Source organism: Clostridium sp. AM29-11AC, from assembly GCF_003480545.1.
GTDB lineage: Bacteria > Bacillota > Clostridia > Lachnospirales > Lachnospiraceae > Otoolea > Otoolea saccharolyticum_A.
Genome location: NZ_QUJI01000002.1, coordinates 173,014 through 230,684 on the forward strand (window position 1 = coordinate 173,014; position 57,671 = coordinate 230,684).

The following is a 57,671-nucleotide window of genomic DNA, read 5'->3' on the forward strand; positions in this document are numbered from 1 at the left end:
TGCGGTTTAGATATTGGTTTTTCATAGACAATCTCCTTTGTTTCTGTGTTCTGTGGTTTTATGCTTCAGGATGTGCCTGGCGGTGAAACGGCTTTTCATCTCTGCCGCCCTGAAGTCAGACAGGCCCTGAACAGCAAAAAAGGCAGAACGTGCGCTGCCTGCCTGGCTGCCTTTTTCAGGCATCAGGCAGGCGGCGCGTCTTTGCCGGTAACTGGTAAATAACGTCTGCGCTGATAAAGTTTCATATATGGCAGGAGGCTGTGACTGCAAACTCAGCTGCCTGTCCTGCGGGTGCCGCGCCATATGGATTCCCCAAAGGGCAGAAGCGCGCAGCCTCTTTCTGTTCAACTATTATAGCATAGCCTGCGGGAATGTGTCATTAATGTTTATTACGAATTTCAGAAATTTTTGTCAGAAATGGCAGAGCGTTGGGGAGGAAATCAAAGAAGTATTCATTTAAAACTGGAATAGGGACAAAGGATGCGTCCATATGCTGATGAAAGAGGATATGTTTAGAGTCGGGGGACAGATTGTATGAAGAGAATCCTGTCTGTCATATGTGCAGCGCTCCTGCTTGCAGCTGTTTTATGCCAAAGTGCCTTTGCACAGAAGCCGGAGATAGGAGCGGAGGTGTCGGCGCCTGCGTCCGCTGCCCTGGAAGGGCCGCAGATTCAGGCGCCCTGCGGGATCCTGATGGAGGCCTCCACAGGAACAGTGCTGTATGAAAAAAATGCGGACGAGGCGAGAAATCCTGCCAGTGTCACAAAGATTATGACACTGCTTTTAACCTTTGACGCCCTCAAGTCAGGAAAGATTGCCCTCACGGACGAGGTGGTGACAAGCGCCCACGCCAAGTCCATGGGAGGCTCCCAGGTCTTTCTCGAGGAGGGGGAGGTACAGACGGTGGAAACGCTGATCAAGTGCATTGTCATCGCGTCGGGAAATGACGCCTCGGTGGCAATGGCAGAGTACATAGCCGGGGATGAGGCATCTTTTGTACAGATGATGAATGAAAGGGCGAAGGGGCTGGGGATGGAGCACGCCAATTTTGAGGACTGCTGCGGGCTGACCGATTCGGCCTCCCATGCCATGTCCGCCAGGGATATTGCCCTGATGACAAGGGAGCTGATCACGAAGTACCCTGAAATTTTTAATTATTCGACTATCTGGATGGAAAACATTACCCATGTGACGAAGCAGGGAACTAAGGAGTTCGGCCTCTCCAATACGAATAAGCTGCTGAAGATGGCCACAAACTTTGAGGTGACGGGTCTGAAAACAGGCTCCACCTCCACGGCAAAATACTGTCTGTCGGCCACGGCGCGAAAGGACGGGGTGGAGCTGATTGCCGTTATCCTGGCTGCGCCGGACTATAAGGCCAGATTCAACGACGCAGTGACTCTCTTAAATTACGGCTATGCAAACTGCCGTCTTTATATAGACGAGGATGTGGGGGAGATACCGGAGGTACAGATACTGGGAGGCGTGCAGGACACGGTTCCTGTAAGGATCGACAAGCCGTTTTCCTATCTGGGAACCTCAGGGGAGGATTTTTCAGGAATTGAGAAAGAGTGGATATTTGAGACGGAGCTTAAAGCTCCGGTGCAGGAGGGAGAGATTGTAGGAAAGCTGGTCTACCGCCTGAACGGGAAGGAGATTGGCCAGGTAGATGTGGTGGCAGCGCAAGAGGTTCCCAAGGAGACCTTTTTCGATGTCATAAGAGAGGTTTGGGAGGCGGCGCTTCTGTAGAGTGTCTGGGGGAGAACCGGGGCCGCCCTCTGCTGTCAGCCCGGCAGGGGAAGGCTCCGGTTTCGGTTGACAGAAATGGAAGCGTTTTGTATAATAAAGTAAAACAATTATTTTAATTTTATGTAAAATTTCACAAAAACTGAAGATTCGCGGCGGTCTGCGCCGCGGGAAAACAGGAGGGGTTTCAATGGCAGATTACAGCAAGATGTCACCGAAAGAGGTGAGGGAGCTTATCAGGAGAGGAGAAATTACACGTCCCACAGCCGGTATGTGCGGGGGATATGCCCAGGCAAATCTTGTAATTCTCCCGAAGAAGTACGCAGATGATTTTAAGGAATTTGCGAGAAAGAATCCAAAGCCCTGCCCGATTCTGGAGATTGTGGAGGGAAGCCCTGAAGTCCACGATATGGGTGAGGGGGCTAATCTGGTGACAGATATTCCACGGTATTTTATCTATAAAAACGGCGTCAAGGTGGATGAGGTGACGGATGCTTCCTCCTACTGGGAGGATGATTTTGTGGGATTTCTGATCGGCTGCAGCTTCTCCTTTGAGGAGGCACTGCTGCGGGAGGGCATAGACGTGCGCCACATTTCCATGGGCTGCAATGTGCCCATGTACAAGTCCAACATTCCCTGTGAGCCGGCAGGCGTCTTTGAGGGGCCGACAGTTGTGAGCATGAGACCCATGACGCCGGAGGACGCAAAGAAGGCATGGGAGATTACCGAGCGGTATCCCAATGTACACGGCTGTCCGGTCCACATGGGCGATCCGGCCGATATCGGAATTAAAGACATCACAAAACCGGACTACGGCGATCCGGTGGAGATCCGGGAGGGGGAGATCCCCGTATTCTGGGCCTGTGGTGTTACGCCGCAGGCGGCAGTGGAGCACGCCAAGCCGCCGATCGTGATTACCCACGCGCCGGGACATATGTTTATCACGGATATTTTGAACAGCGAGCTGAATGACTTCCTGGAGAAGAAAAAGAAATAGAAATAGGGAGAAATAGGGAAAGAGAGAGGGAGAAGACTGATTGTTCCGATGGAAGGGACAGTCAGTCTTCTCCCTTTTTGTGCAGAGGGGCAGTTAAAAAAGAGGCGGAGGAGAGACTCTCTCTCCAGTCATCTGAAAAGCTCTCTGGCATTCTGCTCCAGTTCTCTGAAAAAGAGGCTTACGTGGAACCCGTCATTGACCGCATGGGAGAATTCTCCTCCCACCGGAAGGGTAATGCGTCCGCCGTCAGAGGTCAGCTGGCCAAACATGGCAAAGGGGATAAAATCCTCCTTCGTGTCACCGCTGAAGCTGAACCCCTCAAAAGATAGATCCGGAACAATCGAGATGCCGCAGATATTTTCGGGAATCGTGCTGTCGCACAGAAGCCTGCCGCAGTTTTCTGCCAGGGCATAGTCCTTCTCAAAGGCATGGTAGAACTGGGAAAAATCAGGGCAGAATTCTGTGAGTTTCATGGAGAAATGTCCGGGGGCGCCTTTGCGGGGAACTGTATAGTACGGGTCGATTCTGTCCCAGATGCCGATGTTCCCCTGACTGTCTCTTCCGTACCGGAATTCCGGATGGCTGTTGACTGTTTTGGCTGCACAGTAGACTAAAGCCGGGTACAGACGCAGCCCCCGGTGCTTTACAGCCTCATAGAGAGCCGTAATATCGATGCGCACCGTCATATAGATCGATGTTTTTCTGAAAAATTCAAGGTATTCCCTGCGCTCCCAGGAATCATAGCAGATCGGTTTTAATCCCATGCCGTTCTCCTCTCTGTCGAAAATGTCAAAGATATAAGAATGCCGGACATCTCCATGGGGCTGTGATGCCGGGCTTAGGAATAGTTTAGCACAGGAGCGAAGGTATGGCCAGGGAAAGCTGCTGCTATTACAGCGCTTCCTCAGAAAACTGCGTGGTTACCAGGTCATAGTAGGGAACACGGGCCTTGAGCTCTCCGGATTCCTCGAGAATATTCTGCAGCAGATCGAAGCTTTCTTCCTCGAATATGGTGTCGCCCTTCCAGGTATCCTGGGATTTGTAGCGCTCTACAATCGCAGCGATGACAGCCTCATCGGTTTCCGGAAACTGGGGCTTTATGACCTTTGCGATCTCCTTGGAGGAATGGGAATTGACATACTCCAGACCTTTCTGGATGGCATTGGTGAAGGACTGAATGATTTCAGGGTTTTCTGAAATATAGCTTCTCTTTGCGCTGTAAGCCGTGTAGGGAACATAGCCGGAGTCCACTCCCAGGGAAGCTACCACATAGCCCTCGCCCTCCAGCTCCAGGGAGGTGGCGTGAGGTTCAAACTCCACGGTGTAGTCCGCATCATTTCCCGTAAATGCGGCGGCTGTCAGGCCGAAGTCGATGCTCTGGTCGATGGTCAGATCCGTTTTTGGATCAATCCCGTTTTTCCTCAGGATGAACTCGAAGATCATTTCCGGCATGCCGCCTGCCCTGCCTCCAAGCACGGTCTTTCCTTTCAGCTTATCCCATGTAAAGCTGTCGTCCGGCGTGCGGGCCACCAGAAAGTTTCCCGCCCTCTGTGTAAGCTGGGCAAAGTTTACGGCGTAGTCCTCAGAACCCTGCTGGTAGACGTAAATGCTGGACTCGGAGCCCATAAAGCCGATGTCGGCGTCCCCGGAAATCAGCGAAGTCATGACCTTGTCGGCCCCGCCTCCGTTCACAAGGGTCAGGTCAATTCCCTCCTCCTCAAAATATCCCAGCTCAATGGCTGCGTACTGGGGGGCATAGAAGATAGAATGGGCAACTTCATTTAAGGTGACAGGCGTAAGGCCGTCCGTCTTTTCGGAACAGCCAAAAAGCGTGGCAGAGGCCAGAAGAAGGGCTGCCGCCGCTGCAAAAGCAGATCGTTTCATGTAGATCCTCCCGGTTGTGATTTGATAGTAATATAGTATAGAGGGACAGGAAAAAAGGTGAAGAGAGATGTAAAGGAAAGCCACGGAGGCGTCAAACTCTGCGGTGGCTTAAGGATGGGCTTAAATTTATAGATTCTTTATCTTTTGACTATGGACTTTACAACTTTAGTATGCTAAAATTAACCATAACGGACTATAGATTTGAGAAGGAGTTGTATACATGAATAAGAAGATAAAGACAGAGGCTGTTGATCATCTCTTTCAGGCTATTCTGACACTGAAAAATACGGAGGAGTGCTACAGCTTTTTCGAGGATGTGTGTACAGTAAATGAGATTCTCTCGTTCTCCCAGAGATATGAGGTGGCCAAGATGCTCAGGGAAAAGAGAACATACCTGGAGATTGCGGAAAAGACGGGGGCATCCACAGCTACGATAAGCCGGGTAAACCGTTCCTTAAATTATGGAAACGATGGGTACGACATGGTATTTGAGCGTCTGACAGGCGATGCAGCGCCGAAGAAAACAGAGTAGGGGCCAAAGGGCGCAGAACGGGAGGCGGCTCATACGGGTAAACCGGGAAGCGTCAGGGAATAAGACAGAAGGTATAGTAAAAAGACATCAGAAAAAGAAGGACGGGATTCAGGCAGCGTCCTATAGGAATTAAAAAGAATTTTAGTCGGAACCGGCGTGTCAGATCGCACCGGTTCCGATTCATTTAAGGACTCCCCTCCAATCCTCAAAGGGATCCGGTAAAGCACCTGCTCCCTGATATAGTAAATTTAGAAGCAGCCGGTGTTGCTTTTATTTTCATCGCTTAATCCTCCAAAGATAAGGTGACGGTCACATCGCCGTTTCCCAAAGCCTCTTTCCAGCCAGTAAGATCATTGATATGGCCCAACCGGGTATAGCTCCAGGAATTAGAGCCGTAGAACATAACGATTTGATTGCCCTGATACAGCACAATATCCCCGGCCTGGGTGGTGGTTTGCTGGCTGCTGGCAGGAAGGCTCGTTCCCAGAGGCCCGACTTTTTCAAAACCGGAATAGTCGCTCATCTGAATGGTGACGGGGCCTTGTTCCATCATATCCACCAGCGCATCCGCCGCTGCATTTTCTTCCAAAGTGGCAGTAAAAGTGCTGCCGCCGACCTGTACATTCATCTGCATTTCGCTGTTTTCCTCCTCAACCTGCCCATTTTCCACGTCCCCTGATTCCGGCACTGTGCTGAAATCTGATTCCTCTGGTTCTTCCGGCACGATATTCGATTCTGGTGCTTCCGGCTCTGATGCTTCCGGCTCTGAAGATGATTCCGCTTCAGAAGAAGAGGTATCTTCCATTTGGGCAGCAGAACTGCTTTCTGAAGTGCTCTCTGCCTGCTCACTGCTGCCGCAGCCTGTAAGCAGCACCGACAAAGACATAAGAACAGCCAGTGTCAGGGGTATTGCTTTTTTCATAGTTTTATCACCACTTTCTTAATAGAATGATTTATAGAAACAGCCTGACAAAAACGATGATTCCAAAGGCACAAAGGATTCCGCCAAAAATGCGGTTCACAGTATGAAGCTGAAATTTGGCTGCCCTTCTTTTGATAAAAAGAGTTAGGACAGCAAGGGTTCCCCACCAAAAGCAGGTTCCCAGAAACACCCCGGCTGCCAGGCAGATACCGTCGCTCTATCCGTCCGCTTTCGAGAACCCAAGGGAGACTGCGAGGCCTCCCTTTTACGCTCTCATGCACAAGCGCAGACGCTTTTAGCCTCTTGTTTCTGCACCTGCACGGTTCCCTTGGCTTCTTCAATATCCCGGATAATTTCACCTACAGCCGGAACAGCAATATATCCGGACAAAGGATTTTTGATGCTGATAACCGGCGTTGTAACCGTAGCTTCTACCTCGCTGCGCTCAAAGGCCAGATCGCAGTCGATCATCTCACAGCCCACAAGCTTCAATCCCCTGCAGTAGCACAGGGGCTGTGTACCGATGATTTTACAGTTTTCAAAAGTAACATTCTCGCAGTACCAAGCCAAGTATTCGCCTTTCACAACACTGTTGCGGACGGTGATATTTCTCGCATGCCAGAAAGCATCCTTGGTATCGAAGATGCAGTTTTCAAAAACAGAATTTTCAATGTACTGGAAAGAATATTTCCCTTTCATGCGTACATTCGTAAAGTGCAGGTTGGCAGAACGCATCATGAAATATTCGCTCTCGGCATCACAATCTTCCATCTCGATACCCCGGACAGACCAGCCGAACTCTGGAGAAACGATGTCGCAGCCTGCGATCTTTACATCGCCTGCATGGGCTTTTGTTGCGGTTTCGCTGTTGTCAGGAATCTCATACCGGCTGGGGATATCGTAATATTCCATCACATCGGATTCATCATAGCTGTAAACCGGCAGCCGCCAATCTGAAGTGCCAACATAGCCAGCGATGGCCTCCGCAGTAGAATTTTTCTCCAGGTGCATGACGAATGGTTCGCCATCATCGCCAAATCGAACTGTTAACTCCGTGGTATTTGAAACCGGAATATTGTCCTCCTCTTCACTGGAACGGCTGGCCGTCTGAGAGGAAGAAACACGATTGTTTTCCTCAGAAGAACTGGATTCGGCTGAGCCGGATGAACTGCTGCATCCTGCCATTGCAATACTGAGTGTCAGAAACACGCCTATCAAGGCTGCAAACGGATTTTTCATAGTATTTCAGCTCCTTCTTTTGCTGTATTTTTTCTTTCCATCTATAGTTTAGTAGCCGCAAGATTAAATATCAAATACTTATACTTTATCGTTTTCCATAATTAAATCAAATGGAATTGCTTTATTCTTCCGCCAATAAAGCGAGAGACGTTTTCCCAATTTTTCCTGCTGCTGAATAAGCAAACAGAAGAAACAGAACTATCACCACAATCCCCGGAAGCACTGCGGTAAAGATATCCGGCTGGGAGGAAAAATTGCTGATGCCCTCCATCCGCATAAGCATCGCCACCAGCGGGTCGGTGAGGAAAGCGCTGAGAATTGTCCCCAAAGTGCTGCCCAACAGGGCGATCATCCCAAAACGCAGGGCAAAGGAACACCTCAGCTGCCCGGATGAAAAGCCCATGGCACGGTAAATGCTCAGATCCCTTTGCTCGGCCTGCAGCAGATTTCCCGCTGTCAGCAGTGTGACCACCAGCACAAAGAGAATCACCATAGCATACAGGAAAATCATCAGCGCCTGCATGGCGGAAAGAATACCGGCAAGCCCTGGCCAGGAATTTTCATGGAGGTACACATCTCCTCCGTAAGTATCCTGAAGAGCCTGCATAATCTCCGGCTTGAGAGACAGGTCGGCCAAAAAATAGTGGGTACACCATATGGAAGGAGATTCTTCGCCAATCCGATCATAACCCTCCCGGTTCATACCGATGTTCATTCCCATATCGTTGGCGCACTGATAAATACCGCTGACCACATATTCTCCGCTGCCGAGCGCCCCTGCCACGATAATGCTATCTCCAACAGAGACGCCTAAATCTGCCGCCACAAATTCCGTCAGCACTACTTCATCTGCCTCCCGGCAGGTTTGCCCGGAGAGCAGATGAAACTGTTCCGGCTCTGAAATCACGTTGGCAGTCATGTCCACACCATTTACGGAAACGCTGGGCATGGCCAAATCATAGGAATCGATAATGGATGTGTAACTCTCAATGGTCTGTTCTACCTGGCGGGTGGCTGTTTCCCTCATAGGCTGGGCGGCAATGTGCAGATCGGAGGGGTTAAAGGCGTCCATTAACCCCTCACCGTTTGGTCCCAGCCAGGCGTTTACCCGGCCAATGAGTGAAGCAAAGAACACCAGCAATACTGCCGCCAGACAGGCTCCCATGTACCGGCGCCTGCCGCTGAGAAGCTGCCGCAGGGCAAGCCAGAACGGAAGCCCTTTCTTTTGGATGGGGAAAGCCGCCCTTTTGCTTTCCTGGGATTTCTTCCAGGTCCCGCGGATGGCGTTTACGGGAGAAATCCGGCGGATCGTCCCAGTGCGGAACCAAACGAAGCCCATCAGCAGGAGAAGAATTGCCGCTAAGGCAGTCAGGCAAATGGAGGCGGGCAGTGCAGATGGAATCAGCAATCCGGTGGCAGTCACTGTCATTGTGCAAATCAGGCCGGCTGCTGGGATAGAAAGAAGCAGCCCCACTCCCATACCGCACAGTGTGGTGATAAAGTACTGCAAAAGCTGAATTTTTCTCAGTTTTCCGCTGGTAAACCTCATGGTTTTGAGGATTCCCATATTCTTATAATCCTGCTCGATGGTGCTGCCGATGCTGTGGGAGAGCACCGCCATGGACGCCAGAAGCAGAATTGCCACAAAGGCCAGCAAGAGGCTGGTGAACACATTCTGCAAAGTCAGCATAAAGCCAGAGATAGATTCACGGCTGTGGGTAAACTCCACATAGCTTGTCAGGCTGGTATTCTCATTCAATAAAGCATTGAACTGTGCGGCGGTCAAGGCGCTGCCATAAACTTGAGAAATGTGCAGCATAAACCCTTCACGAGCCAGGCTGTCCGCGCCGGATTCCTCAATCATCCCGATGATTTCCTCATGATCCTGCCCGTTTATCAGAAACCCTTTCATTCCGATCATGGAGCTGCCCATAAAGGGGTCTTCGTAAAATCCCGCCACAGTAAAGCTCATATCTCCTCCGCTGCGGGCAATGGGAAAGGTGATGGAGTCCCCAACCTGCACCCCAAACATGGATGCCGCAGAGGCAGAAGCATAGACTTCTCCTGACACAATTTCTGCAGGGGCCTCCCTGTAGCCGGACAAATCATCAGCAAAGAATTTGTAGGGATAGTGCGCTGGGTCATAGGTAATCAGCTGGCCTTCGCTGTCTGACTCCTGGTCACCGATTTCATATTCGGAGAAGATAAGGGATTGTACCCCAACTGATTGCACTTCGTCCAAGGCAGAAATTTCCTCCGCTAAAGGAGCTGTCTGCGAAAGCCCTGATACCCAGGCAGTGATATCCCCATAGCCCAACCGGTTCATCTCACTGTCCACATAGCGGCTGGAATTATTCCATACTGTCAGTACGGTTCCTAGAGACAGTGAAACCAGCAGAATCAGAATAAACACGCCAAGTATGGATCCCCGATGGGAGTTGATATTGGATTTTAGCAATGTCTTGATTTCCATACCATGCCCCCTTACCAGGACAGAGAGGTAAGCCATGCGCTGACTTTTTCTTCCCGCTCTTTCTGCATGTTCATATCAAAGGGCGGCAGCGGCATTTCGTCCAGGATCTTTCCGTCTTCCAGGTAAAGGATACGGGTTCCCCGGATGGCCGCTTTCACATCATGGGTTACCATGAGGATGCTCTGCCCCTTCTGATTTAAGGAAGTGAGCAGATCCATCACCTCTTCGCTGTTTTTCCGGTTGAGCGCCCCGGTGGGTTCGTCAGCAAAAAGCAGTCCAGGCTGATTGATCATAGCTCTGGCAATGGCCGCCCGCTGTGCCTCGCCGCCCGAAGCCTGAGAAGGCAGGCGATCCCCCGCTTTTTCTGCATGCATCTGAGCAAGCAGGGATTTTGCCCGTTTTTTGACTGTTTTCTCTGACTTTCCTTTCTCCAAATAACCGGCTATGGCCACATTCTCGAACAAAGTCAGGTTACTTACCAGATGGGGCTGCTGGAAAACAAAGCCGAATTCTTTAGCCCGCAGGGCCGCCATCTTCTTTTCGGAGAGGGTTCCCAACTCCTGCTCCTTATACAGCACTTTTCCACTGCTGAGAGCGTCCATGCCGCTGAGTGCATAGAGCAGGGTAGACTTTCCAGCGCCGGAGGGCCCCATGATAATGGTAAAATCCCCCTGGCAGATCCTCACGCTGATCTGGTTCAGCACCGGCTCCTGCGCGCCGGGATAGATTTTTGTGATTTCTTCGGCTGTCAGCAAGGCTTCTCTCATACCGCTTCCTCCATTTCTGTTTTCTCATATGGGACAATCAGCGGCTTTTTTCCTGTAAACGGACTGGGAAGAATCTCATCCACAAAACGCACGGCAAACTTTACATAGCTTAAATTTTTCTCTCGCATAATTCCCTCCATCTGGAGGAGCATTTCTGCCTCAATGGCGGGCTTTTTCTCTTCTGAAGCAGCTTCAGCCAACATTTCAAAGGAATCAGAAGCATTTTGCCGGAACTGATAATCCAGTAATCCTTCGATACAGAAGCCCTCTATCGCCAGCGGATGCAGAAAATCACGATGCCCGGTCCCGTCCTCAAACCACAAAAGATCCTCACTGCGTCCCAGTAAAATTTCTGCGCGGGTAAAAGGGCTTCCCGCCATGGGCTCTTTGAGCACCAGATAGTCTGAAATGCGGTAGCGGATCAGCGGCTGGGCAAAGTTATAGAGGCTTGTCAGGTACATGGCTCCTTTTTCCACTTCAATGATATTTAGGTCATCAAACAGCAGCATGCCGTCTTCCATCCCAGTTTCTACACCGAGAGCCAGGGACTCACTGGCCCCATAGATATTGATGACAGGACAGTGAAAGGTTTTTTCAAGAAAATTCCTGAGTCCACAGCTTAAGGGTTCCCCGCAGGAGATCACCCGCTTGATTTGTACCTGCACCTTGCCTTTTGCAGCTAATTCTGCCAAAATCTTAATGGCGGACGGATAGCCGATGATGATGTTGGGGCGGAACCTCCGAACATTATCAATCCAATCATCCAGGGGAGTTTTGATGTCCAGATACATCTGCTTGGCTCCCACGCCGTCAATGCCATCTCCCACAGCCATAGCTCCGCCGTAACGGCCATCTGTGGCAGCTATGTAAATAATACGCGGCCTCCCGGCCAGCAAGTTCAGAATCTGCGGCACAGTCATGTTCCATAAGGCACCCCGTATAATCCCCAGGAGCATGGTGTGCCAAGCCGGTTCATCATAGATGAAGTACCCGGGTTTCCCTGTACTGCCGGAAGAATGTACGACATGATATTTTCCAAGATAAGGCTTGCGGTCCGCCTGGGTTTCCGCGTCAAATTTTCTAAGATCCTCTTGGTGCGAATCCTGTACTGTGATAAGCTCGTCAAAGTGCTCCATCAAAACTGATTTATCAATAGTGGGGAAGGAGGAAAGGGGCAAATTGTCCAGCTGTTCTTCTGTGATGCCAGCTTTTTCAAAAGTACGCCGGTAAAAAGCAGAGTGTTCCCAAGCGAAATGGAGCAGCATCCGAAGCTTTCGATTTTGCAGCTCCTTCATTTGTGATTCCGGCAAACGGGTGTTTTTCATAAATACAAATAAATCTTTTAGTGTTTTCAGACAGTTCATTTTGGCCGCTCCTTTCTATCGAGATTCTAATCGGAAAGTGTAGTTCCGGTTATAATTTTCCCGGTGATAATACCGGGCCTCTCCTTCAGACAGGTTCATAACGATACTCCACTCGGTGGATTCAAACTCACCAAAATTATCCTTGCTCACACGGTCCAGGGCATCTCTGACATCTTCCATTTCCATCTGAGGGGTTTCCTCCAGCTTATTTCTCAGAATATCATACCGTTCGTGGGATTGTTCCGTTCCAATCCCCTGTTTCTCTCCTTCTGCCAGATAGAAGTTTGTCAGTACCGGCGTTTCCGTGATAACCATTTCATTGTCCACATATTCCACTGCCACACTGCGGCCGGCAGAATCTGCTATGGCGAAATGGATCATCATGCCCATAGAACCATGGAGATCGTATTGCCTGAGCAGCTCCAGCACCTCATCCACGCTCCCAGCCTTATCTAGCAGCAGGCGGATTGCTGTTGTAGTGGTAATGTCCGGCTTATCCGTATTCTGCTCAATGACAGCGCTGTCTTGAATCATATTCACGGATACAGCCAAGCCGGCTTCGTTCATCCCGTCCAGCGGAGCATACAGGGCAGCGAGTGTTTTGAACTCGTCCAAATTCAGAGCCATCCCTACCATGCCGCCGCCCACGTTCTGGGAGATGAAATCCATATTAACAGTAGAAAGAGAAGCATGGCCGTTTTCTGGATGGGATTCCACAACCATGGCTTCGCAGTTCTTCCAATCAAAATTGCGTCCAAACAGGGCATCTCCATCAGGACTTTGTACCGCAATGGTGCTGCATCCAAAAATACCACCCAGCAGGTCCCCCAAATTCAAATCGGAGAGAAGATTATTTGCAAGATACTCAACGACTTCTCCATCAGATGAAGCGCCGCCGCCGGCGAGGAATTCGTCAAAGCCGTAATCTCCGTCATACCGGACGGCAGAGAAACCATCCTCCAATTCCGCAATCTCCGAAGCGGGAGAGATCAGATGGACGTTTTCTGCATCCGGTGAAGTTTGAGCAGTTCTGTTATTCTCTGCGTTCGGCATATGGTCATCCGTCCTTTCTCTGCATCCAGTCATTAACATTGTGATACCAAATAAAAAGGAAAGGCAGAGTATTCCGCTTTTTTGCAAGCGTTTATGCGTCATTTTGAAATCCTCCTTACACTTTCGTTTCTATAAGCTCAGTATATCCGCTTCAAAATAGCATATAAAATACTTATTCATTATCATTATTCATAATTGATTTTTATAGAATTTTTCGGTATACTGAATGCAGGAGGATATCTAAATGGAACTGCGTTTGCTGGAATACTTTTTAGCAGTGGCCAGGGAACAAAATATTACCGCAGCCGCTGAATCCTTGCACATCTCTCAGCCGGCCTTGTCCACACAACTCAAAAATTTGGAGGATGAGTTAGGAAAACAGCTTTTAATCCGTGGAGTCAAAGGTTCACGCAAGGTTATTTTGACAGAGGAAGGCATGATTCTGCGTAAGCGTGCAGAAGAAATGCTCTTGCTTATGCGGCGGACGGAAGAAGAAATAACCGGCTCTAATGAAACCATCGCAGGCAATGTATTTATTGGAACCGGTGAAACGGAGATAGTTCGTCTTTTTGCTAAGGTCGCAAAAAAATTGCAGCAAAAATATCCAGATATTCGATATAACATCTCCAGCGGTAATGCAGAACATGTATTAGAATATCTGGATAAGGGGATTATTGATTTTGGGCTGCTTTTTACGGAGATCGATCCGCAGAAATATGAGGCCATCCCGGTTCCAATCAAAGATACCTGGGGTGTTTTAATGCGTAAGGATTCTCCCCTGGCAGAAAAAGAAACTATCTGCCCGGAAGATTTGTGGGATAAACCTCTTATTGTTTCCCATCAGAAAGGAGACGACGTATACCTGAACCAATGGCTTCAGCGGGAAGAGTCGGAACTGCATATTGTGGCCACTTACAACCTGCTTTTTAACGCTTCTCTGTTAGTAGATGAAGGACTTGGATACGCCCTGTGCTATGACAAGCTTATCAACACACAAGGCAGCAACCTTTGTTTTCGCCCTTTTTTCCCACAATTAGAGGCTCGCGGTTTTATCGTCTGGAAAAAATATCAGGTGTTTTCCAAGGCTGCAAATATCTTTTTAAAGTACCTGCGGGAGCTGCTTGAACCGGAAATATAATTCTTGTCTGCTGTAGGAAACCGCACCGCTATTCAAAGCCAATCTATTCTAATGGGGAACATCGAGAGTCTCCTATAATCGAAAAACCATCGCTTCTGAAAGAGCTAAAGAGGAATTTTGAAATAGCAAAAGAAAAACTCTATGCAAATGGTTCGTTCATTCACATAGAGTTTTCTTACATAACAGGAAACTTCGTTCCCCGTTATGTAAAAAACGCGCCGCGGGAACGCACTGCGGCGGAAAGGAAGAATGCCGCTTTCGCGCCCCGCCGCAGGCGGAGAATCCTGCGAAGCAGGATTCTTTCTTATTTCCCGTTCACTTGACACAGGTCGGTATTTTTGCAATATTTCTTTATGCCCCTCTGCCATTATTTCCTGTCCTTCTTTTTCTTTCCCTCCGGCGGATTCTCCTGCCGAAGCTGTTCGGCAATCAGTTCGATCATCTGCTTTTTCAGATATACGTCAAAGGCCAGCTCACAGATAAAGGAAAAGAGCTGAAGAAACTGCCGGTCGCTGTCCTCATCGCTCCCGCATAAAGGGAAGCGCTCATCGGAAAAGGTTTTCATGGCAGCCTCAAATTTAACCTGCACATCCTCCTTCAGACGTTCCCGCTGTTCCTTTTCAAGGGAAAAGACCTCGCTGTAGATCTCAGACAGCTCCGGCACAGAGCCGTCTGAAAAATGGCGCTCTGTGATGGGAGAGAGGATCTGCTCGATATCCCTGAAGGAGAGAACATTCTTAAAATAGTAGATGAAGGCCAGAAGCAGAATGTGGTTTCGGGAGTATTTTTTCTTCACCGGAGGCGGGAGCAGATTGTTTTTTGCGTAATTGTTGATCATGGTCTTTGTAAGCACCTTGTCCTCGCCGATCCACCGGGAAGAAGCCAGGTGAGTATCCATGAAGGTTGTCACCTGATCCATATACAGGTTAATATTGGGAATATCAGACGGATTGATGCGGGATAAGCTGTCCACGTAGTCCATCAATGCGTTTAAGCGTTCTTCATTTGTTTTCATACCTTGTCACCTCATAGTTATATTATATAGTATTGAATACTAGATGACAAGAGAAAATCGTTCTGAGGACAGGTCTTAGGCAGTTTCTCCTTTTCACCTGCGGGGAGGCCGGCAAACTTCCCGGTTGAGGAGAACGGATGTTTGTAGTACAATAGGGAACAAAGAGGAAAAGGAGGCTTTCCATGTCATTACAGTTTATTATCGGCGGTTCCGGCTCGGGGAAAACCCATGTTCTCTACGAAAACCTGATCCGGCAGTCACTTGAGGAGCCGGATGGAAAATACTTTGCCATTGTGCCGGAGCAGTTTACCATGCAGACACAGAAGGATATTGTGGCCATGCATCCCTGCCACGGCGTGAGAAACATCGATATTGTCAGCTTTGAGCGTCTGGCCTACCGGATTTTCGAGGAGCTGGCTGTGGAGACGCCGGCGGTTCTGGACGATATGGGAAAGTCCATGGTGCTAAGGAAGGTGGCCGCAGGTCGGAAAAAGGAGCTGCGCCTGTTTGGAAGCCATCTGGACAAATCCGGCTTTATCGGGGAGCTGAAATCCATGATGTCGGAGTTTTTCCAGTATGGGATCACTGGAGAGGCTCTGAAGGAGATGGCAGAGGGCACCCAGAGCGCCATGCTGCGCCAGAAGCTCTCAGACATGAGCGAGCTGTATGAGGGATTCCGGGAATATACGAAGGATCGATTCATTGCAAAGGAGGAGATCCTTGATATTCTGTGCCGGGTAATTCCGCGCTCAGAGCTGATTAAGGACAGTGTGGTGACCCTGGACGGATACACGGGGTTTACGCCGGTGCAGTACAGGCTTCTGGAGCTGCTTTTAACCTACTGCCGACAGGTGACGGTGACCATTACCATGAATCCGGAGGAGAATCCCTATAGAGAAAAGCCCATCCAGCACCTGTTTCACCTAAGCAGCCATACGGTGTGCAGGCTTACGGATCTGGCCGCCTCCTCCGGAGCAGGGCGCACAGAGGATATTCTTCTTAAGGGAGACTGCCCGAGATTCAGAGAGAGCCCTGAGCTTTCAAAGATTGAGAGGGAGCTGTTCCGGTACGGGCGCAGAGGGGAACAGAAAGAAGGAAAACAGGAAGAAGGAAAACGGAAAGAAGAAAAACAGAATCAGACCGGCTGCGGGGCTCCCCACAGAAAGAGTGGGCTGATTCTTCATCAGGCGGAGAATCCCATCCGGGAAATCCAGTTTGTCTGTGCCCAGATTGAGAGGCTGGTGAAGAAAGAGGGGTACCGCTACCGGGATATTGCGGTGGTGACGGGAGCCCTGTCCGATTACTCCGGGGAGCTTACAAGGCAGTTTCAGGAAAACAAAATTCCCTGCTTTCTGGACAGCAAGAAAAATATTCTCGGAAATCCCATGGTAGAGCTTCTCAGGGCCTCCATGGAAACGCTGACCGAGGACTTTTCCTATGAGAGCGTGTTCCGGTATCTGAAAACGGGAATGGCCGTGGAGGATGTGGAAAAGCTCTCAAGACTGGAAAATTATGTGAAGGCTCTGGGAATCAGGGGGTATAAGCGCTGGAACAGCCGGTGGGAACGGGTGTACCGGGATGGAGAGCTGTTAAATCTGGACGAGCTCAATGAGTTCCGGGAACAGATTGTGGCGCCGTTTCGGCCTTTAAGGGAGGTATTTTCCGACCGCTCGTCCTCGGTTCGGGAAATGACGGCGGCCCTTGTGCATTTTCTGGAGGAGATTCACGCAGAGGAGAAGCTGGGAGAGTGGGAAAAACGGTTTTCTGAGATGGGGGAAGCAGAGCTTGAGAAGGAGTACAGCCAGATTTACGGGCTTGTGATGGAGCTGTTTGACCGGGTCGCTGCCCTCCTGGGCGACGAGGTGGTCAGCCGGAGGGAGTATGCACAGATCCTGGATGCAGGCTTTGAGGAGATCAAGGTGGGACTGATCCCGGCTGTGGTAGACCGCGTGGTGGCGGGAGATCTGACAAGAACCAGGCTCTCCCACATAAAGGCCTTGTTTTTTGTGGGAGTCAACGATGGAATCGTGCCGTCTGCTGTCAGGAGAGGGGGAATCCTGACAGAGGCGGAGAGGAGGCTCTTAAAGGAAAAGGGTGTGGAGCTGGCGCCGACGGCCAGGGAGGAGGGCTTTTTAGAGCGGCTGTACCTCTACCTTGTCATGACAAAGCCGTCGGACACTCTGTTTTTGACCTGGAGCCAGACCTCGGCAGCGGGTAAGGGGCTTCGCCCTTCCAGCCTGCTCGGGCAGGTGAAGTCGCTGTTTCCAGAGCTTACGGAGACGCGGTCAGACGAGTTTGAGGAGGCAGCCTGGTCCCTTCCGGCTGGAAGGCGGGCGTTAATCGGAGGGCTCCGCGAGAGGAGTGCGTCCTCCTCCCAGCCGAAATTCCTGGAGCTTTACCGCCGATTCTATACGGACAGCGGGTACAGGGAGATGACCAGGCGTCTGGTGGAGGCTTCCTTCTGCTCCTATGAGGACAGGGGAATCGGGCGGACTGCAGCAGGCAGGCTGTACAGCCCCATCCTTCGCGGAAGCGTGACGAGAATGGAGCGGTATGCAGCCTGCGCCTACGCCCATTTTCTGAACTTCGGGCTGGAGCTTCGGGAGAGGAGAGAGTATGAGCTGGCTGCAGCGGATATCGGAAACCTGTTTCACAGCTCCATTGACCTGTTTTTTAAGACCATGAAGGAGGAGGGAAGGAGCTTTCGCACCCTCTCTCCGGAGGACAGGAAGGAGCTTGTGGGACGCTGCGTCTCGGCGGTGACAGCGGAGTATGGGAATACGGTGGTGTCAGCTTCCTCCAGAAATGAATATCTGGGGCACCGTGTGGAGCGGATCACAGACAGGACCGTGTGGGCCCTCACGGAACAGCTTAAGAAGGGAGATTTCGAGCCGGCCGGCTTTGAGCTTACCTTTACGCCGGCAGATAATCTGAAGGCTATGAAGATCCCTGTTTCCAGGACAGAGGCCGTTCACCTTCAGGGGCGCATTGACCGGATGGATCTGTGTGAGGATGAGGACAAAATCTATGTAAAGATTATTGACTACAAGACAGGTCAGACGAAATTCGAGCTGACGGAGCTGTTCTACGGGCTTCAGATGCAGCTGGTGGTATATCTGAATGCGGCCATAGAGAAGGAACAGAGGAAGCACCCGGACAAGCAGGTCGTGCCTGCGGGAATTTTCTATTACAATATCGCAGATCCAATGGTGGAAAAGACAGAGGACATGGATGAGGAGGAGACCCAGGAGGAAATCCTGAGAGCCCTCAGGATGAACGGGCTTGTAAACAGTGATTTAGACGCCATCTCCCATCTGGACAGAGAGATAGAGACCCAGTCTGATGTGATCCCGGTGGCCTTCAAGGCGGGGATCATTCAGGAGGCCAGATCCTCGGTAGCCAGCGAAAGGCGTTTTGCGGCCCTGACCGGGTTCGTCAACCGGAAAATCCAGTCCATGGGACGGGAGATCCTGGACGGAAGGATCACGGTGGATCCCTACAAGCGGGGAGACCGCACCGCCTGCGATTACTGTCCTTATCACGGAATCTGCGGCTTTGATCTGAAGACAGAGGGCTATTCTTTCCGCCGTTTTAAGGCAATGAAACCGGAGGCAGTCTGGGAGGAGATTGAGGCGGAGGAAGAGGAAAGCAGAATCGGAGAAGGCAGAACAGGGAACCGCAGAAGCAGAGGCGGTCAGGAAGACGGAAACGGAGGCAGTGCAGAGTCATGGGAGTAAACTGGACAAAGGAGCAGAGGCAGGTAATTGAGAGCAGGGACAGGAATCTCCTTGTCTCAGCCGCTGCAGGGAGCGGAAAGACCGCAGTTCTGGTGGAGCGAATCATCCGGATGATCACGGACGGGGAGAGGCCGGGGGATATTGAGAGGCTGCTGGTGATGACGTTTACCAAGGCGGCGGCCTCGGAGATGCGCGAGAGGATCCACGACGCCATCGAGAAGAAGCTGAAAGAGGATCCGGGCAATGAACATCTGCAGCAGCAGGCGATTATGGTGCAGTATGCCCAGATCACTACCATTGACAGCTTCTGCCTCCATATTTTGCGGGAACATTTTGACTGCCTGGACATTGACCCTGCGTTCCGCGTGGGGGATGAGGGCGAGATGCTTCTGCTGCGGGGGGATGTGATGGAGGAGCTTTTGGAGGACTGGTATGGGAGACATGATCCGGCCTTCGAAAATTTCGTGGAAACCTATGCGTCCGGAAAGGCAGACGGAGGGATAGACGATTACATCTACCAGGTTTACAGCTTTTCCCAGAGCAATCCCTGGCCGAAGGAGTGGATAGACGAGTGCAGGAGAGAGCTGTCGGACACCTCTGTGGAGGCCCTCGACAGAACCGGGTGGATGCAGTTTCTGCTGGAAGATGTGAGGAGGCAGGCGTCTGAGTGGGCGGGGCAGCTTCAGGAGGCTGCCAGGCTCTGCTCAGAGGAGGATGGGCCCGGGGCCTATCTTCCCATGATTCTCTCCGATCTGTCAAATGCCGAAAAGCTCCGGGAGGTGTCGGGGTACGACAGCTTCGTGCAGGCGGCGTCAGGCTTTGAATTTCCCAAGCTGGCCGCTGTCCGGGGGAAACATTCACCGGTGAACCCGGATAAAAAGGAGAAGGTGTCTGAGTGCAGGAAGCGGATCAAGAAGGCTGTGGAGAAGATGAAGGGACAGTTTCTGTTTGCTTCCGAAGAGGAAATCCTTGCAGATCTGGCAGGAAGCAGCGAGGCAGTTCTCATGCTCCTTACGCTGGCGGAGGATTTTGCCGGACGGTTTGAGGCGAAGAAGAGGGAGAGAAACCTGGTGGATTTTAACGATCTGGAGCATCTGGCCCTTCAGGTGCTGTACCGGGAGGAAAAGGAGGGGGGAGAACACAGGCCCAGCGAGGCGGCCGATCTTCTGGCCGGTCAGTTTGACGAGATCCTGGTGGATGAGTATCAGGACAGCAATCTGGTGCAGGAGGCCCTTATCAGGGCAGTGTCCAGAGAACGGTTTGGAACACCCAATGTGTTTATGGTAGGCGATGTAAAGCAGAGTATTTACAAATTCCGCCTGGCCAGACCGGAGCTGTTTCTGGAAAAGTACCATTCCTACACGAAGGAAGACAGTCTCTATCAGAAGATTGAGCTTTACCAGAATTTCAGAAGCCGCAGGCAGGTGCTGGAGAGCACCAACGACGTGTTTTACCGGATTATGACGGAGAATCTGGGCTCCATCTCCTACACAGAGGAGACAGCCCTTCACCCGGGGGCCTCCTTTGAGCCCCTGCCACAGGAAAGGGGCCGAAAAGAGGCGGAGCTTTCTGGGTCTGCTGCAGGACAGACTGCAGGGGAAGCCGGAGAGGATGGGCCTTTAGAGGAGCAGAGAGATCCGTTTTCCACGGAGATCCTCCTCATTAACACAAAGGACAGCGTGCTGGAGGAGCTGGACGATGACATCTCCGACTACACAAGGCAGGAGCTGGAGGCCAGGATGATCGGAAAGCGGATCAGAGAGCTGACCGATCCGGAGAGGGGATGCCCGGTCTGGGACAGGGAGCTTGGGCGCTACAGGAAGGCGGAGTACAGAGATATTGTCATCCTTCTGCGCAGCGTCTCAGGGTGGGCGGAGAGCTTTGTGGAGACTCTGGCACACCAGGGCATTCCGGCCTTTGCCGAGTCAAAGACAGGCTATTTTACCACCATTGAGGTGGAGACGATGCTGAATTTTCTGGCAGTGCTGGATAACCCCATGCAGGATATTCCCCTTACCGCCGTTTTAAAGGCTCCGTTTTTCGGGCTGACGGACCGGGAGCTGGCAGAGATCGCGGCCAGATTTAAGCATTCTGCAAACCGGGGACAGGACCGGGGAATGTACGGGGCCATCTGCCTGTATCTGGGGGAGAGCAATCAGGCAGGAGAAACGATGCAGTCCTCTGCAGAAGGAGAGCGGGAACCGGAAATTCTGGAAAAGCTGGCCAGCTTCTTCCGGGTGACGGAACAGCTGAGGAGGGAGGCCGTCTATCTGCCCATCCACGAGCTGATTTACCGGATCTTTGACGTGACCGGCTATTATGACTATGTGTCCGCCATGCCGGCAGGGGAGACCCGCAGAGCCAATCTGGACATGCTTGTGGAGAAGGCGGCTGCCTATGAGGCCACAAGCTACAGAGGGGTGTTCCATTTTATCAAATATATTGAAAAGCTGAAAAAGTACAATACAGACTTCGGCGAGGCCTCCACTGCGGCAGAGGGCGGCAATACGGTGCGGATTATGAGCATTCACAAGAGCAAGGGACTGGAATTTCCCATTGTCTTTGTGGCCGCCATGGGTAAGCAGTTTAACAGGCAGGATACCAGAGGAAAGATTCTGATCGACTCCCGGTTTGGAATCGGGACGGACTATCTGAATGCCGAGACAAGGCTTAAGGCTCCCACCCTCAAGAAAAATGTGCTGAAGCGCAGGATGGATCTGGAAAACATGGGGGAGGAGCTGCGGGTTCTCTATGTGGCCATGACGAGGGCCAAGGAGAAACTCATCCTGACAGCCTCTGACAGAAATCTGGAGGCAAAGCTGGAAAAATGGAAAGAGCTTCTGGACACAGGGGAGAGGGGACTTGCCTTTACCCTCCTGTCCCTGGCCGGCTCTTATCTGGACTGGGTGCTGATGGCCATGGAGGGAGGCGTCTGCCGGATTTGGATGCGCGAGGTGATGGCGAAGGAGCTTTTAAGTGAAGAGATCGGGGAGCAGGTAAGGCGGAAGGTGACCAAGGATATGCTCCTGTGGCCGGACAGGGAGGAAGAAGGGGAGGAGTCTCCTGCCTCTCAGATATTCGGGATGCTGGGAGATGAGGAGTACAGAAAGAGGCTGGAGGAGTCCTTCTCCTTCCAGTACCCCTGGGAGGATGAGCTGCGGCTGAACACGAAAATGTCCGTGTCCGACATTAAAAAAGAGGGGGAGGAGGAGCTCTTTGAGGAGAGCGCATTCCTCCCGACGATTCCATCCTTCCTGTCCGGTGAGGAGAAGGAGGTACAGGGGGCCAGGCGGGGAACCGCCTACCACAGGGCCATGGAACTTCTGTCTTTCCATGAGATCAGAAAAAAGTCTGATATAAAGGAGCAGCTTGACAGGCTTGTGGAGGAGGGGAAGATGACCGCTGATTCCAGGGAGCTTGTGAGAGAGTCTGTCATCTGGCCATTTTTCAGTTCAGATCTGGGAAAGCGGATGGCCGCCGCCCAGAGAGAGGGAAGGCTGAAAAAGGAGAGCCAGTTTGTCATCGGCATTCCGGCCAGACAGATGGGAGATTTTAACTCCGATGAGCTGGTGCTGGTTCAGGGAATTATCGACGCCTTCTTCGAGGAGGACGGAGAGCTGGTGCTGGTGGACTACAAGACGGATTATGTGGAAAAGGAAGAGACGCTGAGGGAGAGGTATGGGATTCAGCTTGACTACTACAGGCGGGCATTGATGCAGATGGAGAAAAAGAGGGTGAAGGAAACGGTGATTTACTCCTTCCGCCTGGGAGAGGTGAGGCTGCAGCCAGAGGGCTCCTCTCAGGCCAGATAGCTTTCCAGCTCATCCAGATTTCTGGGGATGGGAAGAGAGGGATCCAGGATCCCTTTGCGGCACAGGGAGTCAAACAGGCGCAGGGCGGCGGGAACAGAGAGATTTGCCTGGGAAAGAAGCTCCCTGTCGGTAAAAATCTCTTCCGGCGTCCCCTGCCCCAGGACGCCTCCATCCTTTAACACGACAGCCTCATCGGCCCAGGCCAGGGCGAAATCTACGTTATGGGTGGATATCATGACGGTGATCCCCTTATCGGTCATCCGCTTAACGGCCTCCTGGACCAGCTTCGTATGCCTGGGATCCAGGGCGGAGGCCGGCTCATCCAGAATGACAAGCTCCGGCTCCATCACGAGAATATCGGCAATGGAAACCTGCTTTTTCTGTCCCCCTGACAGGGTGTGGACGGGACGGCTTTTCAGAGAGGTCAGTTCCATTTCATCGAGAATCCGCTCCACGGCCTGACGCGCTTTTTCCTCGGGAAATCCCAGATTCATGACTCCGAAGGAGATCTCCTGGTAAACGCTGGAGGAAAAGAGCTGGCTGTCCGGATCCTGAAATACGATTCCCACCTTCTGGCGGAGGGATAAGAGTTCTTTTCTGGAGTATCCCACCAGCTTTCCGGCAAAGGACAGAGTGCCGGATGTGGGACGGTGAATGCCGTTGCAGCAGAGAAAAAAAGTCGACTTCCCGGAGCCGTTGGCTCCCAGAAAAGCTGTTTTGCTGCCGCGCCTGATTTTCAGAGAGAGATCCCGAAGTGCACAGCTGCGCCCCTGGTCGTAGGAGAAAAACAGGTGATCTGCCTGAAGGATCACCTCACTTTCCGGACAGACGGGTCTGGCGGGTGCTTCTGTCTCCTTTTGTGTCATGTCCCGGCAGCAGACTCTGCAGGTGCCGGTCAGTTCTGTTTGCTTCATGTCGGTCCTCCTTTAATGGGTGGTGAACAGTGAGTGTGAATGATGAATGACGAGTGATAAGTCAGGAAGCCAGCCACAGAACCAGGCAGGCCGAGGCTTCAAAGGCAGCTATCAGAACCAGATGGGAAGGCTTTGGCGGCAGACACTCCCTCAGAACAGAAAAATTCCCGTCATAGCATCTGGCCTCCATGGCGTCATACAGGATGCCGGAACGGCGGACAGACTGGATGAACAGACAGGAGACCAGGGAGGCAAAGGAAGACAGGGAGGTGTGAAAGTCGCGGTTTCCCAGCCTGGAATGCTGGGCCACGGATATTTTTCCGGCGCAGTCCAGGAGCAGAAAGATGAACCGGTAAATCAGCATCATCAGCTCGATGATGAGCGCCGGAAGATGCAGCCCTTTGAGAAACAGGAGAAGCTCTGAAAGGGGCGTGGAGAGAGCCAGAAAATAGAGGCAGGATACACCTGCCAGGGCAGTGGCAGCCATGCAGGCGGCGGCAGAGAGAGTCTCCCTCCCGGCTGTCAGATACAGCCCTCCCACCGGAAGGGAGAAAAGCTCCAGGGGAGTCTCCCGCAGAGAAAGCCCTAAAACCAGGGCATTCATTGCAAGAAAGCTGAGGGGGATCAGAAAAAGGCGAAAGTAGGAGACGGGGGAAAGTCCCCCGGCCAGGACAGTAAGAGCTGCCATGACCAGGATGATATAGAGATCCAGCCGGACACAGCGCCCTGCCACACAGAGGCAGAGGCTGAGGATGGATAAGAAAAACTTTTCACCGGTGTTGATATAGCGAAGCCGTGACTGGTAGCTGAAGCTGTCAATTAAAAGCATTTATCTTTCCTCTCGTACTGTCTGGCAGTCATCCGGGATTTCGGATAATCCGCACTGTCTCGTCCACTTCTTCCTCTCCACAAAACGGCCCATAAAGAAGGCAATCACGCCCACGCCGATTCCCGTCTGAAGGCAGAACAGCATGCTTTCTACCTCCCCTGGAAGTTCTCCTCCCAGCAGTGTTTCCAGAACAGGGGAGGCCCACGGCTCGTAGCCTGGATCCGTCGTCTCAATCAGCTGGTTGCCGCGGTCGTCTGAACCGCCGAATTCTGCGCCCTTTAAAAGAAACAGAGGGGCAAATGCGATCAGCACAGCCCCGATCAGGAGGGCTGCTGCGAGAGCGCGGCTGCTTTTCCCGGCTGTCTTATGGCCGGTTCCGGCTTTCCCTTCCCTTCTTTTCGGTGTGAAACGGTCTTCTCTTTCCATTATTCAGTTCCCTCCTTTAAAAATCCCACAGCGGCAAGCTCCGGCTGCGCATATGATTCCAGTCCGATGACGATGGCGACAGTCAAAAGCCCTTCTACCACGGCAAGAGGGATCTGGGTTCCTGCAAAGATAACCAGATTTTCCCTGAAGGCGATGGAGAAGGAGGTGGCCGAGTTATGGGCCAGGGCAAGCTGGAAGGCAGTTACGCAGTAAGTGAAGAGATCCCCCAGAAAAGCGGCTGCAAAAAGGGAAACTTTTCTGTTTATCCGGAAACCGCTAAGGATCCGGTAGAGCAGCCAGGAGACGAAGGGACCTGCGATAGCCATGGAGAAGGTATTGGCTCCCAGGGTGGTCAGGCCGCCGTGAGCCAGAAGGAACGCCTGGAAAATCAGTGCCAGAATCCCCAGAACAGACATGGCAGAGGGTCCAAACAGGACAGCCCCCAGTCCTGTCCCCGTCATATGGGAGCAGCTTCCGCTGACAGAGGGAATTTTCAGGGAGGAAATCACAAAGATAAAGGCCCCTGACATGGCCAGAAGAGTGATGGCGCGCCGGTTTTCACGGATCGTCTTTTGGATGGAAAAGAAGCCTGCCAGAAGAAAGGGCAGACAGATCAGTCCCCAGGCCACGCAGAATCCGGCAGGGAGAGCACCCTCCATGATGTGCATGGCAGAGGCCGGAAAAGAGACGCCGAGGGCTGCGGCAGGCAGAGCTGCCAGAAGGATTTGTGTTTTTCTCGTTTTTGTCATCGTAAACTCCTTTCATTCGCTGTGCGCACCCATCTGCACTAATGGCTTGCGGTGTTCCTGTCTCAGGCTTTGCTTTTTCAGGGCACGCAAAAAAGCGCTTCATCACAGAAAGTCTTGTGAAGAGCGCCGACGGCTGGGTAAAGGCCGTCTGACAGAGCCTCTGTCCTTCGCAGTAAGCTTTGCCGATTTCCTATGGCGGGCAGGTCTTCTGACTCAAGCGTCCTCATTGCCCCCGGCCTTCCCAGGCAGAGCCCAGTGACACGTTTTGGGGACAACTCTTCTTTTACAGCGGCGTGACCGTGGAGGATTTTCACCTCACTTCTCTATTCTCCTGCGGAATGAAAACGCAGGCACCTCGCCATATTCAATTCAGATATATTATAGGAAAGAACAATCCAAAAGTCAACGGTTATGTTCCGCTCTGCCTTCTGTCTGCCAGAGAGCTGTGATGCCCTCGGAAAGCCTGCTTTTCAATTCTTCCAGAAATTCCGCGGCAATGCCGGAAACAGCGCCGCCTCTCGGGAGAATGCAGCCAAACTCCAGGCAGTCGGTACACTCCTCAATGGGAATGGAGATGACCTGGTAGGTGGAGCTCTGAGCTGAGAAATCGTGAATGCCGATGCTGTAGAAATCGCTGTTGGAGAGCAGGTGCATCAGGGAAGCACGGCCGTCCAGATATACGATTTTAGGCCCTGAGTTCAGGTTATACTGAGCATTCTGCGAAAAAATCCGGTAGGCGTAATCCTCGGCTGCATCCTGGTACCTGGCAAAGCCGTAGGGGGCCAGATTGCGGAGCGTGACAGGACGTCCCTCCCGTATGAGGGGATGGTTTGCCGAGAGGATGATGTGGGGGCGTACGTGGGCCAGAAAGGAGTAAGAGAGCCCCAGAGAGGATATGTGGGAGCTCACCTGCCCTCGGTTTTTCGGATCGAGGTGGATGACGCCCACGCTGAACTGGCCGGAATAGACATCCTCGACTACCTCCTGGGCAGTCCCTTCCCGGAGGCGGTGAAGAAAGGAGGGCTCATCCTTGTGCCGGAGAACGATCTCGATAAAGCTCTCCATGATGTGGGAAAAGCGAGTCATGGACACGCTGAGGAAATGGGAGGGAGCATCAGAGGAGCCTGAAAAGCGCTGAAGCTTTTTTGCCTCTCTTAAAATGGTGTCCGCGTGCTCCAAAAAGTCGCGCCCGTCAGGCGTCAGGATTACTCCGCTGCGTGTGCGCTCAAACAGAACCGTTCCCGCCGTATTCTCCAGTTCTTTTATGATTTTCCCCAGGTAGGGCTGTGATATGTAAAGGGTCTGTGCCGCCTTGTTGATGGAGCCAAGGCGGGCAACCGCTATAAAGTAGGAAAGATGCTTCAGATTTAAATCAAAATTCATAGCTGACCTCTCAAAATGGGATTCTGTAATAGCTGTTTTATAGTCATTATACCATAAAAAAGTGCCTGATGTGGGTTTTTGTTGTAGCAATATGCTATATCCCTATAGATATAGAGAATTAGGCCCTGTTCAGAAAAGATGGTATAATAGCGAGGAAAGCGCATGCCATGCCTGCATGAGCATGCCTTTGACGAGCAGTCCCATCGAGACGACAGTCGGGGGCTGAAAAGCAGCTATGGGAGAGGATATCCAGGCAGGACGGGGGAATGAGAAATGACAGAGGAAAAAGTCAGATTAGAGTGGCCTCAGAAAGAAGGCGGTGGAAGAAATGGCGGCGTATCGGACGGGGAGATGCCCCGGATTTTAAACGAGGCTCTTCTTGCCGGGATGAGAGAGGTGCCGAAGGGGGAAACCGCCTCCTATATACCGGAGCTGTCACGGGCTGATAAAACAGATCTGGGGATCTGTATTTATACGAGAGACGGTAAAGTCTATGAGGCCGGGGATGCAGAAAAGAGGTTCAGCATTCAGAGTATTTCCAAGGTAATTTCCCTGTGTGTGGCGCTTCAGCACTGCGGCTTTGAAAAGGTGTTTGAAAAAATCAGGATGGAGCCGTCAGGGGATGCCTTCAATTCCCTGCTCAAGCTGGATATGACCAGCAATTATCCCTATAATCCAATGATCAATTCCGGGGCGATTGCAGTGGCCAGCTACCTGATGCCTGTGTTCAGCTTTAAAGAGCTGTTGGACTATGCGGGAAAGCTCTGCCTGGATCCGAAGATCAGGCTGGATGAGAGAGTCTACTCCTCGGAGATGGGGCACAGTGCCAGAAACAGGGCTATCGCCTATCTGCTCCAGAGCAAGGGAATTATTGAATGCGATGTGGAGAGAAGTCTGGAGCTGTATATCAAGATGTGCTCCTTAAGCGTTACGGCAAAGAGCCTGGCAGGCCTTGGCCTGGTGCTGGCAAACGGGGGATTTCATCCGAAAACGGGAGAGCGGCTTCTGGACAGGGAGGTGGTGCGCACGGTGAAAACGATTATGCTCACCTGCGGTATGTACGACGGTTCCGGTGAATTTGCCGTGGAGGTCGGAATCCCGTCCAAGAGCGGCGTAGGAGGAGGAATCCTCTCTGTTGTGGACCGAAAAATGGGAATCGGCATTTACGGTCCGTCCCTGGATCAGAAGGGAAACAGCGCAGGAGGCCAGGCCATGCTGAGATACGTTTCCGAGAAACTGAATCTTCACATGTTCGCGTGGGAAGATTAGAAAAGATTGAATAAAGGTTAAAATTTTGCAAAAATTTGTTGTAAAGACAAGGGGTGATATATTATAATAAAAAATGTATAAAAAGTATTAAAAAATGCTAAATTTAGGCCGCGATCACAGAAGAGACAGGTGACCGGAAGGGGGAAAACGACGAAGGCAGGTTTGGCAGATAAAATGAGCATTTAAAAAGTTCAGTAAGAAGAATAAGAGATGAAAAATTTGTGGAAAGGGAAGGTGATTTCGATTTGTTTGCGGAAATTATCAATACGCTGAGTAACTGGCTGTACACCTATATTCTGATTATACTGCTTCTCGGAGCGGGCGTCTTTTTTACAATAAAGACAAGGTTTGTACAGTTTCGCTGTCTGCGGGAGGCAATCCGGGTGGTAAAGGAGCCCAGCGACGACAAGGAATCCATCTCTTCCTTCCAGGCGCTGATGGTATCTACTGCGTCCAGAGTGGGAACGGGAAATATTGCGGGAATTTCAACAGCCATCTGCATCGGAGGAGCAGGGGCCATGTTCTGGATGTGGCTGGTGGCCCTTTTAGGCAGCGCATCTGCGTTTATTGAGAGTACACTGGCTCAGATTTACAAGAGGAGGGCCGATGACGGAAGCTCTTATGGAGGTCCGGCCTATTACATACAGGCAGTGTTAAAGAAACGGTGGCTGGGAGTCCTCTTTGCATGTACTTTGATTGTAACTTACATGGGAGGATTTAACCTGGTAGCTGCATTTAACATTGCGGATTCCTTCCGGGCATACAGTTTTTATGACGAATCCACAACACCTCTGATTGTGGGAGTTGTGCTGGCCGTGATCTTTGCTCTCTGCATATTCGGAGGAAGCAAACAGATTTCAAAGGTTACAGGAGTTCTCGTTCCTGTTATGGGAATCTTCTATATCCTTGTATCTCTTGCCATTATTGTGACCCACTTAAATCTGGTTCCCAAGATGTTTGCGGATATTTTTTCACAGGCCTTTGATTTCCAGGCGATATTCGGAGGCTTTACTGGTTCCGCTATTATGCAGGGAATCAAGAGAGGCCTTTTTTCCAATGAGGCGGGCGTCGGTTCCGCTCCCAATGCAGCTGCATCCGCAGGAGTCTCCCATCCTGTAAAGCAGGGACTGGTGCAGATGCTCTCCGTCTATATTGATACTATCGTGATCTGCTCCGCAACGGCTTTCATGCTTCTGTGCTCCGGAATTGAACCAAGCACAGAGCTCCAGGGAATGCCTTATGTGCAGGCGGCGGTGGCCAATACACTGGGAGGTTTTGGAACTGTTTTTATTACAGTTGCACTCTGCCTGTTCGCGTTTACCACATTAATCGGAAATTTCTACTATGCAGAGATGGGGCTTGGCTATATCTGTGACAAGAAGCCGGGAAAGAAACTGATGCTTGTGTTCCGAATCGCGGCAGCTCTGATTGTATGCTTTGGTTCTACAATGGAATTCAGCGTGGCCTGGAATACGGCAGATGTGCTCATGGGACTGATGGCAATTATCAATCTTCCTGTCATCCTGATCCTCTGCGGTCCGGCTGTGCGCTGCATGAATGATTACCTGAAACAGAAGAGAGCGGGAAAGAATCCGGTATTTAAGGCAGCGAGCATTAATCTGGAGACAAAGACAGATTTCTGGAATTAGAGAAAACAGAAAATGCAGGAGGCGGCATACTCCCATGGCTGGGGTATACCGCCTCCTGCATCACTTTAAAGAAGAAACAGCTTTGCAATACCGAGAACCACAGATCCGGCTACCAGCAGTCTGCCTGCCAGCTTCCAGCTTTCTTCTGAGCTTTTCCAGTACAGAAGCGCTCCTGCAATTCCAACAGCTCCGATTGCCCATCTAAACAGCTGAGCGGACAGATAGTTTGACGGCAGGCTGTTAGCTCCCAGATATGCTGTCAGCAGTCCGAAGGCAGCCATCACATAGACTGCTCCGCTCTGAAGCCGTGATTTTTTTGCCAAAAACATAATCAGGATACCAATTGCACCCAAAACACTCATCACAACAAACAGTACCATTAACATTCCTAATGCCATATTTTGCACCTCTTTCATCTTTTTTTGATTGTTTAAAAACGAATGAGATTCTCTGTTTCGTTTTCATGCTCCCAGTGTAGCAGGAAAATCTGAAAAAAAGTCACAGCAGTTTCTGAAGAATTCTAAAGAATAACAAGTCCTTTTAAAACAATTTCAATATGAAAGAGTTCCGGCGTCCGATTAATGGTGATACTGCCCTGGTAAAGCTCCGCAATCTGGCGGATTGCAGCAATTCCCAGTCCGCGGCTTTCCGTTTCCGGAACGGCATTTTTAGAAATACCGTTTTCCTGTGTGATACAGAGGGAATCGGCTCCGGTTTTGATTTCCAGACTCACAGGACAGTTTTCGTTTCCGTACCGTTCAATATTTGTCATCAGATTGTCGAAAATTCTCTGAAGTTCTCCTGGATCCACGGTCCACTCAAAATTTCTGCAGGCATCGAGAGAGAGCTGGCATAGAAAGTGTTCCTCCAGAGACGCTTCCCATTCGCTGGCCATCTGTTCCATCAGGAATCGCCCGTTTTCAATATGTGTCAGTTTTCTGACATTTGTGTTTAGCAGGCGATCGGTCAATTCTCTGATCTGGCCGGCCCGGCTGCAGACACTGTCAATGTAAGCCCTGATTTCCTCCTCACTCCATGTTTCACGCTCTCTCATATACTCGGAGCGGGCGAGGATTGCAGCCAGTGGGTTGCGGATATCATGGGACATGGAGCGGATGAAGCGCTCCCTTTCGTCACGAAGGGACTGCTCCCGGAAGCGAAGCTCCCTCTGAGAACATGCAAGCCTGTTGATGCATGCGGCGAGCTCTGCCAGCTCATCATTTCCCTCCTCAGGAATGGAAAAGTCCATCTCTCTGGCATCCATTTTTTCGATTCCTTTTATGATGGTCAGAAGGTAGGACACTTTTTTAGAGAGAAGAATAAAGAAAATCCAGAGAAAAAACAGGACAGCTCCCATGGCACACAAACTCTTCAGCCACAGCCTTCCAGCCGAAAGCCATTCTCTGGCCGGAACCCACCCTCTGTAGTGCAGGTAATTTTGTGCGATGGAAGCGGCTCCTCCGTATAGAAACAGATAAAAAACAGCAGAGCAGATCATGCTGATACAGAAATAAAGGATCAGCTCCCAGGCGAGCTGCCTCCTGCGTACACGGTGTTCAGTCAATGTAATATCCCCTTCCCCAGGCTGTTTTTATATATTTCGGATTTCGTGAATTGTCGCCCATTTTTTTTCGGATATTCTTTATGTGTACCATAATTGCACCGTCCCCAACAGCGTCTTCCCCCCATACACTCTGGTAAATATTGTCCAGGGAGTAGATTTTTTTTCTGTGCTTTGCCATAAGCTCCAGGATTCGGTATTCCGTATAGGTCAGGCTGATTACAGCCTGGTTCTTTATAAGGGACTGACTTTCTGTATCCAGAAGCAAATCGCCGATGGGGATCATCCCCTTTTTTTCAGCTGTCTCCTCCCTGGCTGCGGCGGGAGGAGTTCCCTGCTCCGCTCTGCGGAACACAGCGCGAATCCGCATGATCATCTCCATATTGGAAAAGGGCTTTACGATGTAGTCATCTGCTCCGATTAAAAAGCCGTTTACCTTGTCTGCTTCTCCTGAGTAGGCTGTGAGAAACAGAAGCGGCGCCTGAAAGCGGGCCCGGATTTTTTTGGCAGCCTCAAAACCTGTTTCCTCCGGCATATTGACATCTAAAATATACATATCAATGGATTCGTCTGCCAGTCTGGCAGCCTGTAACCCGTTTTCTGCTTCAACTACTTCGTACCCTTCGGCGCTTAAAATCATTTTCAGGATTTCTCTGAGATCCTGCTCGTCATCTGCTATCAGAATTTTCTTTCGTCCTGTCTGATCCATCTTTTGCTCTCCTTCCGCGTGACACTATTTTAAAGTGGGTGAAAACCTTGGAAGCAAAATCTCCGGGGGTTTAGCATCCTGTTCTCGGCGCGGACAAAATGTCCGCTTTGCGGTCATTGTACCATAATTTCCACTAGATGGAAACTGCCGGTTTTAGTTTCTTATTTCAGGAAGAGTATTAAAAAATGCTAAATTCAGGATGCGCTCACAAAAGAGACAGATGACCGGAGGGGGCATCTTTTTTATGGTAAAGACAGAATTCGTTCAGTTCCGCTGCCTGAAAGAGGCAATCCGGGTGGTAAAAGAACCCAGAGATGACAAAAAGCCAATTTCTTCCTTCCAGGCTCTTATGGTATCGACGGCTTCCAGAGTAAGAATGGAAATATTGCCGGAATCTTCATGGCTATCTGTATTGGCGGCGCGGGAGCTATGTTCTGGATGTGGCTAGTAGCGCTTTTGGGAAGCGCATCTGCATTTGTGGGAAGCACCTCTGGCGCAGATTTACAAAAGAAGAGCCTAGGACGTTCCTACAGAGGCCCTGCGTACTACAACATACAGGCAGTACTGAAGAAAAGGTGGCTGGGCCTGCTATTTGCCTGCACTCTGCTCGTAACTTATATGGGCGGATTCAATATGGTAGCTGCATTTAACATTGCAGATTTCTCCCGCGCGTACAGCTTTTACGACGCTTCTGCAACGCCCCTCATCGTAAGCCTTGTACTGGCAGTTATTTTTGCAGTATGCATGTTCGGCGGCAGCAAGCAGATTTCAAAGATTACGGGAATCCTATTTTGCATATTAATTCCTCTCTGAAGCGTATCAGAGAAAAGAAAGAAATATATGATAAAGACATAAAAAAGAATATAAATAATAAATGATAGAGTAAAAATGCACAAAAATATTCAATAATAATTATATAAAATGCGAATTGAAATAAAATAGATACAATGTCATACTAAATGTATTAAATAAAACATTTTGGAGGAGAAAAGAACGAAGAAGGAAAAAATAGTTGCCTGAACACAGGAGAAGAGGAGGGAGATTCTATGACATTGGAGGGTGTTTTAATTGATTTTTCGCTGATAAGTATGCTGTTAGTGATTGGAGCCTGGATGAGAAGAAAAATTAAGTTTCTGCAGATTTATTATATTCCGGTATCGCTGATTGCCGGGGTGCTGGGACTTCTTCTCGGGCCGCAGGTACTGGGAAAGGTTTCGCCGGTGTATTTTCCTTTTTCCTCTTCCATGAGCCAGTGGGCAGGAGTTTTAAGCGCGATTGTATTTAGCTGTTCCTTCCTTGGCTTGAAACTGGAGAAAGTATCGGGGCCGGCGCTGCAGACTTATTTTCTGGCGGGGACTATTCACCAGATGCAGGTAATCGTAGGGCTTACTGTTACGTTTCTTCTGGGGCTTGTATTTGCGGATTTGAAATTCGGATTTGGAATTCTTCCGGTACTTGGCTTTTATGGCGGACATTCTATGGCTATCGCGGGGGGAACTATTTTTGACGATGTGGGTTATATGACAACAGGAGCTCAGGTGGGCGCAACGTTTGCTACCATCGGAATGCTGACAGGAGTAATTGGGGGAATGATCCTGATTAACAGGGCGGCTCAGAAAGGCATCACTAAGGTAAAGATGAAACGCGAAGAGCTTCCAAAGAGCATGCTTACCGGTTTTTATCCGGAAGGAGAAAGACCTTCCCTGGGAAATTCAGTAACGGCTTCCGCCTCGCTGGATCCCTTAGGCTCTCAGCTTATGCTGGTAGGATTCATTATTCTGTGCGGACATGTATTAAGAAATATTCTCATTGGAATTAATGAATTTTTTGTAAATCTTCCGCTGTTTGCCTGCTGTCTGATTTTCAGCGCAGTGTTTTGCATTGCCACCCAGAAGGCAAAGCGGGTGAATGACATGATTGATCGGAAAACAGTAGTCAGAATTTCGGGAGCTGCCCTGGAATACATGATTGCATCAGCGATTGCAACCACCAGCGTCAGCGTATTTTCTACTTACGCCGTACCATTAGTCGTTGTAAGCGTTGCAGTGGCGGCTATCACTTATGTCAGCTGCTTTATATTTTCAAAATGGATTCTTCCAAAAGAGGATTCCTTCGAGACTTCCATCGGACTGTTTGGACAGTGCTGCGGCGTTTTGGCTACGGGACTTCTTTTACTTAAAGTAGTGGATCCCGAGTTTGAAACAAAGGCGGCTACGAATATTACATCCTCAAGTACGCTGGGATATACGTATCAGCTCCAGTATACTCTGATACTGGTGGCGCTGTGCATGACAAAGCCTCTGTTTGTATACGCGTGGAGCTGGCTGCTGTTAATTGTTTTGTTTGGAGGCGGAGTTTTGCTTGGAAGAAGGTACAGAAAGAGAGCCGTATAAGAAAACAATAAGTATATAAGTATAAGCAAAAATAGAAAAGGAGAATCGCTATGAAGAACACAAACTGGATGAAGGAAATGAGCTGGACAGAATTTCAGGAGAGAAAGGCAGACTGCGACACAGTTATTATTCCGGCAGGAGCTATCGAGGTTTATGGACCGCAGCTTCCTCTCGGCTCGGATTCCATTGTATCGGAGGCTATTTGCGAGAGAGTGGCAGAACGGGTAAACGCCATGATAGGGCCGTTTATTGAAGTTGGAGAATCTGCGCCGCTGTATGGTTTTCCAGGTACAATTAAAATTATGCCGGAAACCTATTACCTTGTGATGAGGGATATTATGGAATCCCTGATTCACTGGGGCTTTAAAAACTTTATGTTTATTAACATGCACGCAGGAAATGTGCCGATTATCGGACAGCTCTGCAGAGAATATCAAAGATCCCACGGTATTAAGTGCGCACAGGTTGACTGGTGGCGTTTCACGCAGCCAAATTCAGTGGGAATCTGCGAAAATACAGGCTGGATGGCTCACGGGCATGCCAGTGAATGCGGTACTTCCGTAATGATGTACCTCCATCCGGAATATGTGGATTTCTCCAAGGCAGAGTGTATTAAGATGGATGGAAAATTTACAAAGTACCCGGATATTGTCACTTACGACGAGTTTGGCGAAAAGACGCCCAATGGCATTCTCGGAGATGCGACTATTGCAACAAAAGAAAAGGGAGAGGCCATTGTAACCAAATGCGTGGACAGAATTGTGGCTTTTATGGAAGAAACTTTTGACTGTCAGAAAAAATAAGAAAACTGTATACTGAAAAAGCGGCAGGCCTTATAAGGCAGAAAGAAAGGACAGACATATGAATAAGTTTACGGCAGCGGTAATACAGATGGATTCCCAGGACAATGTAGAAGAAAATTTAAGGACAGTAGAAGAATTTGCGGCAGAGGCGGCAGCCAGGGGAGCCAAACTGCTGGCTATGCCGGAAAATGTCAATTATGTGGGAAATGAAAGCAAAGAAAACGCGGAGGAGGTCCCGGGAGGAAAAACATTCCAGCGCTTTTCAGAGATAGCGAAAAGATATGGTATGTGGCTTCACTGCGGAAGTATTTATGAAAAAAATCCTGAGGGAGACAGACCTTATAACTGTACCATGGTAATTGATCCTGAGGGAGCTTTAAGGGCAAAATACCACAAGATGCATCCCTTTGATGTGGTTATTAAAAACGGACCGGAGGTCCGGGAATCAGATAGAATCTGTCCCGGAGAGGATATAGTGACTGTTGACACAGGAGAGACGGGTCACTGGGGATTATCTATCTGCTACGACATACGTTTCTGCGAGATGTTCCGCATTATGGCCCTGGAGGGGGCGCAGATACTGTTTACCCCCGCTGATTTTACCATGAATACGGGAAAGGATCACTGGGAAACAATTTTAAGGACGCGGGCCATCGAAAACGGCTGTTATGTAATTGCCCCGGCCCAGTACGGAGTAAAGCCCAGGTTCCAGGCATACGGAAAATCCATGATTGTGGATCCGTGGGGGAATGTCATTGCCAAGGCGCCGGACTGTCCCGGAATTATTACGGCTGAGATTGATCTGGACTATCTGGACAAGGTAAGGAAACAGGTGTTTACGCTGGAAAACAGAAGGCCTGACATATACAGCCTGAAACGGACGGAAAAAGAAAATAACTAAGGCCGCGCAGGAAATAAAATCAGGACCATATCATATACGGCAGGGAGCTTTTTTAAGATTCCCTGCCGTATTAACTAACAGGCCGGGAGGAAAACTGCAGCCGGAGAAAAAATTTCAGACTTTTTTCAGATTTGGAGGGAAATAAAAACATGAAAGAATTCAGAGGATTTATGTTTGTAATGATTTCCGCTGTTATTTTTGGATGTATGCCTCTGGCGGCGAAAGTGATTTATGCAGAAGGATGTACCTCTGTGAGTCTTGTGGTTTACAGGTATAGCATATCGCTGCCTGTTCTTCTGGTTCTGGCTTTGAGAGAACAGATGAAAGTTCTGAAGCAGCAGCCGGGGCGGCCTGTCCGCAGTGTCGGTACTGCAGTGTATAAACAAAGGGTCCGGGCGCTCAAAAGGAGAATGCGCCTGAATCCCATACAGTTAAGGCAGATGCTTGCTCTGAGCGCCGGATTCTGCGCTACGCCCATCCTTCTGTTTTCTTCTTACAATTATATATCCAGCGGCAGCGCTACCACGATTCACTTCAGTTATCCTGTATTTGTAATTCTGGCAGGAGTCGTGATTTTTAAAGAAAAATTAGGTGCGGCGGGGAAGGCCGCCGTTTTCTTCTGCGTTTTGGGTCTTATCTGCTTTTACGAGCCTGGGCAGAAAGGAGGGGCGCAAGGCATTTTCCTGGCGCTGGCTTCCGGCATTACCTATTCTTTTTATATGATGTATTTTGACAAAAGCCAGTTAAAATTTATCCGTCCCTTTAAAATGAATTTTTATCTGTCAGCTGTTTCGGGAGTGATCGCCTTTTTGTTTGCTGTGTTCACGGATTCTTTCGTACTTCTGCATTCAGCCAGAGGATGGCTGTTTGCCGCAGCGTTTTCTTTTATGATAACAATAGTTGCCTGCATTTTGTTTCAAATAGGAATTGCAGATATAGGCGCCAGGAAATCTGCCGTTTTAAGTACCTTTGAGCCGATTACCAGCGTCGTCCTAGGAGCGGTTTTGTTTCACGAAGCCGTGGTAATTAAGACTTGGGTCGGAGTTTTGTTTATTGTGGTTTCCGTACTGTCCATAACGGTTCCGGCGAGGAAACGGCAGATGAATCGTTCCGACTGAGAAAACAGGGATACTGAATCAGGATATGACACGTTCTGTTATACGGAATATTGAAATAGAAAAGGGAAATATTGTATAATAACCGGAGTATTGTTTTGTGCTTGGGCAGATTTCATATAGAAAGCAGTCTAAACGCATAGGACAGTACTCTTTTTTGCGTTGTCATATTTCCCGTTAAGTTTAGAACGCAGCGGCCGGACACGATATGCCGCATAATGAACCTATAATCAGGAAACAGGAGGAGAACCATGGGAGATTTCATAAACCGGGTGACGGAACATTTTGACGAACTGACTAAATCCCACAAAGAGGTGGCCAATTATTTTCTTTATCATATGGATCGGGTTGCCGTGGGAACACTGGAGGAACTGGCCCAGCTTGCAGGCGTGAGTACCACTACGGTGATCCGTTTTGCAAGGCAGTTAGGATACAGCGGGTATACGGAACTTCAGAAAGACGCGCAGGATATTGTGCTAAATAAAGATTCGGTTCCGAGACTGGAGGAAGAGAAAAAAAGCAGCCAGCTTGAAGCCTCATTTGAAACAGATCTGAAAAACATAAGAGAGACGATGAGAAGCCTGAAACAGGAAGATCTGAATCTGGCGGCCCGTTTGATGATTTCTGCAAAAAACCTGTATGTTCTTGGAATGAGAATGGCGTTCTCACTGGCCTACTATTCCTTTGCAAGCTGGGGAAGAATAAGGAAAAATGTTAGAATGATAAATTTTACCGGATTCGAGTACCCGGAAGAGATGCTGAATATGAAAGAGGGGGATCTGTGCATTCTGTTTGCATTTCCCCGTTATAACACGGCAATGGTGAGGCTGATGCGCTGGATGAAAAAAAGAAAGGTGAAGATTGTGCTCGTGGCGTCAGCCTCTTATTCCATTGCAGGTGAATATGCAGATCTGGTAATCCCGTGCCGCGTAAAGACCTCCTCTTACCAGAACTCTTATGCGGCTCCTGTCTGCCTCATTAATTACCTTACCCTGGAACTGGCAAAGGAAACAGGAGGCACCTCGGCGGCCATGCTCAGAGAGACGGAAGAACTTCTGGGCGAAGGATTTTATATCCAGGGATAATTAGTTTTCTTCTGCTGTAATCAGTTCTTTGGCGTAGGGCAGGGTACGGATCCAGTCGCAGAAAACGTGCCACTCGGCCAGCTTGTGATCTTTTCTGGCATGATAAATATTGATCAGAGTTTCATAGTTAAAAGAGCAGGTTCTCATCTGATTATAGCTGGAGGGAAGAAGCTGGATTAAATCATACCAATCCTCCTTGCTTTTTGTTTCAAGATACCGTTTTCTGGTTTCCTCCAGCTTGTCCACCACTGTCTGCATGAAAGCCTTTGCCCCGTCTGTCATGTGATCACAGCTGAAGTCATCCATAGTAAACTGCTTGCTGTGGATTTTATGCATGGTGCTGCAGGAATTGGCTACAGTGGCAATTTTGTAGGTGTCATATTCCTTCCACCAGTAGAGAGGTGCAGTGATATCCACGGAAACGAAAATCTGGCGCACAAACTTGCGGTGATCGCTTCCGGCTTTTCTGAGCCGTTTGGCCAGGTCCAGGTCATTGGGTCCTAAAATATAGGCTCCATTTTCGTCGTAGTAGCTGTCGGAACGGTTCCAGCTGTTCATGGGGTTTCTGGCGCCGCGGATCGCGTTTTCCAGGTTCATCACACTGGTTCTTTCTAATTGAATCATAGGGATTTCCTCATTTCTTTTCTTCTTGCTGTATGTTAAATGGCTGTGAAAGTATTATACCTGTCCGGCGGGCAGAATGCAATGACAATTAAACGCCCGCGCCTCAGTACTGGGACTGCAGGATGCAAAAGCCCATGCTGCAGGCAGCAGACAGGGCCTTAATATGATCGGTTTGTCCCAATATTCTGGGCTGCCAGAAAGACAGGCAGATTTCGTGCAGTTCCTTCTGATTATACCTGAAAAGGAAGGCGGAGTAAACATCAGAACGCCTTGCCTGCCCGCGTCCTTCTGTGCTATACTACGAAAACGCAGGAGGCTGCCTGCCTGGCCCTGATGGAGGGCTCTGCATTCGGCCTTCAGTGAAAGCAGTCCTGACTGCAGTTTCAGAGAAAGGCGCAGGGCAGGAGGAAAAATCCGGGAAAGGTGGATAAGGAAATGAAAATTATAGATGTGACAGGCGTTGGAGAAGGAGCGGTTTTCCTCCTGAGGGGAAAAGCCAATATTCTTTTTGAGGCGGGGATGGCCTACGCCGCTGACGCCATGATAAAGAAAATCAGGGAGGAGCTTGACGGGCAGGAGCTGGATGCAGTGCTCCTGTCCCACTCCCATTACGATCATGTGGCAGGGCTTCCCGCTGTGCGCAGAGAGTGGCCGGGAGTGAAGGTGTATGCGTCAGAGCGGGCAAAGGAAATCCTTGTAAAGCCGGGCGCTCTGGAAACCATCCGGAGGCTCAGCAGGGAGGCAGCAGAGGCCTCGGGGCTTCCCTGGGACAGTGAGTATGACGACAGGGATCTTAAGGTGGATATTGCCTTAAAGGACGGGGAAACGGCAGACATCAGAGGGGATCAGGTGTATGCCTTTGAAACGATCGGACATACGAAATGTTCCCTGTCCTATGTGGTGAACAAAGAGGTGATGCTCTGCAGCGAAACAGTGGGAGTCATGAACCGGAAAAAGGAGTATATGCCCAGCTTTCTCGTGGACTACAGGGGAGTGGAAGAGTCCATCCTCCGCTCTGAGAAGATACCGGTCAGGGAGATTATCCTGAACCATTACGGCCTGGTGGATGAGGAAGATATGCCGGGTATCTGGGACTTTTTGTTAGAGACTGCCAGGGAGAGCCGTGATACGATGATCCGGATTATGAATGAGACAGATACGGATGAGGAAGCCCTGCAGGAGATGGAGAGGGTATTCCACGGCAAGGTAGATAAAAAAGAACAGCCTGACGAAGCGTTTTTTATCAACGCGGCCAGCATGATGAGAACGCTGAGGCGGCAGTACCCGGAGCTTCTGAAATAAAATTAAGAAGCACAGACGGGAGAGAAGTGAGACGTATAGAATGCCGCCGTTCGGTGAGGCTTCGGCATACCCTGTGAAGGCAGGAAAATCCAGAAAACAGGAAAAGCGGAAAGGAGAAAAAGATGCAGTTAATAGCAGCAGTCGATAAAAACTGGGCCATTGGAAGAAAGGGGCAGATGTTAGTGACCATTCCGGCCGATCAGAAACTGTTTCGGCAGGAAACCATCGGAAAGGTAGTGGTTATGGGGAGAAAGACTCTTGCGGCGCTCCCGGGAGGCAGGCCGTTAGACAGCAGGACAAATATTGTGCTCACAAGAGATCCGTCTTTCTCCGTAAAAGGAGCCACTGCAGTTCACAGCGTGGAGGAGGCTCTTGAAAAGCTGTCCGTGTACAGGGACGAGGATATCTTTATTATCGGGGGACAGAGTATCTATGAGCAGTTTCTGCCCTACTGCGGGGTGGCTCATATTACCTTTATTGATTATGAGTATCACGCGGATACCTATATGGTGAACCTGGACAAAGAGGGCTGGCGCGTAACGGATGTAAGCGATGAGCAGACCTACTTTGACCTGTGCTATGAATTCCGCAGGTATGTGAGAACAGATAAATAGAGGAAGAGGAGGGAACAGGGGTCGAATATCCCCATGGCTGGCTGAATATATTTCTGGTAAAAAAACGGTTCCATGCACCGGCGCATCTTGTAAAAAATTTGCCCCGCTTTTTGAAAAGAGGCACTGGGAGAGGCAGAAAAGATCCCTGAAACAGGGGAATTCAGGCAGAAAACGATCTGGCATGAAGGTTGCTTGATAAGTAGGTGCCGGCGCAGAAAACTGTTTTAGGAGGAGATATGTATGGCCAATGAGGGAAAAGCGGAAAAAAGAAGAGAAAATTCTAATACGGAGATTCTGAAGATCGGGGAACAGCCGTTTCGGCCTTCCCTTGCGGCTTCGCTGATTATTGTGGGATATCTGATTATTTCCATGGCAGCCGCAATTTTTTACCTGGATCAAAAGCTCCACGTCACGATGCTGACAGCCTTTGGGGTGGCTGTGCTGGTGCTGACGATTGAGAAATGTCCCTACTCAAAAGTGGAGGAGGCGATCCTTGAGGGCAGTAAGCTGGCAGTTCCGACGATTCTGATTCTGTACAGCATCGGATGTCTGATGGGCGCGTGGATCGCCAGCGGGACGGTGCCGATGATTATTTACTGGGGGCTTAAACTGATTAATCCATCCATCTTTCTGGTGACAGCCTGTCTGGCCTGTGTGATTACCTCCCTGGCCACGGGAAGTTCCTGGTCAACCATTGGAACGGTAGGCGTGGCGCTGATAGGCGTCGGAATGGGACTCGAGATCAATCCGGCTATGACCGCCGGCGCAATTGTGAGCGGAGCGGCTTTCGGAGATAAAATGTCTCCGCTTTCCGACACGACCAACGTGGCTCCGGCTGTGGCAGAGGGAGATCTGTTTGACCACATCAAGGCCATGGTCTACACAGCAGGTCCTGGAATCGTGATTGCCCTGGTTGCATTTTTTGTTCTGGGAATGAAGCACGGCGGAAGCGCAGACACAGAAACGGTGAGCGCGATTCTGGCAGCTCTGGAAAGCCAGTTCCATCTGAATATTATCACCCTGATTCCGCCGGTTCTGGTTATTGTGCTTGCAGTGATGAAAAAACCTGCCCTTCCCACTTTGCTGATTTCCGGTATTGTGGCGGCTGCCATTGCGATTTTCATGCAGGGCGAAACACTTCCTTCCATTGCCAATATTATGGAAAACGGCTATGTGTCGGAGACAGGCTTTGCAGATATTGACTCGCTTCTGTCGAGAGGCGGCCTGTTCAGCATGAACTATACTTCAAGCCTTACGATCATCGTAATGGTATACGGTTCGCTTTTGGAGAAGCTGGGCGTGCTGGAGGTTGTTTTAGAGAAGCTGAAGGTTCTTACCAGAACCGTGGGAAGCCTGGTCTGCACTACAGTTGTTACAGCTATACTGGTCAACCTGATTACTGCCAGCCAGTACATGTCCATCGTTCTGCCGGGAAGAATGTTTGTATCAGAATATAAGAAGAAAGATATGCTTCCCCAGACGCTTTCAAGGACACTGGAGGATTCAGGAACAGTAACCTCTCTTCTGATTCCTTGGAATCTCTGCGGTTCCTTCGCATCTACAACGCTGGGAGTCTCCTGTATAGCATATCTCCCATTTTCCGTATTCAACTGGATTGTCCCGATTATCGCAATTATCTACGGATTTACGGGAAAATTCCAGTGGAAGACAGGGGAGATACCGAGCAGAAAAACGTACAGACCCATAGAGAAATCAGAATAGAGCAGAAAGGCTGTCAGAATCTGGTATGGAAGATTAACCATTTGTGGACATGAATAGGAAAACGGTGGTATAATTGTGATAATTTGAAGCGATAATTTGCCCGCGCAGGACACGGACAGAGGGAAAACTGAAAACAGAGCTTTCCTCTGTCCGGTCTGTGCTGTTCAGGGCGGCAGGAAGAGAAGAAGAATAAAGGGGTGTGGTTATATGTTCAGCCAGTATGTACAGCAGGCACTCGGAATGCATGAGAACACGGACGCGGTTCTGATCTGTGACCGCAAGGGATACATAGAGTATGCGAAATGGAAAAATGACGCCTTTTTCTATCCCAAGGAAGTGGTGGGAAAGCATATTCTGGACGTATATCCGCAGATGGACAGCAGGGAAAGCACGATTATGCAGGTGCTGCGGACCGGGCATCCCAGTTTTGAGGTGGAGCAGAAAATCCTCACCTGGAAGAATGAGCTGGTTCACTGCCTGAGCACAACGCTTCCTATCGAGGTGAACGGTGTGATCATCGGGGCGCTGTGCGCTTCGGTCCACTACTCGGAGAAGGCGAAGGCTCTGCCGGGCAGGAGGGGAAAATACTACTGCCTGGAGAATATTATCACAGAAGATTCCCAGATGGAGGAGCTGAAAGAGCGGATCCGCCATGTTGCGAGGAATAATTCCACAGTTCTTATTATGGGTGAGACAGGGACAGGAAAAGAGCTGGTAGCCCAGTCTCTCCACACGTGCAGCGACCGGGCGGATAAGCCCTTTATCTCCCAGAACTGCGCCGCCATTCCGGCCAATCTTCTGGAGGGGATCTTTTTCGGGACGGAAAAGGGCAGCTACACTGGCGCCGAAACCAGAAAGGGTCTGTTTGAGCTGGCGGACGGGGGCACTCTGTTTCTCGACGAGATCAATTCCATGGAACTGTCCATGCAGGCAAAGCTTTTAAAGGTTCTGGAGGAAAAAAAGGCGCGCAGGCTTGGAGGATACCGTGAGATTCCGTTTAATGTCCGGATCATCTGCGCCATGAATGAGGATCCGGCGGAGGTCATGCGAGCGGGGCGGCTTAGGGAGGACCTGTACTACCGGATTGGCGTAGTGAAGCTCAGGATACCGCCTCTCAGGGAGCGGAGAGGGGATATTATGGTTCTGGCAGAACACTTTATCGAAAAATATAATCAGGAGATGGGGATGCACATTCACGGGATCAGTGAGCTGACGAAAAATGCCTTTCTGAACTATGAGTGGAGGGGCAATATCCGGGAGCTGAAAAATACGATTGAAAGCGCTTTCAACACGGCTCAGAACGGGATTATCACCATGAAAGACATTCCGGAACTGGTTCAGGTCAGCACGGAAAATGATATGTTTAAGACTCCCAACATGATTTCCGTCCCAACTGCCGGCTCCCTCAAGGAGATGATGGATGAGTACGAAAAGCAGATTATCTCTGAAACGCTGAAACGCTCCAAGACAATGGCTGAGGCAGCGGGGAAACTGAAAATATCGAGGCAGAATCTCCGATACAAGATGAAGTGCTACCAGCTGGAACACAGTTGAAAACGAGAAAGCCCGGCCGCAAGGGAAAAACGCAGCGGCGGCACAAAATATAAAAGCAGAATAGCAGGAATGAAAATCGGTTTCCCTGCAGGCCATTCTGGCCCTGTCAGGGGCCGTTTTTTTTGTCTTTCTGCGCCTTTTCCCGGTCTGTTTTCATCCTTCGGGGAGGAACAGAATTTTTACAGCCGGGAAAAAATTTGCGTGTCCGCTCTCCGGTTCGGCGCGGCCTGCTCCGTGAAAGCAGAGGTGAAGAGAGGAGGAGAAAGCTGCCGGATACAGATAATTACAGGGGATTTTGGCTGTTTTCCCGGAAATTTAAAAATCCTTCTCCGTTTTCCAATACTGGCATGAAATCTGCTTTTTTATATTTTGCAAAGACAGAAAACAGTTTATGAGGACAGAATACGGTCCCCAGAACAGGAAAGGAGAATGTGAATGAAGCGCTATCAGGAATTAGAGGGAAAGAGGGTAATCATCACAGGAGGAGCCAGCGGCATCGGCCAGGCCACGGCGCGGCGGTTTATTGAGGAAGGTGCCAAAGTGGTAATCTTTGATATCAGCGACGAAGCCCTTGAGAGGGCGAAGGGGGAGCTTCCGGGGCTGGCCGGAGCCGTGAAGGTAGACGTAAGCAGCGAGGAGAGCGTAAAGGATGGATTCCGGGCGGCGGACTGCCTGATCGGCGGCGTGGATGTGCTGATCTCCAATGCAGGAATCAGCATCAGAAAACTGTTCCGCGACACAGATTTCGCCCAGTGGAAAAAAGTTATGGGAGTCAACCTGGACGGTATGTATCTGTGCGCCAAGGAAGCGGTTCTCAGGATGGAGCCTCAGCAGACCGGTGTGATTCTTTTCACCGCCTCCACCAATGGAATGGAGGGGCATCCCTTCTACGCCGACTACAACGCGTCAAAGGCTGCCGTGATCCTTTTAGGAAGAACGCTGGCTCTGGAATGCGCGCCGTGGCTGCGGGTTAATTCCATCTGTCCGGGCTATGTGCTTACGCCGATGCAGAAGGCAGAATACACAGAGGAAATGCTTGAGAAGGTAAACGAGGGGATCCCCATGAAGCGCCACGCTGATCCGGAGGAGGTGGCAGCTCTGTTTGCCTTCCTCGCTTCAGACGAGGCAAAATACATTACAGGGCAGCATATTCCGATTGACGGAGGAGAGACAGCATAGACTGCTGCTTCAGGGTGAGCCGGAGGGCTAAGAGGGGTTTTGGCAAAAAGGTGAAAAGAAGGCGAAAAGCCGGCTGATTAAGAACGGGGAGGCGAGCGAAATGATTCAGATTTATAAGAATGGAAATGTATTTACAGCGAAGGAAGGATTTGAACGCTGCCAGGCTTTTGCAGTGGAAAACGGAAGGTTTGTAAGGACAGGTACCGATGAGGAGGTGCTGGCGGAGTTTCAGGGGAGAGAGAAGGAGACAGAGGTCATCGATCTGGAGGGAAAAATGGTAGTGCCGGGATTCAATGACAGCCATATCCATCTTCTCAACTATGCCTACTCCCTCACAAAACTGCATCTGGAGGGACTGAACAGCGTGGAGGAGATTGTGGAGGCGGGAATCCGCTATGTTAAGGAAAAGAAGATCCCGGCCGGCCAGTGGGTCATCGGCTGCGGATGGAACCACTATTTTTTCCCGGAGCCCCGCTTTTTGAACCGTCATGATCTGGACCGCATTTCCACCGAGCATCCGATTTTATTTACCCGCGTCTGCGAGCACACGGTGGCAGTCAATACGAAGGCCCTGGAGGTGCTGGGAATCGGAAAAAACACGACGGATCCGGAAGGAGGGGAGATTGTCCGGGATGAGGAGGGAGAGCCTCTGGGAATCCTTCGGGAGACAGCCCGTTACCTGGCCTATGAAAAACAGCCTGCAAAGAGCGTGGAGGAGATTAAGGAGCTGCTTGTGCGCGCCATGGATGAGGCCGCGGCAGTGGGAATTACCTCTGTTCAGAGCGACGACTTTGAAACCTTTTCGGACAAGGACTGGAGAAAAGTGGTAAAGGCCTACAAAGAGCTTGAGGCAGAGGGCAAAATGAAGGTGCGCGTGTATGAGCAGTGCCTTCTGCCGGATCTCTCCCGGTTCCAGGAATTTTTAGATGAGGGGTACCGCACCGGAACAGGGGATGAGTGGTTCAAAATCGGGCCTCTGAAGCTTTTGACTGACGGCTCCATCGGCCCCCGCTCCGCATCCCTGTCAGAGCCCTACGCAGACGACCCGGAGAACAGGGGGATTGCCGTGTTCACCCAGGAGGAACTGAACGAGAGGATCCTTTTGGCTCACAGAAACGGGATGCAGACAGCCTGCCACGGCATCGGGGATGCCGCTATGCGGATGATCCTGACGGCGTGTGAGAAAGCGCAGCAGGAGGCGCCCAGGGAGGATGCCCGCCATGGAATCGTCCATGTCCAGTTTGCAGCGCCCGATATTTTTAAACGGATGAAAAAGGGCGGGATTATCGGCTACGTACAGCCGGTGTTTGTGCAGTCAGATATGCACTGCGCCGAGGAGCGGGTGGGAAAGGAAAGGCTGAAATACTCCTACCGGTTCCACAGCATGAAACAGATGGGAATTCATACTTCCCTGTCCTCCGACTGCCCGATTGAGTCCATTAACCCGATTGACGGCATCTATGTGGCGGTGACGAGACAGGATTACAATGGGTTCCCGGAAGGCGGATGGTACCCAGAGGAAAAAATGAGCGCGGAGGAGGCAATCAGAGGTTATACGGCAGACAGCGCTTACTCTCAGTTCGAGGAAAAGGAAAAGGGGACGATAGAGGAAGGAAAGTATGCTGATTTTGCAGTCCTGTCCCATGATCTGACCAAGATTGAGCCAGAGCGGATCCGGGAGGTAAAGGTTGTGATGACTGTGGCAGGCGGAGTGAGAACCGCGTAAATTTTCCCGCTATACTTGCCGGCGGCGCGGGAGTGGAGTAAAATATCGATCAGAAAGAGAAAACAGAAAAAGAGAAGAAAAAAGAGGAATCAGAAAGCAGGAGAGAAGATTGGAGAAAAACAGCAGTCAGAGACAGCTGCATCTGCGGAGAGGAGCGGGAACCGTGAATGAATTTATCCAGGGACTGATTATGGGGCTTGCCTATTCGGCGCCTATCGGAATGCAGAATCTGTTTGTGATCAATACAGCCATTGGCAGTACACGCCGCCGCGCTCTATTTACAGCAGCCGCTGTGATCTGCTTTGATGTGGCTCTGATACTGTCCTGCTTTTTTGGAGCAGGGGCTGTTATGCAGCGGTTTGAAGGGCTGAGAATGGCTGTCCTGCTGGCAGGCAGCCTGATCGTTATCTGGCTGGGGGCGGGACTTCTGAGGGAAAAGGTGAGCGGTGCCCAGGCAGAAAACATACCGCCTCTGCCTGGGTGGAAGGTGATTTCCACCGCCTTCGTCGTCACATGGCTTAACCCTCAGGCTCTGATCGACGGCACCCTCATGCTGGGAGCATTCAGGGCGGCGCTTGCGCCCTCCGGGGCAGCCTCCTTTATAACCGGGGCAGTCTGCGCCTCAGCCCTGTGGTTTACGGTTCTGTCCCTGACCGTATCTGCGCTCGGAAGCCGGATCAGTGACAGGGTACTGCGCATAATCAACCTGGTCTGCGGCCTGGTTATGACAGTCTACGGCGTAAGGCTGCTCTGGAGCTTTCTGAGGGCAGCAGGGATAGGGCTCTAGCGGGATTTAAGCTCCTCCATCAGCTCGTAAACTCTTTTCTGTGTAAGCTCAGCGGCCTCTGTGTTGGCTGCAAGGGGTTTCATGGTTCCGCCTTCATACTCTGCGCCTGCTGCCCGGACAGCTTCTTCCTTTTCTTTAATCCATTCCCTCTGTCTGACAGTGAGCTGTTCCATTTCAGACTCGGTTTTTACTTTGCCGAGGGCGTCCCAGAGCTGATTCAGGGCGAAATCCCACAGACTGTAGAGATTCATGGAGGTTTCATTCAGCTCTGCCTGGTCGAGGGAGGCGTCTGTCCGGAGTTTCTCTTCCAGCTGGGCTCCCTGTTTTGCAGTATCGGAAATCAGAGTATCCATGCGCTCAATCAAATCATAGCTTCTGAAGCCGTACTGATGATTTTCATTCTCCAGCGCAAAGAAGGGGAGGGCGGTCTCGGAAGTCCCGGAAGGGTCGAAGTATCCAATCCATCCTCTGAATTCCTGGGAAAGCTCCTCCAGGGGCGTGCCGGGCAGGCGGATCAGGATTCGGCCAGGCTCTTCCAGGCCGCCTGCGCTGGTGTACAGGCGGCGGACGCCATCCAGGATTTCTTCTGTCCCGGGCTCCTTCTCATAATCGATGGCTGCGATTTCCGTGGAATAGGTATACGCATCAATTCTTTCAGGCTCTGTAAGCTGCCCGCTGAATTCAGACTGGTAGACTGTCCCGTTGGGGTATGTATCGCCAAAGTCTCCCATATCGCTGTCCAGGTATTCTCCGGAAAAGCTGCCGTCAGGGCGGATGACAAGGGAAGTGCTCCAGGCTCCCGCGCCGCTTGAAAAGGTGAACTCCAGTCCTCTCAGATCGGCGAAGGACAGAGCTCTCTCTTCAGAATTTTCTCTGTCGGAGAAGTTCACATCAGAGGCTTCCGACTTATCTGCATCAGCCGTTTCAGGCAGTTCAGACTCCGACGTGGTTTCCGGGAGACGTTCTGGAAGGTGATCTGAATCAGAAAACTCAGAAGCTGCCTCTGTACCCGAGGGCAGAGAAGGCTCCAGGCCGTCCGTCTGACTTCTGCACCCTGCCAGAATGAGGGCCATCCCCGCTGCAAAAACACAGATTTTCATTTTTCTTCTCTTTTTCAATGTAAGCTCCTCCTAAAACTGTTCTGCTGTGTATCTATTCTGATGAAATTATAGAGCCGGCTCACCTGTTTTTCAAGCCTGTCATCCTTATATTTTCCTGTCATCCGCCGTATGTTCCCGATTAAAAGTCCGCATCATCTGAAAAGATTTTTAATGGGCTGGAAGCAGACTGCATTCCTGCGGCCGGCTGTAAAACTTGCAGAGTAAAAAACGGGGAAGATTTACCAGTAAAATTTTACTTCCTGCTGCCTTGAAAAGCAGATTTTCATCCGTCAAACCGCCAGAAAAAACAGGGGTTCTGACGGGAAAATGTGTAATAAATTACAAAAATGTATCGAAAAAGAGAGCTAAAAATTCCAAACAATAGAAATATCAGACAAAAGAATCTGAATTCATACGCTTTTAACCATGAATTTTCCTCTTGTTTTGCTTGTCAGAACCATAAAGGAATGATAAAATAGATGGAAAGTGAATTTTATCGCTGTAAAGAACAGGAGGAGAGGGAAAAAGACATGTACCAGATTTTAAGAGCAGAGAAGCTGGCCGACAAGATTTACCTGATGGAAGTGGAAGCTCCCAGGGTGGCCCGCGCCTGCGAACCAGGTGAGTTTGTAATTGTAAAGATGGACGAGGAAGGAGAGAGAATCCCGCTTACCATCTGTGATTTTGACAGAGAGAAGGGGACTATCACAATCGTATTCCAGACAGTCGGCGCTTCCACAGAAAAGATGGCCGGATTAAAGGCCGGAGACGCGTTCCGCGATTTTGTGGGACCTCTTGGAAATGCTTCCGAATTTGTGAAAGAGGACATCGAGGAATTAAAAAATAAAAAGTACCTGTTTGTGGCAGGCGGCGTAGGAGCAGCTCCTGTTTACCCGCAGGTAAAATGGATGCATGAGCATGGAATCGACGTGGATGTCATTGTCGGATCCAAGACAAAGGATCTCATCATTCTGGAGCAGGAGATGAAGGCTGTTGCCGGAAATCTCTACATCACCACAGATGACGGCTCCTATGAGAGAAAGGGCATGGTAACAGAGGTTGTAAAGGATCTGGTTCAGAACCAGGGCAAAAAATACGATGTCTGCGTAGCCATCGGACCGATGATCATGATGAAATTCGTCTGTCTGCTCACAAAGGAGCTGGGAATCCCGACGATTGTCAGCTTAAACCCGATTATGGTGGACGGTACCGGAATGTGCGGCGCCTGCCGTGTGACTGTGGGCGGGAAGGTGAAGTTTGCCTGCGTAGACGGACCGGAGTTTGACGGACATGAGGTGAACTTCGACGAGGCTATGAAGCGCCAGCAGATGTACAAGACAGAGGAAGGCCGGGCCTTATTAAAACTGAGAGAGGGAGACACCCATCACGGCGGATGCGGACACTGCGGAGGTAATGAGTAATGGAAGCAAATAGAGATCTGATGAAAAGAGTTCCTGTGAGAGAGCAGGATCCACAGGAGCGTGCAAAAAACTTTAAAGAGGTATGCTTAGGCTACGATATGGATGAGGCCATGGCAGAGGCAGTGCGCTGCTTAAACTGCAAAAACGCACAGTGCGTAAAGGGCTGTCCTGTATCCATCGACATCCCGGCTTTTGTTCAGGAGGTCAAGGCTGGAAATATTGAGAAGGCGGCAGAGATCATTGCAAAGTCCTCCGCTCTTCCGGCTGTATGCGGCCGTGTATGCCCGCAGGAGAGCCAGTGCGAGGGTAAATGTATCCGCGGAATCAAGGGAGAGCCTGTATCCATCGGAAAGCTGGAGCGTTTCGTCGCAGACTGGGCGAGAGAGCATGGCTTTGTTCCGAAGGCTCCTGAGACAAAGAACGGAAAGAGAGTAGCTGTGATTGGTTCCGGCCCTGCAGGACTTACCTGCGCCGGCGATCTGGCTAAGATGGGCTATGAGGTGAAGATCTTTGAGGCCCTCCATGAGCCGGGCGGCGTTCTCACATACGGAATTCCTGAGTTCCGTCTTCCGAAGGAGGGCGTTGTTCAGCCGGAGATCGAGAACGTAAAGAAGCTGGGCGTTGAGATTGAGACAAACGTGGTAATCGGAAAATCTGTTACCATTGATGAGCTGATGGAGAAGGAAGGCTTCGACGCTGTCTTTATCGGTTCCGGAGCAGGACTTCCAAAGTTTATGGGAATCCCGGGAGAGAACTCCAACGGCGTATTCTCCGCTAACGAGTACCTGACAAGAAGCAATCTGATGAAGGCATTCCGCGATGATTATGACACACCGATTGCAGCAGGACATAAGGTAGCTGTAGTAGGCGGCGGAAACGTGGCCATGGATGCAGCGAGAACAGCTCTTCGCCTGGGCGCAGAGGTTTACATTGTATACAGAAGAAGTGAGAAGGAGCTCCCGGCCCGTGTGGAGGAGGTTCACCATGCAAAGGAGGAGGGAATCGAGTTCCACCTTCTGACCAATCCGGTAGAGATTCTTGCAGATGAGAACGGCTGGGTAAAAGGCATCGTATGCCGCAAGATGGAGCTGGGTGAGCCGGATGAGTCCGGAAGAAGACGTCCGGTAGAGGTTCCAGGTTCCGACTACACCATCGATGTGGACACGGTTATCATGGCTCTGGGAACATCCCCGAACCCCCTTATCTCCAACACCACAAAGGGACTGGAGATCAATAAGTGGAAATGCATCATTGCCGATGAGACAAACGGCAAGACCACAAAAGAGGCCGTTTACGCCGGAGGTGACGCCGTGACAGGTGCGGCGACCGTAATTCTCGCCATGGAGGCCGGACGTGCCGGTGCAAAGGGAATTGACGAGTTCCTCTCCGGGAAGAAGGCTGAATAGCCAGACCGGAAAAATGAGGGATCAGGCTGTCAGTTCAGCGGCACAGGTCTTTAAAGACTGAATGTGAGGATAAAAACTCATAAAAGAGGGATAAGAGCAGGGGCATGATATTTGAAAGAGTATCATGTCCCTGTTGTGATTTCCCGGAGGGCAGGCCAGGCGAATAAGTCTGTATATTTGCCTGGCGCTGACGGGGCAGCGGATGAAGCCTGCCAGGTGTGTTTCATCTCGTTTACACGGGCAGAGCCAAGGAATTTAAGAAAAACGGCCGGTTTGCATGAGGCAGAGGGAGAATGACAGAAATGAAAAAGCAGGTTGATTTACTGAACGGAAAAATAATATCCGCTCTGACAGAGCTGGCTATTCCCATCATGGGAACAGCGGCAGTTCAGATGGCCTATAATCTGACGGATATGGCATGGATTGGCCGTGTGGGAGCTACGGCGGTGGCCTCGGTGGGAGCGGCCGGAATGTATACCTGGCTTTCCACAGGAGTGGTTATGCTGGCCAAGATGGGAGGCCAGGTGAAGGTCGCCCACTCGCTGGGAGAAGGCAGGAAGGAGCGGGCGGCCCAGTACGGCAGGGGAGCGCTTCAGCTGGCAGTGATCCTGGCGGTAATCTACGGGATTGTGATGAATGTGTTTGCCTATCCGCTGATCGGCTTCTTCGGCCTGGAGGATCCGAAGATTATCGGGGATGCAGTTATCTATCTCAGGATCGCAGGTGGGCTGATTATCTTTACCTTCCTGAACCAGACGCTGACGAACCTGTTCACGGCCATCGGAAGCAGCCGCGTTCCGTTTGCAGCCAACTGTATCGGAATGCTCAGCAATATTGTGCTGGATCCCATGCTGATTTTTGGAATCGGATTTTTCCCTGAAATGGGAGTGGCGGGAGCGGCGGCAGCCACGGTGGCTTCCCAGGCAGTGGTGACGGCTGTGATGCTGTGGCACGTAAGAAAGGACACGATCCTCTTCAACCGGATACAGTTTTGGAAGAAAACGCCTCTTCCCTATTTTATCATTATGGTAAAGATTGGCTTTCCCGCCGCTGTGCAGGAAACTATCTACTGCGGAATCTCCATGATCCTCACCAGATTTGTGACAGGATGGGGAGATACGGCTGTGGCGGTGCAGAGAGTAGGAGGCCAGATTGAGTCTCTTTCCTGGATGGCGGCAGAGGGATTTGGAATGGCTATCAACGCCTTTGTGGGGCAGAACTACGGAGCAAGGCAGTTTGGCCGTATGAGAAAGGGATATTTTATTGCAGCCGGGATGATGGCAGTGTGGGGAAGCATCATTACTGCCCTGATGATCCTGTTCAGCACGCCGATCTTCGGCCTGTTTATCCATGAGGCAGATGTGCTTCCCTACGGGGCGGACTATCTGAAAATTATGGGAGTGGGACAGATTTTCATGTGCGTGGAGCTGATGACTGTGGGAGCTCTGGCCGGAATGGGAAAGACGCTTTACAGCTCCATCATAAGTATCATCCTGACCAGCGCCAGGATTCCCCTTGCCATGCTGTTTGGCTCAACGTTTCTGGGACTGGATGGAATCTGGTGGGCGCTGACGGTGTCCAGCATCCTGAAGGGAATCACCTTCTTCCTGGTGTGCTGCATCGTGCTGAAACGAATAGTGAAGAGAGCAGGACAGGAAGGGGAAGGAGAGAAGGCGTAAACTACTTATAAAAATGGAAGGGAGAGGAGAGCAGATGAGATACCTGATTATAGGCGCCGGCGGAACCGGAGGATTCATGGCCGCCAATATGGCGGAGGCGGGACTGGATGTGGCGGTAATTGCAAGAGGAGAGCATTTGCAGAGGATACGGGCTCAGGGACTCGGGCTGGAAACGCCGGAGCGCGGAGAATACACCGTTTGGGTAAAAGCCTGCTCAATGGAAGAATATCTGGGCACAGACAGAGGAGAAGGCGGCGCGAAGGTATTTGACGGCCAGGCCCCGGATGTAATTTTCGTCTGCGTCAAGGGCTACTCGCTGGAGGAGGCCGTCAGCTTTATCAGGCAGGCTGCGGGAGAAAAAACCATTGTAATTCCCGTTCTCAATATCTACGGGACAGGCGGGAGGATCCAGGAGAAGCTGCCTGAAATTCTGGTGACAGACGGCTGCATCTACATCTCTGCCAACATATCCTCCCCCGGACATCTGAAGCGCCATGGAGACGTGTTCCGCGTTGTATTCGGCCTGCGAAGGGGACAGAAGGCAGAGGAAAGTCAGAGGGAGCGTCTTGGCGCTGTGGAGGCAGATCTGAGAAAGGCCGGAATCGAGGGGATTCTGTCTGAAAATATAGAGAGAGATGCGCTGCTCAAGTTTTCCTATGTGTCTCCTCAGGCAGGCTGCGGCCTTTACTGTCACGCAGAGGCCGGGGCGATCCAGAAGGATGACGGAATGCGAGGCTTCTTTATTCAGCTTGTCCGGGAGGTGGATGCTGTGGCCAAAGCCATGGGAATTGACTTCGGCGAGGATATTGTCAAGAGAAATCTGGCAATTCTGGATGCCTTAAAGCCTACCGCCTCCACCTCCATGCAGAGAGACCTGGAAAAGGGGGACCAGTCAGAAATCGACGGCCTGATTTATGAGGTGGTGCGTCTGGGAGAAAAGTATGGAGTGGATGTGCCCGGATACAGAAAAATCAGTGAAAAATACCAGAGAATTTACAGATAGAAAATTACGCGCCGGAAAAACGGCAGAGGTGATGCAGCAGAGCCTTAGCGGCAGAGATACCGCCAGGGCTCTGCATTATTTTTTCAGGAGTTCTGCGCCAGGAGTTCTGCGCGGAACGGACGAAAATAGCCGGCTGCACTGTCCGGGGGGACAGGGGCTGCGGGCGCGGTAATTTTTTACATGGGAGAGATTGACTATTTCGCTTTTCCATGCGATAATAGCGGTATGTACGGTGTGATAAAATTAACAATGTACTAAAACACTTGTTTGAAAGGAGTCTTACAATGATTTATTCACATGAAGTAGAAAAAATGTGCCCAGTTGCACAGGGTGTCTGTCATGGAGCAGCTCCGATTCCAGAGGAGGCAAAGTGGGTTCAGGCTAAGGAAATCAAGGATATTTCCGGTTTAACACACGGTGTAGGCTGGTGCGCTCCGCAGCAGGGTGCCTGCAAGCTGACTCTGAATGTAAAGGATGGCGTGATCCAGGAGGCTCTTGTAGAGACACTGGGATGCTCCGGTATGACACACTCCGCAGCTATGGCGGCAGAGATTCTTCCGGGAAGAACCATTCTTGAGGCTCTGAATACAGACCTTGTCTGCGACGCGATCAACACAGCCATGAGAGAGCTGTTCTTACAGATCGTTTACGGAAGAACACAGAGTGCCTTCTCTGAGGAGGGACTTCCGATTGGAGCAGGACTTGAGGATTTAGGAAAGGGACTCCGCTCTCAGGTCGGCACCATGTATGGTACATTGAAAAAGGGCCCGCGTTACCTTGAGATGGCAGAAGGATATGTAACAGGCATTGCTCTGGATGCTGAGGATCAGATTATCGGATATCAGTATGTAAACCTTGGAAAGATGACAGATTTCATCAAGAAGGGCGACGATCCGACAACTGCTTACGAGAAGGCTAAGGGACAGTACGGCCGCGTGGCTGACGCTGTCAAGATCATCGATCCGAGAGAGGAATAATTGTCTGCCTGCTCTGTCTGTGCAGGGAATACAGGCGCCGGGACATATGGACGAAAAGACCGATGGCGGCCGGAATATGCGGCTGTCGGGACGTATGGGCGCGGGGAACAGGGGAATGCATCGGCAGAGAAAAGACAGCAGTGAAATTCCCGGGCAGGACAGATTTCCGGCACAGCGTCGGACTGTCAGGCTTTCGTGCTTAAAATTCAGAGATTGTTAATTACATATCAAGGAGGAAACCACTCATGGCATTATTTGAATCATATGAGAGAAGAATTGATAAGATCAATTCCGTATTAAACAGCTATGGAATTGCTTCTATCGAGGAAGCTGAGAAAATTACAAAGGACGCCGGCCTGGATGTTTACAACCAGGTAAAGGGCATCCAGCCAATCTGCTTTGAAAACGCATGCTGGGCTTATATCACAGGCGCGGCTATCGCTATCAAGAAGGGCTGCCGCAAGGCATCTGACGCTGCTGCAGCTATCGGCGAGGGACTTCAGGCATTCTGCATCCCGGGTTCCGTTGCAGACCAGAGAAAGGTTGGTTTAGGACACGGAAACCTTGGAAAGATGCTTCTCGAGGAAGATACAGACTGCTTCTGCTTCCTGGCAGGACACGAGTCCTTTGCAGCTGCTGAGGGCGCTATCGGTATCGCAGAGAAGGCAAACAAGGTTCGCCAGAAACCGCTTCGCGTTATCTTAAACGGTTTAGGAAAGGACGCTGCACAGATCATCGCCAGAATCAACGGCTTCACATACGTTGAGACACAGTACGACTACTACACAGGCGAGTTAAAGGAAGTATTCAGAAAGGCATACTCCGACGGACCTCGTGCAAAGGTAAACTGCTACGGCGCCAACGACGTGCGCGAGGGCGTTGCCATCATGTGGAAGGAGAACGTAGACGTTTCCATCACAGGAAACTCCACTAACCCCACACGCTTCCAGCATCCGGTAGCAGGAACATACAAGAAGGAGAGAGTAGAGGCAGGAAAGAAATACTTCTCCGTAGCTTCCGGCGGCGGCACAGGACGTACTCTGCACCCGGACAACATGGCAGCAGGCCCGGCTTCCTACGGTATGACAGATACTTTAGGACGTATGCACTCTGACGCACAGTTCGCTGGATCCTCCTCCGTACCGGCCCATGTAGAGATGATGGGACTGATCGGCGCAGGAAACAACCCGATGGTTGGTATGACAGTTGCTGTAGCGGTAGCCATTGAGGAAGCTGCTAAGGCTGGGAAGTTCTAAGAAATGCCCATTTTATAAGGGGTTCAGAAGTTCTGAGGTGTGCTGAAATGGTGTGAAAATCAGTGTGTAGCACACAAGCAGCGCACACGTAGCACACATACGTAGCGCACAAATAGAATGGTAGATAAGAGATGTTTCCCTGAGATTTTCTTGCGAAACATCTCTTATTTTGTTATCTTGCATATTTCTTTCTGTAATTGTTCTATGGTTCTGTGAGTGTAGGTCTTTTCTGTAATGTCTGTGATGGCATGGCCTACGATGAGTTTTAAAATATATTCGTCCACATGACACTCTTTTGCTTTAGTGATGAAGGTATGTCTGGTTTCATGGGGACGATGGGTGAGATTCAAGCGTTTCATTACTTTATTGAATCTGCCCCGGTATTTGTCATAGGTCATATAGGTTCCCTGCTGGCCGTTTTCGTCATTGAACAGATATTCTCTGTCCGGCGAATATCGCTGTTCAATGAGAGGGCGAATCAGGGGATGGATGGGGACAATACGGTTTTTTCCGGCGTCTGTTTTCATACCGCCTTTCATGATTCCAGCTTCCAGGTCAATGTCGGCGTTTTTCAGAATTGCCAGCTCCTGGGGACGCCAGCCGCTGTAGATTCCAATGAGAATCATATCGGCAAAAGGAATTTCATTAACATTTTTCCAGAGCAGATTGATTTCTTCAGGAGAGAATGGAACGATTTCCCGTTCTGGTGCCTCTCTTTTCACAGCGTTGCAAAGCCGGGCGTAATCTTTCTGTACGATTTCATGCTTCATAGCGTATCGGTACATCATATTAAACAGGGATTTGATTCTGCCTTTTGTAGCGCTGCCTACTTTTGCGTCCCGGATGGTTCCTTCCA

The 57,671-nt window shown here is 50.5% G+C and carries 48 protein-coding genes and 1 riboswitch (2 of these 49 only partly in view); of the genes, 27 read left to right on the top strand and 21 right to left on the bottom strand.

Features of this window, described 5'->3' with window-relative positions; genetic code table 11:
• Positions 1-25, bottom strand: partial view of a polysaccharide deacetylase gene (locus tag DW757_RS02550; protein ID WP_118750896.1) — the beginning only. 1,418 nt of this gene lie to the left of the window's left edge; only the first 25 of its 1,443 coding nucleotides appear in the window; the start codon lies at positions 23-25; its stop codon lies beyond the left edge, outside the window.
• Between the two features lie 509 nt (positions 26-534).
• Here DW757_RS02550 and DW757_RS02560 point away from each other — a divergent pair.
• Positions 535-1,749 (top strand): D-alanyl-D-alanine carboxypeptidase family protein, encoded by a 1,215-nt coding sequence (locus DW757_RS02560; RefSeq protein ID WP_118750898.1) that lies wholly within the window; start codon positions 535-537, stop codon positions 1,747-1,749.
• A 187-nt stretch (positions 1,750-1,936) separates the two neighbouring features.
• Positions 1,937-2,743 (top strand): putative hydro-lyase, encoded by an 807-nt coding sequence (locus tag DW757_RS02565; protein WP_118750899.1) that lies wholly within the window; start codon positions 1,937-1,939, stop codon positions 2,741-2,743.
• Between the two features lie 128 nt (positions 2,744-2,871).
• Here the strand turns inward: DW757_RS02565 and DW757_RS02570 are convergent, their stop codons facing one another.
• Both DW757_RS02570 and DW757_RS02575 read right to left on the bottom strand, forming a co-directional pair.
• Positions 2,872-3,507: a CatA-like O-acetyltransferase gene (locus DW757_RS02570; protein WP_008395007.1), complete on the bottom strand. Its 636-nt coding sequence runs from the start codon at positions 3,505-3,507 to the stop codon at positions 2,872-2,874.
• Between the two features lie 127 nt (positions 3,508-3,634).
• Positions 3,635-4,627: an ABC transporter substrate-binding protein gene (locus DW757_RS02575; protein ID WP_118750900.1), complete on the bottom strand. Its 993-nt coding sequence runs from the start codon at positions 4,625-4,627 to the stop codon at positions 3,635-3,637.
• 220 nt (positions 4,628-4,847) lie between these two features.
• On the opposite strand from DW757_RS02575, the gene DW757_RS02580 reads away from it, so the two are divergent.
• Positions 4,848-5,159, top strand: a complete 312-nt coding sequence (locus DW757_RS02580) for a YerC/YecD family TrpR-related protein (RefSeq protein ID WP_008395009.1) — start codon at positions 4,848-4,850, stop codon at positions 5,157-5,159.
• A gap of 283 nt (positions 5,160-5,442) precedes the next feature.
• Here DW757_RS02580 and DW757_RS02585 read toward each other — a convergent pair whose 3' ends face one another.
• The 6 genes from DW757_RS02585 to DW757_RS02610 all read right to left on the bottom strand — a co-directional run bounded on the left by DW757_RS02585 (position 5,443) and on the right by DW757_RS02610 (position 12,977).
• Positions 5,443-6,081 carry a cyclophilin-like fold protein gene (locus DW757_RS02585; RefSeq protein ID WP_118750901.1) on the bottom strand — a complete coding sequence of 213 codons (639 nt, stop codon included), beginning with the start codon at positions 6,079-6,081 and terminating at the stop codon, positions 5,443-5,445.
• A 273-nt stretch (positions 6,082-6,354) separates the two neighbouring features.
• Complete coding sequence (locus DW757_RS17555) at positions 6,355-7,320, bottom strand: DUF3737 family protein (protein ID WP_243033305.1); 966 nt, start codon at positions 7,318-7,320, stop codon at positions 6,355-6,357.
• A gap of 121 nt (positions 7,321-7,441) precedes the next feature.
• Positions 7,442-9,793 carry an FtsX-like permease family protein gene (locus DW757_RS02595; RefSeq protein ID WP_243033307.1) on the bottom strand — a complete coding sequence of 784 codons (2,352 nt, stop codon included), beginning with the start codon at positions 9,791-9,793 and terminating at the stop codon, positions 7,442-7,444.
• Between the two features lie 11 nt (positions 9,794-9,804).
• Positions 9,805-10,560, bottom strand: a complete 756-nt coding sequence (locus DW757_RS02600; RefSeq protein ID WP_008395017.1) for an ABC transporter ATP-binding protein — start codon at positions 10,558-10,560, stop codon at positions 9,805-9,807.
• Complete coding sequence (locus DW757_RS02605; RefSeq protein ID WP_118750903.1) at positions 10,557-11,924, bottom strand: AMP-binding protein; 1,368 nt, start codon at positions 11,922-11,924, stop codon at positions 10,557-10,559. Before DW757_RS02605 ends, DW757_RS02600 begins: the two co-directional genes overlap by 4 nt.
• Before the next feature lie 15 nt (positions 11,925-11,939).
• Positions 11,940-12,977 (bottom strand): C45 family peptidase, encoded by a 1,038-nt coding sequence (locus DW757_RS02610; protein WP_243033309.1) that lies wholly within the window; start codon positions 12,975-12,977, stop codon positions 11,940-11,942.
• Between the two features lie 244 nt (positions 12,978-13,221).
• Between DW757_RS02610 and DW757_RS02615 the strand changes: the two genes are divergently transcribed.
• Positions 13,222-14,115: a LysR family transcriptional regulator gene (locus tag DW757_RS02615; RefSeq protein ID WP_021966925.1), complete on the top strand. Its 894-nt coding sequence runs from the start codon at positions 13,222-13,224 to the stop codon at positions 14,113-14,115.
• Between the two features lie 367 nt (positions 14,116-14,482).
• On the opposite strand, the gene DW757_RS02620 is transcribed toward DW757_RS02615, so the two are convergent.
• Positions 14,483-15,130: a DUF1836 domain-containing protein gene (locus DW757_RS02620; protein ID WP_118750905.1), complete on the bottom strand. Its 648-nt coding sequence runs from the start codon at positions 15,128-15,130 to the stop codon at positions 14,483-14,485.
• A gap of 182 nt (positions 15,131-15,312) precedes the next feature.
• Here DW757_RS02620 and DW757_RS02625 point away from each other — a divergent pair, with 182 nt between their 5' ends.
• Positions 15,313-18,867, top strand: a complete 3,555-nt coding sequence (locus DW757_RS02625; RefSeq protein WP_118750906.1) for a PD-(D/E)XK nuclease family protein — start codon at positions 15,313-15,315, stop codon at positions 18,865-18,867.
• Positions 18,858-22,679: a UvrD-helicase domain-containing protein gene (locus DW757_RS02630; RefSeq protein WP_118750907.1), complete on the top strand. Its 3,822-nt coding sequence runs from the start codon at positions 18,858-18,860 to the stop codon at positions 22,677-22,679. Before DW757_RS02625 ends, DW757_RS02630 begins: the two co-directional genes overlap by 10 nt.
• Here DW757_RS02630 and DW757_RS02635 read toward each other — a convergent pair.
• From DW757_RS02635 to DW757_RS02655, 5 genes are all read right to left on the bottom strand, one after another.
• Complete coding sequence (locus DW757_RS02635) at positions 22,667-23,593, bottom strand: ABC transporter ATP-binding protein (RefSeq protein WP_243033311.1); 927 nt, start codon at positions 23,591-23,593, stop codon at positions 22,667-22,669. The two genes, DW757_RS02630 and DW757_RS02635, sit on opposite strands and share 13 nt — an antisense overlap.
• 61 nt (positions 23,594-23,654) lie before the next feature.
• The gene (cbiQ, locus tag DW757_RS02640; protein WP_118750908.1) at positions 23,655-24,422 is read right to left on the bottom strand and encodes a cobalt ECF transporter T component CbiQ; all 768 of its coding nucleotides are present in this window, start codon (positions 24,420-24,422) and stop codon (positions 23,655-23,657) included.
• Positions 24,423-24,746: a cobalt transport protein CbiN gene (locus DW757_RS02645; RefSeq protein WP_182433236.1), complete on the bottom strand. Its 324-nt coding sequence runs from the start codon at positions 24,744-24,746 to the stop codon at positions 24,423-24,425.
• Between the two features lie 101 nt (positions 24,747-24,847).
• Positions 24,848-25,597, bottom strand: coding sequence for an energy-coupling factor ABC transporter permease (locus DW757_RS02650; protein ID WP_118750910.1), 750 nt, complete (start codon positions 25,595-25,597; stop codon positions 24,848-24,850).
• 180 nt (positions 25,598-25,777) lie between these two features.
• A riboswitch (cobalamin riboswitch) is annotated at positions 25,778-25,971 on the bottom strand.
• A 28-nt stretch (positions 25,972-25,999) separates the two neighbouring features.
• Positions 26,000-26,980 (bottom strand): LysR family transcriptional regulator, encoded by a 981-nt coding sequence (locus DW757_RS02655; protein WP_008395029.1) that lies wholly within the window; start codon positions 26,978-26,980, stop codon positions 26,000-26,002.
• Between the two features lie 351 nt (positions 26,981-27,331).
• Here DW757_RS02655 and glsA point away from each other — a divergent pair, with 351 nt between their 5' ends.
• Both glsA and DW757_RS02665 read left to right on the top strand, forming a co-directional pair.
• Positions 27,332-28,249, top strand: a complete 918-nt coding sequence (glsA, locus tag DW757_RS02660; protein ID WP_347476039.1) for a glutaminase A — start codon at positions 27,332-27,334, stop codon at positions 28,247-28,249.
• Positions 28,250-28,470: 221 nt separating this feature from the next.
• Positions 28,471-29,898 carry an alanine/glycine:cation symporter family protein gene (locus DW757_RS02665; protein ID WP_008395031.1) on the top strand — a complete coding sequence of 476 codons (1,428 nt, stop codon included), beginning with the start codon at positions 28,471-28,473 and terminating at the stop codon, positions 29,896-29,898.
• 65 nt (positions 29,899-29,963) lie between these two features.
• On the opposite strand, the gene DW757_RS17285 is transcribed toward DW757_RS02665, so the two are convergent.
• The 3 genes from DW757_RS17285 to DW757_RS02680 all read right to left on the bottom strand — a co-directional run bounded on the left by DW757_RS17285 (position 29,964) and on the right by DW757_RS02680 (position 32,168).
• A complete protein-coding gene (locus DW757_RS17285) occupies positions 29,964-30,296 on the bottom strand; it encodes a hypothetical protein (RefSeq protein ID WP_015573744.1) in 333 nt (110 codons plus the stop codon).
• A gap of 122 nt (positions 30,297-30,418) precedes the next feature.
• Positions 30,419-31,462, bottom strand: a complete 1,044-nt coding sequence (locus tag DW757_RS02675) for a HAMP domain-containing sensor histidine kinase (protein WP_021966933.1) — start codon at positions 31,460-31,462, stop codon at positions 30,419-30,421.
• Positions 31,455-32,168, bottom strand: coding sequence for a response regulator transcription factor (locus DW757_RS02680; RefSeq protein WP_118750912.1), 714 nt, complete (start codon positions 32,166-32,168; stop codon positions 31,455-31,457). Before DW757_RS02680 ends, DW757_RS02675 begins: the two co-directional genes overlap by 8 nt.
• Before the next feature lie 438 nt (positions 32,169-32,606).
• Here DW757_RS02680 and DW757_RS17560 point away from each other — a divergent pair, with 438 nt between their 5' ends.
• From DW757_RS17560 to DW757_RS02710, 6 genes are all read left to right on the top strand, one after another.
• Positions 32,607-32,981: a GerAB/ArcD/ProY family transporter gene (locus DW757_RS17560; RefSeq protein WP_243033314.1), complete on the top strand. Its 375-nt coding sequence runs from the start codon at positions 32,607-32,609 to the stop codon at positions 32,979-32,981.
• A 233-nt stretch (positions 32,982-33,214) separates the two neighbouring features.
• Complete coding sequence (locus tag DW757_RS02690; protein WP_118750913.1) at positions 33,215-34,561, top strand: sodium/glutamate symporter; 1,347 nt, start codon at positions 33,215-33,217, stop codon at positions 34,559-34,561.
• Between the two features lie 50 nt (positions 34,562-34,611).
• Positions 34,612-35,364, top strand: a complete 753-nt coding sequence (locus tag DW757_RS02695; protein WP_243033317.1) for a creatininase family protein — start codon at positions 34,612-34,614, stop codon at positions 35,362-35,364.
• 58 nt (positions 35,365-35,422) lie between these two features.
• On the top strand, positions 35,423-36,265 hold the full coding sequence (locus tag DW757_RS02700; protein ID WP_087384046.1) for a carbon-nitrogen hydrolase family protein: 843 nt from the start codon (positions 35,423-35,425) through the stop codon (positions 36,263-36,265).
• Positions 36,266-36,414: 149 nt separating this feature from the next.
• Entirely contained in the window at positions 36,415-37,383 is a 969-nt protein-coding gene (locus DW757_RS02705; RefSeq protein WP_118750914.1) for a DMT family transporter, read from the top strand.
• A gap of 248 nt (positions 37,384-37,631) precedes the next feature.
• Positions 37,632-38,465, top strand: a complete 834-nt coding sequence (locus DW757_RS02710; protein WP_087384051.1) for a MurR/RpiR family transcriptional regulator — start codon at positions 37,632-37,634, stop codon at positions 38,463-38,465.
• Here the strand turns inward: DW757_RS02710 and DW757_RS02715 are convergent, their stop codons facing one another.
• Complete coding sequence (locus DW757_RS02715; RefSeq protein ID WP_087384054.1) at positions 38,466-39,089, bottom strand: hypothetical protein; 624 nt, start codon at positions 39,087-39,089, stop codon at positions 38,466-38,468.
• Positions 39,090-39,524: 435 nt separating this feature from the next.
• Between DW757_RS02715 and DW757_RS02720 the strand changes: the two genes are divergently transcribed.
• The 7 genes from DW757_RS02720 (at position 39,525) to DW757_RS02755 (ending at position 47,973) form a co-directional block, all read left to right on the top strand.
• Positions 39,525-40,391 (top strand): MBL fold metallo-hydrolase, encoded by an 867-nt coding sequence (locus tag DW757_RS02720; protein ID WP_087384057.1) that lies wholly within the window; start codon positions 39,525-39,527, stop codon positions 40,389-40,391.
• Positions 40,392-40,513: 122 nt separating this feature from the next.
• Positions 40,514-41,005, top strand: a complete 492-nt coding sequence (locus DW757_RS02725) for a dihydrofolate reductase (RefSeq protein WP_015573749.1) — start codon at positions 40,514-40,516, stop codon at positions 41,003-41,005.
• 240 nt (positions 41,006-41,245) lie between these two features.
• The gene (nhaC, locus tag DW757_RS02730) at positions 41,246-42,727 is read left to right on the top strand and encodes a Na+/H+ antiporter NhaC (RefSeq protein ID WP_118750915.1); all 1,482 of its coding nucleotides are present in this window, start codon (positions 41,246-41,248) and stop codon (positions 42,725-42,727) included.
• Between the two features lie 240 nt (positions 42,728-42,967).
• Entirely contained in the window at positions 42,968-44,281 is a 1,314-nt protein-coding gene (locus tag DW757_RS02735) for a sigma 54-interacting transcriptional regulator (RefSeq protein ID WP_243033320.1), read from the top strand.
• A gap of 435 nt (positions 44,282-44,716) precedes the next feature.
• The gene (locus DW757_RS02745; protein ID WP_015573752.1) at positions 44,717-45,460 is read left to right on the top strand and encodes an SDR family oxidoreductase; all 744 of its coding nucleotides are present in this window, start codon (positions 44,717-44,719) and stop codon (positions 45,458-45,460) included.
• Between the two features lie 100 nt (positions 45,461-45,560).
• Positions 45,561-47,186 (top strand): amidohydrolase, encoded by a 1,626-nt coding sequence (locus DW757_RS02750; protein WP_015573753.1) that lies wholly within the window; start codon positions 45,561-45,563, stop codon positions 47,184-47,186.
• 109 nt (positions 47,187-47,295) lie between these two features.
• A complete protein-coding gene (locus DW757_RS02755; protein ID WP_243033323.1) occupies positions 47,296-47,973 on the top strand; it encodes a LysE family transporter in 678 nt (225 codons plus the stop codon).
• On the opposite strand, the gene DW757_RS02760 is transcribed toward DW757_RS02755, so the two are convergent.
• On the bottom strand, positions 47,970-49,091 hold the full coding sequence (locus DW757_RS02760) for a lysozyme inhibitor LprI family protein (protein ID WP_118750918.1): 1,122 nt from the start codon (positions 49,089-49,091) through the stop codon (positions 47,970-47,972). The genes DW757_RS02755 and DW757_RS02760 overlap by 4 nt on opposite strands.
• Positions 49,092-49,603: 512 nt before the next feature.
• Here DW757_RS02760 and DW757_RS02765 point away from each other — a divergent pair.
• The 6 genes from DW757_RS02765 (at position 49,604) to DW757_RS02800 (ending at position 56,815) form a co-directional block, all read left to right on the top strand.
• Positions 49,604-50,494 carry a sulfide/dihydroorotate dehydrogenase-like FAD/NAD-binding protein gene (locus DW757_RS02765; RefSeq protein ID WP_021965966.1) on the top strand — a complete coding sequence of 297 codons (891 nt, stop codon included), beginning with the start codon at positions 49,604-49,606 and terminating at the stop codon, positions 50,492-50,494.
• Entirely contained in the window at positions 50,494-51,900 is a 1,407-nt protein-coding gene (gene gltA / locus DW757_RS02770; RefSeq protein ID WP_087384069.1) for an NADPH-dependent glutamate synthase, read from the top strand. Before DW757_RS02765 ends, gltA begins: the two co-directional genes overlap by 1 nt.
• Positions 51,901-52,193: 293 nt before the next feature.
• Positions 52,194-53,579 carry an MATE family efflux transporter gene (locus DW757_RS02780; protein WP_118750919.1) on the top strand — a complete coding sequence of 462 codons (1,386 nt, stop codon included), beginning with the start codon at positions 52,194-52,196 and terminating at the stop codon, positions 53,577-53,579.
• 34 nt (positions 53,580-53,613) lie between these two features.
• Positions 53,614-54,582, top strand: a complete 969-nt coding sequence (locus DW757_RS02785; protein ID WP_243033326.1) for a 2-dehydropantoate 2-reductase — start codon at positions 53,614-53,616, stop codon at positions 54,580-54,582.
• 284 nt (positions 54,583-54,866) lie between these two features.
• Entirely contained in the window at positions 54,867-55,559 is a 693-nt protein-coding gene (locus DW757_RS02795; RefSeq protein ID WP_008395057.1) for a nitrogen-fixing protein NifU, read from the top strand.
• 245 nt (positions 55,560-55,804) lie between these two features.
• A complete protein-coding gene (locus tag DW757_RS02800; RefSeq protein WP_008395059.1) occupies positions 55,805-56,815 on the top strand; it encodes a GGGtGRT protein in 1,011 nt (336 codons plus the stop codon).
• Positions 56,816-56,979: 164 nt separating this feature from the next.
• Here the strand turns inward: DW757_RS02800 and DW757_RS02805 are convergent, their stop codons facing one another.
• Positions 56,980-57,671 carry the 3' portion of a tyrosine-type recombinase/integrase gene (locus DW757_RS02805; RefSeq protein ID WP_118750921.1) on the bottom strand. It continues 376 nt past the right edge of the window, so the window shows 692 of its 1,068 coding nt (coding positions 377-1,068); the start codon falls outside the window, past its right edge; it ends in the stop codon at positions 56,980-56,982.

What these genes read in the sequence shown, in the direction of transcription:
- DW757_RS02560 (WP_118750898.1), top strand. Translation starts at nt 535, where the DNA reads ATGAAGAGAATCCTGTCTGTCATATGTGCAGCGCTCCTGCTTGCAGCT.
- DW757_RS02565 (WP_118750899.1), top strand. Translation starts at nt 1,937, where the DNA reads ATGGCAGATTACAGCAAGATGTCACCGAAAGAGGTGAGGGAGCTTATC.
- DW757_RS02570 (WP_008395007.1), bottom strand. Translation starts at nt 3,507, where the DNA reads ATGGGATTAAAACCGATCTGCTATGATTCCTGGGAGCGCAGGGAATAC.
- DW757_RS02575 (WP_118750900.1), bottom strand. Translation starts at nt 4,627, where the DNA reads ATGAAACGATCTGCTTTTGCAGCGGCGGCAGCCCTTCTTCTGGCCTCT.
- DW757_RS02580 (WP_008395009.1), top strand. Translation starts at nt 4,848, where the DNA reads ATGAATAAGAAGATAAAGACAGAGGCTGTTGATCATCTCTTTCAGGCT.
- DW757_RS02585 (WP_118750901.1), bottom strand. Translation starts at nt 6,081, where the DNA reads ATGAAAAAAGCAATACCCCTGACACTGGCTGTTCTTATGTCTTTGTCG.
- DW757_RS17555 (WP_243033305.1), bottom strand. Translation starts at nt 7,320, where the DNA reads ATGAAAAATCCGTTTGCAGCCTTGATAGGCGTGTTTCTGACACTCAGT.
- DW757_RS02595 (WP_243033307.1), bottom strand. Translation starts at nt 9,793, where the DNA reads ATGGAAATCAAGACATTGCTAAAATCCAATATCAACTCCCATCGGGGA.
- DW757_RS02600 (WP_008395017.1), bottom strand. Translation starts at nt 10,560, where the DNA reads ATGAGAGAAGCCTTGCTGACAGCCGAAGAAATCACAAAAATCTATCCC.
- DW757_RS02605 (WP_118750903.1), bottom strand. Translation starts at nt 11,924, where the DNA reads ATGAACTGTCTGAAAACACTAAAAGATTTATTTGTATTTATGAAAAAC.
- DW757_RS02610 (WP_243033309.1), bottom strand. Translation starts at nt 12,977, where the DNA reads ATGCCGAACGCAGAGAATAACAGAACTGCTCAAACTTCACCGGATGCA.
- DW757_RS02615 (WP_021966925.1), top strand. Translation starts at nt 13,222, where the DNA reads ATGGAACTGCGTTTGCTGGAATACTTTTTAGCAGTGGCCAGGGAACAA.
- DW757_RS02620 (WP_118750905.1), bottom strand. Translation starts at nt 15,130, where the DNA reads ATGAAAACAAATGAAGAACGCTTAAACGCATTGATGGACTACGTGGAC.
- DW757_RS02625 (WP_118750906.1), top strand. Translation starts at nt 15,313, where the DNA reads ATGTCATTACAGTTTATTATCGGCGGTTCCGGCTCGGGGAAAACCCAT.
- DW757_RS02630 (WP_118750907.1), top strand. Translation starts at nt 18,858, where the DNA reads ATGGGAGTAAACTGGACAAAGGAGCAGAGGCAGGTAATTGAGAGCAGG.
- DW757_RS02635 (WP_243033311.1), bottom strand. Translation starts at nt 23,593, where the DNA reads ATGAAGCAAACAGAACTGACCGGCACCTGCAGAGTCTGCTGCCGGGAC.
- cbiQ (WP_118750908.1), bottom strand. Translation starts at nt 24,422, where the DNA reads ATGCTTTTAATTGACAGCTTCAGCTACCAGTCACGGCTTCGCTATATC.
- DW757_RS02650 (WP_118750910.1), bottom strand. Translation starts at nt 25,597, where the DNA reads ATGACAAAAACGAGAAAAACACAAATCCTTCTGGCAGCTCTGCCTGCC.
- DW757_RS02655 (WP_008395029.1), bottom strand. Translation starts at nt 26,980, where the DNA reads ATGAATTTTGATTTAAATCTGAAGCATCTTTCCTACTTTATAGCGGTT.
- glsA (WP_347476039.1), top strand. Translation starts at nt 27,332, where the DNA reads ATGCCCCGGATTTTAAACGAGGCTCTTCTTGCCGGGATGAGAGAGGTG.
- DW757_RS17285 (WP_015573744.1), bottom strand. Translation starts at nt 30,296, where the DNA reads ATGGCATTAGGAATGTTAATGGTACTGTTTGTTGTGATGAGTGTTTTG.
- DW757_RS02680 (WP_118750912.1), bottom strand. Translation starts at nt 32,168, where the DNA reads ATGGATCAGACAGGACGAAAGAAAATTCTGATAGCAGATGACGAGCAG.
- DW757_RS17560 (WP_243033314.1), top strand. Translation starts at nt 32,607, where the DNA reads ATGTGGCTAGTAGCGCTTTTGGGAAGCGCATCTGCATTTGTGGGAAGC.
- DW757_RS02690 (WP_118750913.1), top strand. Translation starts at nt 33,215, where the DNA reads ATGACATTGGAGGGTGTTTTAATTGATTTTTCGCTGATAAGTATGCTG.
- DW757_RS02695 (WP_243033317.1), top strand. Translation starts at nt 34,612, where the DNA reads ATGAAGAACACAAACTGGATGAAGGAAATGAGCTGGACAGAATTTCAG.
- DW757_RS02700 (WP_087384046.1), top strand. Translation starts at nt 35,423, where the DNA reads ATGAATAAGTTTACGGCAGCGGTAATACAGATGGATTCCCAGGACAAT.
- DW757_RS02705 (WP_118750914.1), top strand. Translation starts at nt 36,415, where the DNA reads ATGAAAGAATTCAGAGGATTTATGTTTGTAATGATTTCCGCTGTTATT.
- DW757_RS02710 (WP_087384051.1), top strand. Translation starts at nt 37,632, where the DNA reads ATGGGAGATTTCATAAACCGGGTGACGGAACATTTTGACGAACTGACT.
- DW757_RS02715 (WP_087384054.1), bottom strand. Translation starts at nt 39,089, where the DNA reads ATGATTCAATTAGAAAGAACCAGTGTGATGAACCTGGAAAACGCGATC.
- DW757_RS02720 (WP_087384057.1), top strand. Translation starts at nt 39,525, where the DNA reads ATGAAAATTATAGATGTGACAGGCGTTGGAGAAGGAGCGGTTTTCCTC.
- DW757_RS02725 (WP_015573749.1), top strand. Translation starts at nt 40,514, where the DNA reads ATGCAGTTAATAGCAGCAGTCGATAAAAACTGGGCCATTGGAAGAAAG.
- nhaC (WP_118750915.1), top strand. Translation starts at nt 41,246, where the DNA reads ATGGCCAATGAGGGAAAAGCGGAAAAAAGAAGAGAAAATTCTAATACG.
- DW757_RS02735 (WP_243033320.1), top strand. Translation starts at nt 42,968, where the DNA reads ATGCATGAGAACACGGACGCGGTTCTGATCTGTGACCGCAAGGGATAC.
- DW757_RS02745 (WP_015573752.1), top strand. Translation starts at nt 44,717, where the DNA reads ATGAAGCGCTATCAGGAATTAGAGGGAAAGAGGGTAATCATCACAGGA.
- DW757_RS02750 (WP_015573753.1), top strand. Translation starts at nt 45,561, where the DNA reads ATGATTCAGATTTATAAGAATGGAAATGTATTTACAGCGAAGGAAGGA.
- DW757_RS02765 (WP_021965966.1), top strand. Translation starts at nt 49,604, where the DNA reads ATGTACCAGATTTTAAGAGCAGAGAAGCTGGCCGACAAGATTTACCTG.
- gltA (WP_087384069.1), top strand. Translation starts at nt 50,494, where the DNA reads ATGGAAGCAAATAGAGATCTGATGAAAAGAGTTCCTGTGAGAGAGCAG.
- DW757_RS02780 (WP_118750919.1), top strand. Translation starts at nt 52,194, where the DNA reads ATGACAGAAATGAAAAAGCAGGTTGATTTACTGAACGGAAAAATAATA.
- DW757_RS02785 (WP_243033326.1), top strand. Translation starts at nt 53,614, where the DNA reads ATGAGATACCTGATTATAGGCGCCGGCGGAACCGGAGGATTCATGGCC.
- DW757_RS02795 (WP_008395057.1), top strand. Translation starts at nt 54,867, where the DNA reads ATGATTTATTCACATGAAGTAGAAAAAATGTGCCCAGTTGCACAGGGT.
- DW757_RS02800 (WP_008395059.1), top strand. Translation starts at nt 55,805, where the DNA reads ATGGCATTATTTGAATCATATGAGAGAAGAATTGATAAGATCAATTCC.